General features: G+C 68.8%; 54 protein-coding genes and 3 pseudogenes (2 of these 57 only partly in view). 35 read left to right on the forward strand and 22 right to left on the reverse strand.

Features of this window, described 5'->3' with window-relative positions; all coding sequences use genetic code 11:
- Both ACSMXV_RS00915 and ACSMXV_RS00920 read right to left on the reverse strand, forming a co-directional pair.
- Positions 1 to 483: the 5' end (the start) of an ATP-binding SpoIIE family protein phosphatase gene (locus tag ACSMXV_RS00915; protein WP_473179202.1), read on the reverse strand. The gene continues 1,680 nt to the left of window position 1, outside the view; the window shows 483 of its 2,163 coding nt (coding positions 1-483); the start codon lies at positions 481 to 483; its stop codon lies beyond the left edge, outside the window.
- Positions 484 to 614: 131 nt separating this feature from the next.
- Positions 615 to 704, reverse strand: a complete 90-nt coding sequence (locus tag ACSMXV_RS00920) for an alpha/beta fold hydrolase (protein WP_473175777.1) — start codon at positions 702 to 704, stop codon at positions 615 to 617.
- Between the two features lie 294 nt (positions 705 to 998).
- Between ACSMXV_RS00920 and ACSMXV_RS00925 the strand changes: the two genes are divergently transcribed.
- Positions 999 to 1,697 (forward strand): SDR family oxidoreductase, encoded by a 699-nt coding sequence (locus ACSMXV_RS00925; protein WP_473175778.1) that lies wholly within the window; start codon positions 999 to 1,001, stop codon positions 1,695 to 1,697.
- A gap of 480 nt (positions 1,698 to 2,177) precedes the next feature.
- Here the strand turns inward: ACSMXV_RS00925 and ACSMXV_RS00930 are convergent, their stop codons facing one another.
- Positions 2,178 to 2,651 (reverse strand): winged helix-turn-helix transcriptional regulator, encoded by a 474-nt coding sequence (locus ACSMXV_RS00930; RefSeq protein ID WP_405623850.1) that lies wholly within the window; start codon positions 2,649 to 2,651, stop codon positions 2,178 to 2,180.
- 140 nt (positions 2,652 to 2,791) lie between these two features.
- On the opposite strand from ACSMXV_RS00930, the gene ACSMXV_RS00935 reads away from it, so the two are divergent.
- The 4 genes from ACSMXV_RS00935 (at position 2,792) to ACSMXV_RS00950 (ending at position 8,915) form a co-directional block, all read left to right on the forward strand.
- A complete protein-coding gene (locus ACSMXV_RS00935) occupies positions 2,792 to 3,805 on the forward strand; it encodes an NADP-dependent oxidoreductase (protein ID WP_473175779.1) in 1,014 nt (337 codons plus the stop codon).
- A 524-nt stretch (positions 3,806 to 4,329) separates the two neighbouring features.
- Positions 4,330 to 5,241 (forward strand): alpha/beta hydrolase, encoded by a 912-nt coding sequence (locus ACSMXV_RS00940; protein ID WP_473175780.1) that lies wholly within the window; start codon positions 4,330 to 4,332, stop codon positions 5,239 to 5,241.
- A 175-nt stretch (positions 5,242 to 5,416) separates the two neighbouring features.
- Positions 5,417 to 7,306, forward strand: a complete 1,890-nt coding sequence (locus tag ACSMXV_RS00945) for a propionyl-CoA synthetase (protein WP_473175781.1) — start codon at positions 5,417 to 5,419, stop codon at positions 7,304 to 7,306.
- A 541-nt stretch (positions 7,307 to 7,847) separates the two neighbouring features.
- Positions 7,848 to 8,915: an alkene reductase gene (locus ACSMXV_RS00950; protein ID WP_473175782.1), complete on the forward strand. Its 1,068-nt coding sequence runs from the start codon at positions 7,848 to 7,850 to the stop codon at positions 8,913 to 8,915.
- A 278-nt stretch (positions 8,916 to 9,193) separates the two neighbouring features.
- On the opposite strand, the gene ACSMXV_RS00955 is transcribed toward ACSMXV_RS00950, so the two are convergent.
- Positions 9,194 to 9,694 (reverse strand): PaaI family thioesterase, encoded by a 501-nt coding sequence (locus ACSMXV_RS00955; protein WP_473175783.1) that lies wholly within the window; start codon positions 9,692 to 9,694, stop codon positions 9,194 to 9,196.
- Positions 9,695 to 9,786: 92 nt separating this feature from the next.
- Here ACSMXV_RS00955 and ACSMXV_RS00960 point away from each other — a divergent pair, with 92 nt between their 5' ends.
- Positions 9,787 to 10,254: a winged helix-turn-helix transcriptional regulator gene (locus tag ACSMXV_RS00960; protein WP_473175784.1), complete on the forward strand. Its 468-nt coding sequence runs from the start codon at positions 9,787 to 9,789 to the stop codon at positions 10,252 to 10,254.
- A gap of 53 nt (positions 10,255 to 10,307) precedes the next feature.
- Here the strand turns inward: ACSMXV_RS00960 and ACSMXV_RS00965 are convergent, their stop codons facing one another.
- Complete coding sequence (locus ACSMXV_RS00965) at positions 10,308 to 10,493, reverse strand: hypothetical protein (protein ID WP_473175785.1); 186 nt, start codon at positions 10,491 to 10,493, stop codon at positions 10,308 to 10,310.
- Between the two features lie 252 nt (positions 10,494 to 10,745).
- On the opposite strand from ACSMXV_RS00965, the gene ACSMXV_RS00970 reads away from it, so the two are divergent.
- On the forward strand, positions 10,746 to 11,582 hold the full coding sequence (locus ACSMXV_RS00970; RefSeq protein ID WP_473175786.1) for an SDR family NAD(P)-dependent oxidoreductase: 837 nt from the start codon (positions 10,746 to 10,748) through the stop codon (positions 11,580 to 11,582).
- Between the two features lie 91 nt (positions 11,583 to 11,673).
- Positions 11,674 to 12,351: a winged helix-turn-helix transcriptional regulator gene (locus ACSMXV_RS00975; RefSeq protein WP_473175787.1), complete on the forward strand. Its 678-nt coding sequence runs from the start codon at positions 11,674 to 11,676 to the stop codon at positions 12,349 to 12,351.
- Between the two features lie 37 nt (positions 12,352 to 12,388).
- On the opposite strand, the gene ACSMXV_RS00980 is transcribed toward ACSMXV_RS00975, so the two are convergent.
- From ACSMXV_RS00980 to ACSMXV_RS00990, 3 genes are all read right to left on the reverse strand, one after another.
- Positions 12,389 to 13,633 carry an NADH:flavin oxidoreductase/NADH oxidase family protein gene (locus ACSMXV_RS00980; RefSeq protein ID WP_473175788.1) on the reverse strand — a complete coding sequence of 415 codons (1,245 nt, stop codon included), beginning with the start codon at positions 13,631 to 13,633 and terminating at the stop codon, positions 12,389 to 12,391.
- A gap of 144 nt (positions 13,634 to 13,777) precedes the next feature.
- Complete coding sequence (locus ACSMXV_RS00985) at positions 13,778 to 15,346, reverse strand: long-chain-fatty-acid--CoA ligase (protein WP_473175789.1); 1,569 nt, start codon at positions 15,344 to 15,346, stop codon at positions 13,778 to 13,780.
- Positions 15,347 to 15,380: 34 nt separating this feature from the next.
- Entirely contained in the window at positions 15,381 to 16,853 is a 1,473-nt protein-coding gene (locus tag ACSMXV_RS00990) for an amidase (RefSeq protein WP_473175790.1), read from the reverse strand.
- Positions 16,854 to 16,974: 121 nt separating this feature from the next.
- Between ACSMXV_RS00990 and ACSMXV_RS00995 the strand changes: the two genes are divergently transcribed.
- The gene (locus ACSMXV_RS00995) at positions 16,975 to 17,547 is read left to right on the forward strand and encodes a TetR/AcrR family transcriptional regulator (protein ID WP_473175791.1); all 573 of its coding nucleotides are present in this window, start codon (positions 16,975 to 16,977) and stop codon (positions 17,545 to 17,547) included.
- 598 nt (positions 17,548 to 18,145) lie between these two features.
- On the opposite strand, the gene ACSMXV_RS01000 is transcribed toward ACSMXV_RS00995, so the two are convergent.
- On the reverse strand, positions 18,146 to 18,997 hold the full coding sequence (locus tag ACSMXV_RS01000; protein WP_473175792.1) for an alpha/beta fold hydrolase: 852 nt from the start codon (positions 18,995 to 18,997) through the stop codon (positions 18,146 to 18,148).
- A gap of 746 nt (positions 18,998 to 19,743) precedes the next feature.
- Positions 19,744 to 20,052: pseudogene (locus ACSMXV_RS01005) on the reverse strand (MmyB family transcriptional regulator); the annotation flags it as partial.
- On the opposite strand from ACSMXV_RS01005, the gene ACSMXV_RS01010 reads away from it, so the two are divergent.
- The 4 genes and pseudogenes from ACSMXV_RS01010 to ACSMXV_RS01025 all read left to right on the forward strand — a co-directional run bounded on the left by ACSMXV_RS01010 (position 19,984) and on the right by ACSMXV_RS01025 (position 22,537).
- Positions 19,984 to 20,664, forward strand: a complete 681-nt coding sequence (locus ACSMXV_RS01010) for an SDR family NAD(P)-dependent oxidoreductase (protein ID WP_473175793.1) — start codon at positions 19,984 to 19,986, stop codon at positions 20,662 to 20,664. The pseudogene ACSMXV_RS01005 and the gene ACSMXV_RS01010 sit on opposite strands and share 69 nt — an antisense overlap.
- Positions 20,665 to 20,700: 36 nt before the next feature.
- Positions 20,701 to 21,108 carry a (R)-mandelonitrile lyase gene (locus tag ACSMXV_RS01015; RefSeq protein WP_473175794.1) on the forward strand — a complete coding sequence of 136 codons (408 nt, stop codon included), beginning with the start codon at positions 20,701 to 20,703 and terminating at the stop codon, positions 21,106 to 21,108.
- A gap of 207 nt (positions 21,109 to 21,315) precedes the next feature.
- Positions 21,316 to 21,640: pseudogene (locus ACSMXV_RS01020) on the forward strand (carboxymuconolactone decarboxylase family protein).
- Positions 21,641 to 21,811: 171 nt separating this feature from the next.
- Positions 21,812 to 22,537 carry an SDR family NAD(P)-dependent oxidoreductase gene (locus tag ACSMXV_RS01025; RefSeq protein WP_473175795.1) on the forward strand — a complete coding sequence of 242 codons (726 nt, stop codon included), beginning with the start codon at positions 21,812 to 21,814 and terminating at the stop codon, positions 22,535 to 22,537.
- Positions 22,538 to 22,995: 458 nt separating this feature from the next.
- Here ACSMXV_RS01025 and ACSMXV_RS01030 read toward each other — a convergent pair whose 3' ends face one another.
- The 6 genes from ACSMXV_RS01030 to ACSMXV_RS01055 all read right to left on the reverse strand — a co-directional run bounded on the left by ACSMXV_RS01030 (position 22,996) and on the right by ACSMXV_RS01055 (position 29,428).
- Positions 22,996 to 23,586 carry a TetR/AcrR family transcriptional regulator gene (locus ACSMXV_RS01030; protein WP_473175796.1) on the reverse strand — a complete coding sequence of 197 codons (591 nt, stop codon included), beginning with the start codon at positions 23,584 to 23,586 and terminating at the stop codon, positions 22,996 to 22,998.
- A gap of 598 nt (positions 23,587 to 24,184) precedes the next feature.
- Entirely contained in the window at positions 24,185 to 25,000 is an 816-nt protein-coding gene (locus ACSMXV_RS01035; RefSeq protein WP_473175797.1) for an oxidoreductase, read from the reverse strand.
- A gap of 881 nt (positions 25,001 to 25,881) precedes the next feature.
- Positions 25,882 to 26,115, reverse strand: coding sequence for a GH25 family lysozyme (locus tag ACSMXV_RS01040; protein ID WP_473175798.1), 234 nt, complete (start codon positions 26,113 to 26,115; stop codon positions 25,882 to 25,884).
- 55 nt (positions 26,116 to 26,170) lie between these two features.
- Positions 26,171 to 27,301 (reverse strand): catalase family protein, encoded by a 1,131-nt coding sequence (locus tag ACSMXV_RS01045; protein ID WP_473175799.1) that lies wholly within the window; start codon positions 27,299 to 27,301, stop codon positions 26,171 to 26,173.
- 66 nt (positions 27,302 to 27,367) lie between these two features.
- Positions 27,368 to 28,720, reverse strand: coding sequence for a Dyp-type peroxidase (locus ACSMXV_RS01050; protein WP_473175800.1), 1,353 nt, complete (start codon positions 28,718 to 28,720; stop codon positions 27,368 to 27,370).
- A 117-nt stretch (positions 28,721 to 28,837) separates the two neighbouring features.
- Positions 28,838 to 29,428: a hypothetical protein gene (locus tag ACSMXV_RS01055; RefSeq protein WP_473175801.1), complete on the reverse strand. Its 591-nt coding sequence runs from the start codon at positions 29,426 to 29,428 to the stop codon at positions 28,838 to 28,840.
- A gap of 563 nt (positions 29,429 to 29,991) precedes the next feature.
- Between ACSMXV_RS01055 and ACSMXV_RS01060 the strand changes: the two genes are divergently transcribed.
- From ACSMXV_RS01060 to ACSMXV_RS01080, 5 genes and pseudogenes are all read left to right on the forward strand, one after another.
- Positions 29,992 to 30,669 (forward strand): GAP family protein, encoded by a 678-nt coding sequence (locus tag ACSMXV_RS01060; RefSeq protein WP_473175802.1) that lies wholly within the window; start codon positions 29,992 to 29,994, stop codon positions 30,667 to 30,669.
- 242 nt (positions 30,670 to 30,911) lie between these two features.
- A pseudogene (locus ACSMXV_RS01065) lies at positions 30,912 to 31,221 on the forward strand (site-specific integrase); the annotation flags it as partial.
- Positions 31,222 to 31,464: 243 nt separating this feature from the next.
- Positions 31,465 to 31,716, forward strand: a complete 252-nt coding sequence (locus ACSMXV_RS01070) for a hypothetical protein (protein WP_473175803.1) — start codon at positions 31,465 to 31,467, stop codon at positions 31,714 to 31,716.
- Between the two features lie 48 nt (positions 31,717 to 31,764).
- Positions 31,765 to 32,100: an ArsR/SmtB family transcription factor gene (locus tag ACSMXV_RS01075; protein ID WP_473175804.1), complete on the forward strand. Its 336-nt coding sequence runs from the start codon at positions 31,765 to 31,767 to the stop codon at positions 32,098 to 32,100.
- Complete coding sequence (locus tag ACSMXV_RS01080; RefSeq protein ID WP_473175805.1) at positions 32,100 to 32,813, forward strand: cation efflux transmembrane domain-containing protein; 714 nt, start codon at positions 32,100 to 32,102, stop codon at positions 32,811 to 32,813. Before ACSMXV_RS01075 ends, ACSMXV_RS01080 begins: the two co-directional genes overlap by 1 nt.
- 87 nt (positions 32,814 to 32,900) lie before the next feature.
- Here the strand turns inward: ACSMXV_RS01080 and ACSMXV_RS01085 are convergent, their stop codons facing one another.
- The gene (locus tag ACSMXV_RS01085; RefSeq protein WP_473175806.1) at positions 32,901 to 33,560 is read right to left on the reverse strand and encodes a hypothetical protein; all 660 of its coding nucleotides are present in this window, start codon (positions 33,558 to 33,560) and stop codon (positions 32,901 to 32,903) included.
- Positions 33,561 to 34,302: 742 nt separating this feature from the next.
- Here ACSMXV_RS01085 and ACSMXV_RS01090 point away from each other — a divergent pair.
- The 3 genes from ACSMXV_RS01090 (at position 34,303) to ACSMXV_RS01100 (ending at position 36,042) form a co-directional block, all read left to right on the forward strand.
- Positions 34,303 to 35,052: an SCO4225 family membrane protein gene (locus tag ACSMXV_RS01090; protein ID WP_473175807.1), complete on the forward strand. Its 750-nt coding sequence runs from the start codon at positions 34,303 to 34,305 to the stop codon at positions 35,050 to 35,052.
- Between the two features lie 187 nt (positions 35,053 to 35,239).
- Entirely contained in the window at positions 35,240 to 35,737 is a 498-nt protein-coding gene (locus ACSMXV_RS01095) for an NUDIX hydrolase (RefSeq protein WP_473175808.1), read from the forward strand.
- Positions 35,738 to 35,877: 140 nt separating this feature from the next.
- A complete protein-coding gene (locus ACSMXV_RS01100) occupies positions 35,878 to 36,042 on the forward strand; it encodes a hypothetical protein (protein ID WP_473175809.1) in 165 nt (54 codons plus the stop codon).
- Between the two features lie 206 nt (positions 36,043 to 36,248).
- On the opposite strand, the gene ACSMXV_RS01105 is transcribed toward ACSMXV_RS01100, so the two are convergent.
- Together ACSMXV_RS01105 and ACSMXV_RS01110 are read right to left on the reverse strand one after the other, a co-directional pair.
- A complete protein-coding gene (locus tag ACSMXV_RS01105; RefSeq protein WP_473175810.1) occupies positions 36,249 to 36,560 on the reverse strand; it encodes a hypothetical protein in 312 nt (103 codons plus the stop codon).
- Positions 36,557 to 37,339 (reverse strand): phytanoyl-CoA dioxygenase family protein, encoded by a 783-nt coding sequence (locus ACSMXV_RS01110; protein ID WP_473179203.1) that lies wholly within the window; start codon positions 37,337 to 37,339, stop codon positions 36,557 to 36,559. Before ACSMXV_RS01110 ends, ACSMXV_RS01105 begins: the two co-directional genes overlap by 4 nt.
- A gap of 139 nt (positions 37,340 to 37,478) precedes the next feature.
- Here ACSMXV_RS01110 and ACSMXV_RS01115 point away from each other — a divergent pair, with 139 nt between their 5' ends.
- The 6 genes from ACSMXV_RS01115 (at position 37,479) to ACSMXV_RS01140 (ending at position 44,281) form a co-directional block, all read left to right on the forward strand.
- Positions 37,479 to 38,249 carry a helix-turn-helix transcriptional regulator gene (locus ACSMXV_RS01115; protein WP_473175811.1) on the forward strand — a complete coding sequence of 257 codons (771 nt, stop codon included), beginning with the start codon at positions 37,479 to 37,481 and terminating at the stop codon, positions 38,247 to 38,249.
- A gap of 224 nt (positions 38,250 to 38,473) precedes the next feature.
- Entirely contained in the window at positions 38,474 to 39,220 is a 747-nt protein-coding gene (locus ACSMXV_RS01120; protein ID WP_473175812.1) for a FadR/GntR family transcriptional regulator, read from the forward strand.
- A gap of 81 nt (positions 39,221 to 39,301) precedes the next feature.
- On the forward strand, positions 39,302 to 41,464 hold the full coding sequence (locus tag ACSMXV_RS01125; RefSeq protein ID WP_473175813.1) for a beta-galactosidase: 2,163 nt from the start codon (positions 39,302 to 39,304) through the stop codon (positions 41,462 to 41,464).
- Positions 41,465 to 41,513: 49 nt separating this feature from the next.
- Positions 41,514 to 41,768, forward strand: coding sequence for a hypothetical protein (locus ACSMXV_RS01130; RefSeq protein ID WP_473175814.1), 255 nt, complete (start codon positions 41,514 to 41,516; stop codon positions 41,766 to 41,768).
- Entirely contained in the window at positions 41,765 to 42,103 is a 339-nt protein-coding gene (locus ACSMXV_RS01135) for a hypothetical protein (protein WP_473175815.1), read from the forward strand. The genes ACSMXV_RS01130 and ACSMXV_RS01135 overlap by 4 nt, the downstream gene beginning before the upstream one ends.
- Before the next feature lie 42 nt (positions 42,104 to 42,145).
- Positions 42,146 to 44,281, forward strand: coding sequence for a glycoside hydrolase family 36 protein (locus ACSMXV_RS01140; protein WP_473175816.1), 2,136 nt, complete (start codon positions 42,146 to 42,148; stop codon positions 44,279 to 44,281).
- Positions 44,282 to 44,527: 246 nt separating this feature from the next.
- Here ACSMXV_RS01140 and ACSMXV_RS01145 read toward each other — a convergent pair whose 3' ends face one another.
- Together ACSMXV_RS01145 and ACSMXV_RS01150 are read right to left on the reverse strand one after the other, a co-directional pair.
- The gene (locus ACSMXV_RS01145; protein WP_473179204.1) at positions 44,528 to 44,854 is read right to left on the reverse strand and encodes a DUF5110 domain-containing protein; all 327 of its coding nucleotides are present in this window, start codon (positions 44,852 to 44,854) and stop codon (positions 44,528 to 44,530) included.
- Positions 44,851 to 45,021 carry a hypothetical protein gene (locus ACSMXV_RS01150; RefSeq protein ID WP_473179251.1) on the reverse strand — a complete coding sequence of 57 codons (171 nt, stop codon included), beginning with the start codon at positions 45,019 to 45,021 and terminating at the stop codon, positions 44,851 to 44,853. Before ACSMXV_RS01150 ends, ACSMXV_RS01145 begins: the two co-directional genes overlap by 4 nt.
- 408 nt (positions 45,022 to 45,429) lie before the next feature.
- Here ACSMXV_RS01150 and ACSMXV_RS01155 point away from each other — a divergent pair, with 408 nt between their 5' ends.
- The 8 genes from ACSMXV_RS01155 (at position 45,430) to ACSMXV_RS01190 (ending at position 55,296) form a co-directional block, all read left to right on the forward strand.
- The gene (locus tag ACSMXV_RS01155) at positions 45,430 to 46,740 is read left to right on the forward strand and encodes an enolase C-terminal domain-like protein (protein WP_473175817.1); all 1,311 of its coding nucleotides are present in this window, start codon (positions 45,430 to 45,432) and stop codon (positions 46,738 to 46,740) included.
- On the forward strand, positions 46,737 to 47,738 hold the full coding sequence (locus tag ACSMXV_RS01160; protein ID WP_473175818.1) for an ABC transporter permease: 1,002 nt from the start codon (positions 46,737 to 46,739) through the stop codon (positions 47,736 to 47,738). Before ACSMXV_RS01155 ends, ACSMXV_RS01160 begins: the two co-directional genes overlap by 4 nt.
- Positions 47,735 to 48,724, forward strand: coding sequence for a carbohydrate ABC transporter permease (locus tag ACSMXV_RS01165; RefSeq protein WP_473175819.1), 990 nt, complete (start codon positions 47,735 to 47,737; stop codon positions 48,722 to 48,724). Before ACSMXV_RS01160 ends, ACSMXV_RS01165 begins: the two co-directional genes overlap by 4 nt.
- A gap of 47 nt (positions 48,725 to 48,771) precedes the next feature.
- Positions 48,772 to 50,424 carry a type 2 periplasmic-binding domain-containing protein gene (locus ACSMXV_RS01170; protein ID WP_473175820.1) on the forward strand — a complete coding sequence of 551 codons (1,653 nt, stop codon included), beginning with the start codon at positions 48,772 to 48,774 and terminating at the stop codon, positions 50,422 to 50,424.
- Positions 50,425 to 50,809: 385 nt separating this feature from the next.
- Positions 50,810 to 51,379: a TetR/AcrR family transcriptional regulator gene (locus ACSMXV_RS01175; protein ID WP_473175821.1), complete on the forward strand. Its 570-nt coding sequence runs from the start codon at positions 50,810 to 50,812 to the stop codon at positions 51,377 to 51,379.
- A 980-nt stretch (positions 51,380 to 52,359) separates the two neighbouring features.
- Positions 52,360 to 53,061 carry an SDR family oxidoreductase gene (locus tag ACSMXV_RS01180; RefSeq protein ID WP_473175822.1) on the forward strand — a complete coding sequence of 234 codons (702 nt, stop codon included), beginning with the start codon at positions 52,360 to 52,362 and terminating at the stop codon, positions 53,059 to 53,061.
- Positions 53,062 to 53,091: 30 nt separating this feature from the next.
- A complete protein-coding gene (locus ACSMXV_RS01185) occupies positions 53,092 to 54,123 on the forward strand; it encodes an alpha/beta fold hydrolase (RefSeq protein ID WP_473175823.1) in 1,032 nt (343 codons plus the stop codon).
- Between the two features lie 198 nt (positions 54,124 to 54,321).
- Entirely contained in the window at positions 54,322 to 55,296 is a 975-nt protein-coding gene (locus tag ACSMXV_RS01190) for an NmrA family NAD(P)-binding protein (protein WP_473175824.1), read from the forward strand.
- Between the two features lie 304 nt (positions 55,297 to 55,600).
- Here ACSMXV_RS01190 and ACSMXV_RS01195 read toward each other — a convergent pair whose 3' ends face one another.
- A protein-coding gene (locus tag ACSMXV_RS01195) for a DUF1062 domain-containing protein (protein ID WP_473175825.1) crosses the window boundary here: on the reverse strand, positions 55,601 to 55,910 show its 3' portion. The gene runs 239 nt beyond the window's last position; only the last 310 of its 549 coding nucleotides appear in the window; its start codon lies off the right edge, out of view; its stop codon occupies positions 55,601 to 55,603.

The raw sequence follows: 55,910 nt of genomic DNA on the forward strand, positions 1-55,910 counted from the left end.
CCGCCGCTGCAGCCAGCGTTCACGTGCCCCCTGGTACGCCGCGACCGCCTGCTGCGAGGTGCGATCGACGTACTCGAAAGCCGTCACGTTCAATGTGGTCATCACCGCGTTGATCAGCTCAGGGTCCTTGGTGAGACGGCCTGTCTCCTCATAGAACAGTTGAAGCAAACCCGCGTGGACGAGCCGATAGATGCGTAGGAGCTCGCTGATCTGCACCCCGTGCTCAGCGAGCCGGCAAGCGAAGTCAATGGCCGCGGGCGGCGTCGTAACCTCGGACAGATCGCGGCCGCGCTCAAGAAAGTCCAGCGCGGTATCGACGTGTGCGGACAGACCCACCGGCGCGAGAGCGGCGATGTCCTCGTAGCTCCACACCTCGGGAAGCTCGCTGCGCACTCGCTGTAGCACCACTTCGGCCAGCTGGTCCGACCGGGTTTCGAGCCCTCGGGCGAGATCTCGAAGGATGGCATGGGCGTCGGTTCCCATAACCCAAAATGTACGGGCAAAGGTATGTGCGGGCACGTCGCTCGTTCGCCGCACAGGGTGGTTTGCGAGGGGCTGGGCGGCGACGGCGGTCACCGCCGCCGCCCAGCCCGGCAGTGTGCCGGTTTCCCGGATCAGAGACCGTTGAGGACGCCGAGGAGCTCCCTGTTGACCGCCTCGGGCTGCTCCTGCTGGATCCAGTGCCCGCAGTCGGCCAGGATCACCGGGGCACACGGCGCACACCGGCCATCTCCTTGCGCCCCTTCCGCAGAGCATCAGCACACCCTCCCCGCGCAGAGCGCTTGCAATCACCGACCCACCCCTAATAGAATTACGATCATAATTTAATGGCCCCGTGAGGCCTCACTGCCGACCACTCGGCCAACGGTCCTCATGGACAAGCCGCGTCACCAGCGCCCTGACATTCCTTCCGGCCGCCAAGCTCTACGGCCGATCGGCACACCATCGGCGCCATCAATCCGATCAGCACGCCTTTCTCACTTCACCAGGGACTCTCCATGGACCTCTCCGTCAGCACCGTCCTTGTCACCGGAGCCAACCGGGGCTTCGGCCGGGCTCTCGCGGCCGAACTGCTCAGCCGTGGCGCCACGGTCTACGCCGGCGCTCGCAACCCCGACCAGGTCGACCTGCCCGGCGCCAAGCCGATCGCACTGGACATCACCGACCCCGCTTCCGTCGCGGCCGCCGCCGAGGCCACAGACGATCTGACCGTCCTGATCAACAACGCGGGGTCGTCCACCGGTGCCGACCTGCTCACAGCCGACCTGGACGACGTCCGCCTGGAGATGGACACCCATTACTTCGGCACCCTCTCGGTGGTCCGGAGCTTCGCGCCCCAGATCGCGGCCAACGGCGGCGGGGCGATCCTGAACGTCCTGTCCGGCCTGTCCTGGGTCAGCTTCCCGGAATTCGGCGCCTACTGCGCCGCGAAGTCCGCGGAGTGGTCTCTCACCAACGCCCTGCGTGTACAGCTCGCCGACCAGGGCATCCGGGTCTCCGGACTGCACGTCGGCTACATGGACACGGACATGGTCCGGGCGGTCGACGCAGCCAAGTCCGACCCCGCGGACATCGCCCGGATCGCCGTCGACGGCATCGCCGCCGGCGACTACGAGATCCTCGCGGACAACACCGCCCGCCAGGCGCAGGCTGCGCTGTCCGGGGGCGTCGCAGCCCTGTACCCGCAGCTCCCCTGAGGACAGCCGCCAAGGAATCCGCTCCGAGCCCCTGGACGCCGGGGCCGGTACCTCACGCCGCGCCGTCGCGCGCCTCCGCTGCCTGGTGCCTGCGACAGATCGCCGAACGACGAGAACCACCCTGATGACGTACCTCGACCTCGACGCGGCCAGTACGACTCCGCCGCCGCGGTCGGAGAGGTGAAGGCCCATCAGGGACTTCGCCGAAGTTCACCCTGACGAGCCGAAGCCAGTAAGCGGTTGTTGGGCCCGTCAAGGGGGCTGCTTTCCATGCGTCGGCAAGGACGTACTTCCCGTAACCGATCTTGCGGACCCCGCCGCTGCCGCCGTCCTGGCGTCGGGCCGACGACTGCGTGAGACGGTCGACCGAGCCGTACTCGCGGCCGCCGACGGCCGGCTATCCGCATCCAGCGATGTCACCATGCTCAACCTGGGCAGACTGAGCCCACCACGAACTCCGGGGGGCGCAAGAGCCTCAGCTCACTCGGCGGGCCTCATACGAAATGCAGGGCCAGGAACGCTCTCGATGTCTTCCGCCTGCACGGCGTGGCCCCGTTCGCAGCGGATCTGGGCGTCGACGTGCGCGCCGCATCCGCGGTGTCGCGCCAGTACGGCCGGGCCCTCCGGGTCGGCGCGGTAACGGTCACCCCACTGCAGCAGCCCCATCACGGCCGGGACCAGATCCATACCCTTGGGCGTGATCACGTACTTCGGCCGGCTCCGCGAGCCAGGCTCTTTATAGGTCTCAGTGGCCAGGATCCCTTCCTCCACGAGCATCCGGAGCCGCGCCGCGAGGAGGTTGCGAGGACAGCCGAGGACGCGCTCGAAGTCGCTGAAGCGGGACGAGCCGTACCAGACCTCGCGCAGGATCAGGATCGTCCACTTCTCACCCACGACCTCAAGGGTCCGGGCAATCGAACAGTTCGACATGTCCCGGTCGAGACGGGGGTCCATGCCGGCATCCTGAAGAGCTTCGATCCTCGCATCCATGCGGTGATTCTAACCTCATCTGAGTTTACTTTTCTATACTCAGCAAGTAGCGTCGTGACCAGCGCATCGACCACCGAGAAGATCACGCAGAAAGGGCAGCCGATATGAAGGCATTCCTAGTCGAGAAGTACGGCAAGGACGGCGCACGCGCAGCACAGGTACCCGAGCCCACCGTCGGGGACCGCGACGTCCTGGTCAGAGTGAGCGCCACCAGTATCAACCCGCTGGACAAAATGGTTCGCAACGGGGAGTTCAAGCAACTCCTGAAGTACAAGCTCCCGTTCGCGCTCGGCCACGACGTGGCCGGCGTCGTTACGCAGGTCGGCTCCGGCGTGCGCAGCTTCAAAGTGGGCGACGAGGTCTACGCTCGTCCGCGCGACCTGCGGATCGGAGGCTTCGCGGAGTTCATCGCGATCGACCAGGACGACGTCGCGCCCAAGCCGGCCTCGCTCACCCTCCAAGAGGCAGCCGCAGTGCCGCTGGTGGCCTTGGCCGCCTGGCAGATTCTCGTCGACCGTGCCCGCGTGAAGCCGGGGCAGAAGGTGCTCATCCACGCCGGTGCCGGTGGCCTCGGGTCGACGGTCATCCAGCTCGCCAAGCACCTCGGGGCCACGGTGGCGACGACCACGAACACCGACACCGAGAAGTTGGTCAGGAGCCTCGGCGCCGATGCCGTCGTCGACTACACCAAGGAAGACTTCTCGAAGGTGCTGTCCGGCTACGACCTGGTACTGGACTCCCTGGGCGGGGCGAACCTCGAGAAGTCACTGACAGTACTGAAGCCCGGTGGCCTGGCCATCGGTGTCGTCGGCCCGCCGGACGCCGGGTTCGCCAAGCAACTCGGCGCCCCCTCGTTCATGGGTGTAGTCATGAACACGCTCAGCCGCAAGGTCCGCAAGCAGGCCAAGGCGCTGGGCGTGCGCTACGAGTTCTTCTTCATGCAGGCCAACGGCTCCCAGCTGCGCAAACTCAGCGCCCTCTACGACAGCGGGAAGCTCCGCCCGGTCATCGACAGGACCTTCCCGTTCGACCAGACACTCGAGGCGATGGCGCACGTCGAGCAGGGCCGCACCAAGGCCGGCAAGGTCGTGGTCTCGATGGTGCCCGACAACGACTGAGATCAGGCTGGCCAAGAGCTTCCGCCCGGCGCGGTCACAGGACAAGGCGACACCGCCACCAAGGCGATGCATGGGCGACCACTTCGCGGACAGTCGCCGCTGTCGGTCGGCACCTCGGTTCCGTTCCGCAACGCCATACGCCCTGTGTCGGGGACCCACGGTTCGCTCGACGGGGAGAGTTCACCGGGTGACGACCGGCCCGTCCTGCGGCTCGGCGGAGTCCGCCGCTTCGACCCAGATCAAATGCAGACTCCGCAAGCACTCCCACGGGACGGGCCATACCAGAACTCGCGCAGGATCACGATCGTCCACGATCTCATGGGTCCGGGCGATCGAGCAGTTCGACGTCTCCCGGTCGAGTCGGGGTCCATGCCGATGCCCTGAAGAGCCTCCTCGCATCCATGGGGGGACCTCTTCGCCTAAGTTTACTTTCCTATACTCAGCTTGTAGCGTCATGACCAGCACATCAACCCGGCTGCACGCGGGAAGTGGGCGTGGCAGCAACCTGTGAAGGAGCACCACCAATGGGAGCAAGCCCAGAGGCACAGCAGTTCGCGCAGTTCCTCGAGAGCGTGAGCGCGAAGTCGTCGACACCCGGCCTCGACCTGGCCGTGATCCGCGACATCGTCGACTCGAACCACAAGGCGTCGACCGAACCCGAAGGCGTCACCTACGCCGAGGTCGACGCGGGCGGCGTCCCCGCCCTGTGGGCCATCCCCGAGAACGCCGACCCCGACCGGGCGCTACTCCACTTCCACTTCGGCGGATCGGTCACCGCCTCGATGCACTCCGACCGCAAGGCCGCCGGCCACATCGCGAAGGCGGCCGGAGCCCGCTCACTCGTCGTGGACTTCCGCCTGGCGCCTGAGCACCCCTACCCGGCGCAGCTCGACGACGCCGAGACGGCCTACCGGTGGCTGCTCGCGCAGGGCTACGAGCCGAGGAACATCGGCAGCACGGGCCACTCGATCGGCGGCACCCTCGCGGTGATGCTGCCGCTGCGTCTGCTCGCGAAGGGCGAGGCGACCCCGGGCGCGATCGTCAGCGTCTCGCCGTGGACCGACCTCACCATCCAAAACCCTTCGGTCGACGAGAACGAAGACAACGACAAGATGCTCAGCAGGACCACGCTCGAGCTCTTCCGAGGAGCCTGGCTGCAAGACCCCGCCGTGGACTTCGCCGACCCGCAGCTCAGCCTCGTGCATGCCGATCTGACCGGCCTGCCGCCCACGGTCGTCCACTACGGCGAGTACGAGACCCTCGCCGACGACGGCGCCGAGCTCGGCCGCCGCCTCGCGGACTTCAAGGTCACCTCCGAGGTCCACCCGATGCCCGAGGGGCAGCACTCCTTCATCCTGGGCGCGGGGCGCGTACCGGAGGTGGACCAGGCGATCCAGCAGATGGGTCAGTGGCTCCGCAAGCACCTCGGCACCTGAGCAGACCTGACGGCGGAGCCTGCTGGGGGGGTCCGCCCCACCACCGCGATGCCGGTGACCGGACCGCCGGTCTCCGGCATCCTCGACCATGTCGGCCGGCATACGGTACTTGTGTCCAACACCGTTCTGTACACCGCCACACCACCGGTCCCTCGATGCCACGAAGGAGTGCGCGATGGGAATGTACGAGGATGTCTTCCGCTCCAGCACCGAAAACCCGGAAGGTTTCTGGCTGAAAGCGGCAGAGGGCATCGACTGGGATGTCGCTCCGCGACGCGCCCTGGACTCCTCGGGCGCGCCCTTCTACCGCTGGTTTCCCGATGGGCGGCTCAACGTCTGTTTCAACGCACTCGACCGGCACGTCGAAGCCGGCCGAGGCGAACAACCCGCGCTGGTCTATGACTCCCCCGTGACCGGCACCGGCCGCACCTACACCTACGCCCAGCTGAGGAACGAGGTGGCGGCCTGCGCCGGAGCGCTCGCACAGCTCGGCGTGGGACACGGCGACCGCGTGGTGATCTACATGCCGATGGTCCCCGAGGCCGCCGTCGCGATGCTGGCCTGTGCGCGCATCGGCGCGGTCCACTCTGTCGTCTTCGGCGGGTTCGCCCCGCACGAACTCGCCCTCCGCATCGACGACGCCGCCCCCAAGGTGGTCGTCTCCGCCTCCTGCGGCATCGAGGGCAAGCGCGTCATCGCGTACAAGCCGCTGCTCGACCGGGCGATCGAACTCGCCGTGCACAAACCGGAAAAGCGTGTGATCCTGCAACGCCCGCAGGAGCGGGCCGCGCTGGGGCCGGACGATCTCGACTGGGCCGAGCTGGTCGCCGCCGCACCACCGGCCGACTGCGTTCCCGTCGCCGCCACCGATCCCCTGTACATCCTCTACACGTCCGGAACGACCGGAAAGCCCAAGGGAGTCGTGCGTGACTGCGGCGGCTACGCGGTCGCCCTCCACTGGTCGATGGGGGCCGTCTACGACGTGGGGCCGGGCGAGACGATGTTCACCGGCTCCGACGTCGGCTGGGTCGTCGGGCACTCGTACATCGTCTACGCGCCTCTGCTGGTCGGCGCCACGACGGTCCTGTACGAGGGGAAGCCGGTCGGCACTCCGGACGCGGGCCAGTTCTGGCGTGTCGCCGCCGAGTACGGCGTCAAGACCATGTTCACCGCCCCCACCGCCTTCCGCGCCATCCGCAAGGAGGACCCGAAGGGGGGCCTCAGCGCCGACTACGATCTCTCCAGCCTGCGCTACCTCTTCCTCGCCGGCGAGCGCCTCGACCCCGAGACCTACCACTGGGCGAGCGCCCTCCTGGGCGTCCCGGTGATCGACCACTGGTGGCAGACCGAAACCGGCTGGCCCATCGTCGCCAACCCTGTGGGCATCGAAGCCGCTCCCCTCAAGCCCGGCTCCCCCACCCGCCCGCTGCCGGGCTGGGACGTCCGCGTCCTCGCGCCCTCAGGCGAGCCGGTGCCCGCGGGGGTCGACGGCGCGATCGTCGTGAAGCTCCCCCTGCCGCCCGGCGCGCTCCCCACCCTCTGGAACGACGACGACCGCTACGTCGCCTCCTACCTCTCCGCCTACGACGGCTACTACCTCACCGGCGACAGCGGCCACATCGACGACGACGGCTATGTCTTCGTCATGGGCCGCACCGACGACGTCATCAACGTCGCCGGCCACCGCCTGTCCACCGGCAGCATGGAAGAGGCCCTGGCCGCCCACCCCGATGTCGCCGAATGCGCCGTCATCGGCGTCGCCGACGCCCTGAAGGGACAGGTCCCGCGGGGCTTCGTCGTCCTGAAAGCCGGCATCAGCCGCGAAGCGAGCGAGGTCGAGGCCGAACTCGTCCAACTCGTACGCGAACGCATCGGCGCCGTCGCCTCCCTCAAGGACGTCGCGGTCGTGGCCGCCCTGCCCAAGACCCGCTCGGGAAAGATCCTGCGCAAGACGATGCGCGGCATCGCCGACGGCCACGACGAACCCATCCCCTCCACCGTGGACGACCCCAGCGTCATCGAGGCCCTGCGCCCTGTTCTCCGTCGCGACGGTGACACGTCATGAACGGCTGACCGACGGCCGGCCGGCGCTGACGAAACGGCGCGCGCCGCCGGACTCCGGGCCCGACCCCTCGGCCTGGGTGAGGGCGTACCGCAGGTCGACGCCGGGCCGGTCGCTGCGACGACGATCGCCCTGCCGACGGCGTCGGGGCGTCGCCGCCCTTGACCGCCGCCGCGATCGGCCGGTTGGTGGTCGCACGTAGTTGCTCCGGGACGAAGCCGACCACGGAGGAGCTGTCGGCAATGAGTCCGCGGTCCCGCGTGTCGCACCCACGCTCCGTCACGCGCCGGAAGTCCGCCTGCCGTGGGCCGACTCGGCCGACGGCCACACAGACCCGACCGCCATGACCCCTCTTGCGCCGGCCAGCCTCGCCGCATAACATTACGATCGTAATTCTATAAGAGGGGCGCTCATACCGCATGCGCCATCGGGCTTACCGGCAGGAAGGCTCGGCCTCCACCCGGCCGACCCGGCACGCCGACCGCCACGCCCTCCCAGCCACGCCCTCCCAGCCATCAACCACCCATAACCTGAGGAATCCCCCATGCTGAACGCCCTGTGGAACCCGACCGTCGTCGGAGAGATCCCCGTGCCGCACCGGTTGGCCATGGCCCCCCTGACCCGCAGCCGGGCCACCCCAGAAGGCGTCCCGACCGAGCTGAACGCCGAGTACTACGCCCAGCGCGCCTCGCACGCGCTCATCATCACCGAGGGCACCCAGCCTTCCGCCGACGGCCAGGGCTACCCGGTGACCCCGGGCATCTACACGGTGGAGCACATCGCGGGCTGGCGGAAAGTCACCGACGCAGTACACAAGGCCGACGGGCGCATCGTCATCCAGCTGATGCACGCCGGGCGAATCTCCCACCCCGACAACACCCCCCACCACCGGCAGCCGGTGGCTCCCTCCGCGATCAAGCCGACCGGCCTCACGTTCACCGCCTCCGGGCCCCAGGAGATGCCGGTGCCGCGCGAGCTGTCCACCGAGGAGGTCGCCGCGACGGTCGACGACTTCCGGCGCGCCGCCGCGGCCGCCATCTCGGCCGGCGCCGACGGCGTCGAGATCCACGGGGCCAACGGCTACCTGGTCAACCAGTTCCTCTTCCCCAGCGCCAACCAGCGCACCGACCAGTACGGCGGCTCCCTCGACAACCGCATCCGTTTCGCCGTCGAGGTCGCCACGGCCGTGGCCGACGAGATCGGCGCCGGCCGCACCGGCATCCGGATCTCCCCCGGCAACCCGTTCCAGCTCAACGACCTCACGGAGAACGACCCCCACGAGCTCTACCCGCACCTCCTGCGCGCCCTCGCACCCCTCAACCTCGCCTACCTGCACATCGGCCACGGTGGCGACGACGAACTCCTGCACACCCTCCGCAAGCTGTGGCCGACCACGCTGCTCCTCAACCGGGCCGGCACGGACATAGCCACCCGCGCCAAGGACATCGAGGCCGGCCTGGCCGACGTCATCACCGTTGGCTCGATGGCACTCGCCAACCCCGACCTGGTCGAGCGCGTACGTGCCGACGCCCCGCTGAACACCCCTGACCCCGCCACCTTCTACGGCGGCGGCGCGGCCGGCTACACCGACTACCCCACCTACGCCGCCTGACGAAGAGCCGGGCGCCCGAGCAAGCCACCTACTTCGGGCGCTACGACACGGCTGCGGCGCACGTCGGGCCGGCGACCCGAGGAGTTACGGGCCGCCACCGACGTGCGCCGCAGCTGTTTCACCTGGTACCCCGGCGTTCTGCGCCGAGGTCAAGGGAGTCCGGCATCACCGCACAGACATCGCCCTCCGCAGGTCAACAGCGAGGAGGGATGAGACGGGGAGGAATGAGGCGTCGGTGCGCAAGGGGAGAGGTCCGATGCACCGGTCGCCGTTGACGCTCACCCTTGAGAGGGAGGCACCGGGAAGAGCATGCAGCTACTGGTGGCGTGGGCGAGCAGACGGCCCGTCTCGTCGACCAACTGCGCCTGGGCGAGGGCGGTTTGACGACCCTTGCTGACAACCGTGCCGATGGCGCGCACCGTCCCCGTGTCCACGGTGATCCGCCGCAGGAACTTCACCGTCAGGTCGAGCGAGGTGTACGCCATGCCTTGCGGGAGGGTGGACTGGACGGCGCAACCCGCCGCCGAGTCGAGCAGGGTGGCGAAGATGCCGCCGTGCACGCTGCCGATCGGGTTGTAGTGCTCCTCCCCCGGTGTCAGGGAGAAGACCGCCCTGCCAGGCTCCACTTCTTCCAGGGTGAAGTCGATGGCGTAGTTGATGGGCGGCCCCGGCAGTTGCCCCGCCTGCACCTCGCGCAGGAAGTCGATACCGGCCATGCGTCCAGCGGCTTCCGCCAGAATCGCGGGATCTTCCCATTGATACGTACGTGTTCGTCCCACGACCGAGTGCCCTCCATCTGGCTTTTGCAAGTGAAGCTAGCTTCCGGCTCACCTGACTGTCAATAACAAAGCCAGGCCCTTACGATGGCGGGATGGAGTGGCTTGAGGCGAGCACGGAGAACTGCCCCGTCCAGCGCACGCTCGACGTGATCGGGGAGAAATGGACGCTGCTGATCCTGCGTGACGCCGTCAACGGAGTCCGCCGCTTCGACGACTTCCACCGCCACATCGGCCTGTCGGAAGCCGTACTCAGCGACCGCCTCCGCAAGCTGACCTCGGCCGGCATCCTGAAGACCGTCCCCTACCAGGAGCCCGGCAGCCGCTCCCGCAACGAATACCGCCTGACCCGCAAGGGCTGGGACCTATGGCCCGTCCTGATGGCGCTGAGCCAGTGGGGCGAGGCGTACGCGCTCGGCTCCGAGGGTCCTGTACTGGACGTCCGCCACACCGACTGCGACGCCCCGGTCCGCGTCGTCGTCGAGTGCTCCGCAGAGCACTCCACCCTCACTCCCCGTGAGGTCACCGCCCGGCTGGGATCAGGCGCCCGCCTCCGGTCGTGAGCCATCGGCCTCGCGGTCGCGGGCCAGACGGCGATGGAACGTCAGCTCTTCGGTCACCAGGAGCGACAGGTGCTCGCCCCCGACGATGACGTGTCGCAATCGTCGATCTGCACGAACCGCTCAAGCCCGATGTCCACCTCCGCCACCGCATCGATGAACGCACCGCCCAGCGAGGCCTCCGTTTCGGCGATCAGCCAATGCACTCCACGGTGGGGCGCCGCGCTCGTCCAGGAGTTCACGGCGCGGCAACTCACACGTGCCGATGGCCGGTTCGGGACATGAACCGATCGCGCGTGATGACTATACATTTCATATAGCTCTTGCTAGCGTCCGCTTCATTACGAAGGCGTCGCTGGGCGGTCAACGTGTGCTCACAACGGGAGCGGCGCGCCGACGATGATCGCGAAGTCCCGCCCCTCGGCCCTGAATTCGGACTCGCCGCACTGAACGTGGACGCGGACAAACCCCATGACTGAAGACGAGGCATCCGCATGACTGCATACGAACTCGCCGACAAGGTCGTACTCATCACCGGCGGCACCGGGGGGCTCGGCAGCGCGACGGCTCGGGCTCTCCTCGCCCGCGGCGCACGGGTCGGCATCGTGGATCTGCATCCGGACACGCCGGAGATCGCAGCACGCATCTCACCGTCTGGTGTCGCCGGCTTCACTGCCGACGTCTGCGACCGCGACGGGCTCGACGATGCCGTAGCCCACATATGTGAGCGGTTCGGCCGGGTCGACGTCGTGATCGCGAACGCCGGCATCATGGGGCGCGGCTCCACACTGCGCACCATGCCCGCTCCCGCGATCGACAAAGTGCTGGCCGTGAACGTCATCGGTGCCATCAACACCGTGAACGCGGCGATGAAGCAGATCGTCGCCAACCAGGGTCAGGTCGTGCTGATCAGTTCGGTATTCGCTTTCCTCAATGGCATGGGGGCGATTCCCTACGCCATGAGCAAGGCCGCGGTTGAGCAGCTCGGACGCGGACTCCGAGTGGAACTCGCCCAGCACGGCGCCTCTGCCACCACCGCCTACTTCTCGCTGATCCAGACGGACATGATCAGAAACGGCGTCGACGAGGACCCGACGATCGGCAAGCTCCTGTCCAGGACAACGCCGCGACCGCTGCGCAAGCGCCTTGACCCGGACCAGGCTGCCCATGCCATCGCGCATGCCATCGAGCACCGTTCACCCCGCGTGATCCGGCCGGCTCGCTGGACACCGCTGTCCGTCTTGCGAGGGGTGATCAACCCGGCAATCGACGCGCGTCTGGCACGTGACCTCCAAGTACGCGCGCTGCTCGGCAAGCTCGAAGGACGTTGAGTCCGATAGCAGCTGTCGTACGAGGGCCAGGTCGAATGGAACGTCCTGGCCCTCGCGTTGCCCGGTCAGAACCGTCAGTAGAGTGGAACACATGGGAGCGGTACGCAGATACGGGCAGGCCTGCCCAATTGCCACAGCGATGGATGTGCTTGGCGAGCGGTGGACCGTACTCATCCTCCGCGAGCTGCTGCTGGGCCCGAAGCGGTTCACCGAGATCCTCGGTCGCATGCCGTCGATCGGACCGAATCGCCTCACCGACCGGCTTCGCACTCTGCACGCGATCGGCGTCGTCTCCAAGGCCGAGCCGACGCCGGAGTACACCCTGACCGAGTTCGGCGAAGGGCTGAGAACCCCGATCATCGGACTCGGCCTGTGGGGCCTGGGCCTGATGAGCAACGGCGTCGACCCCTCAACCGCCCGTCCGGACATGGTGGCGCTGTGCATGACGGCAGCGGCGGATCCCGGTCGGCTGGCCGACCTCGCTCTTGAGTGCGACGTCGATGCCGGCGGAAGGTTCTCCATGACCGTCAGCGACGGAGTCCTCCAGGTCCGGTCCGGACCGTCACCCGCGTCGTCCCCCTCTACGATCGCCTGCGACGCGGGAACATTCATCGCGCTGTCCCTCGGAAGTGAGACGCCGTCCGCCGCCGTCAGCTCCGGCCGCCTCACGATGGGCGGCGATATCGCGGCGGTCAGTCGTCTCTTCGAGACCTTCGCCGAGGCGGCTCGACGGCATACCGCTGGTCAGCCGGCCCCATTGACGACCTGATCTCTCACTCTGCCTCGCGGGAGGGCCGGGTGGGGCCTCAGGCCCCGCGCTTGCGACGGAAGGACGCCCTGCCGTTTCGCCGCACCATGGAGACAGTGGTGGCCAGACGCCCGCGGCGCAGGTCGGGATCAAGGCCGGCGCCCAGTCGGTGCAGCTGGTCGGCATGCCAGCTGAGGTCGAGCACGCCGTCGAGCGCCTTGATGTCGGCGACCTTGCCGAGCACGCGGCGCATCCCATAGCGCATCTGGTGTGCGACGACTGCCTCGGCGCGCCCCGTGAGGATCACATCGGCGGCATCGGGCGTCGTGGCGGTGGGCCGCCCGATGCCGACGACGTCGCACTCTCCGGCGGCGACGGCCTCCGCCATTCCGTCGCGGGAGCGGAAGCCACCCGTGACCGCGATCGGGATGTCGCCCACCAGGCCGCGCACCGTGCGGGCGTACTCCAGGAAGTAGGCCTCACGGGCGCGCGTCGACGCCGCTGCGGAACCCGCCATCGCCGGCGACTCGTAGTTGCCGCCGCTGACCTCGATCATGTCGAGTCCTTCCCGCGCCAGGGCCGCGACGACTGAGCGGGACTCCTCCTCGGTGAAGCCACCGCGCTGGAAGTCGGCCGAGTTGAGCTTGACGGCGACGGCGAAGCTCGGTGACACCCGTGACCGTATGCGGCGCACGACCTCGAGGACGAAGCGCATCCGACGCTCGGGATCGCCGCCCCACTCGTCGTCGCGCTGGTTCGACAGCGGGGAGAGGAACTGGTTGACCAGGTAGCCGTGAGCTCCGTGCACCTGCACCCCGGCGAAGCCGGCCGTCTCGCACACCGCGGCCGCGGTCGCGAACCGTTCGATGATGTCCTCGATCTCCCCGGACGTCAGCTCGCGGGGCTTGGACGCGCCGGGCAGGTTGAGCGGGATCGGGCTGGGCGCGACCGGCGTGTGCCCGAGGGCGAGCACGTTGGACTGGCGGCCCGGATGGTTGAGCTGCACCCAGGTCGGGATGCCGGCGTCCTTGGTCGTCGCGGCCCATCGGGTGAGCGCGGCGAGGTCGCGGTCGTCCTCGATGACGACGTTGCCCGGCTCGCCGAGTTGGGTGCGGTCGACCATGACGTTTCCGGTGATGATCAGTCCGTACCCGCCCCTGCTCCAGGTGCGGTAGAGCTGTTCGAGGCGATGGTCCGGGGCGTTGCGCTTGTCGGCGAGTGCCTCGCTCAACGCGGACTTCATGATCCGGTTCGGCAGCACCTGGCCGTTGGGCAGGGTCAGGTGGTCGTGAAGGGACGTCATGGGCGGGTTTCCTTCGGTCGGGGTGAGTGCGTGGGCAGGGGTGTGCAGGTGCCCTTGAGCAGACGGGCGCCGGCCGGCTCGATCCGCGGCCTCGGCCGAGTCGCCCGACCGCCGATGAGCGCCGACGTTGTTCGGCCGGGCCGGTCAGGCGAGTTGGCGCTTGAGGATCTTGCCGGTGGACGTCATGGGCAGTGCGTCGACGAACTGGACGATGCGCGGGTACTTGTACGCGGCGAGCCGCTCCTTCGCCCAGGCGGCGAGCTCCTCCTCGGTCGTGCCGCTCCCGGCCTTCTTCACCACGACGGCCTTGATCTCCTCGCCGTGGGATTCGTGCGGTACGCCGATGACGGCGACGAGCGAGACGGCGGGGTGCTCCATGAGCACCTCCTCGAGCTCGCGCGGGTAGACGTTGAAGCCGCCGCGGATGATCATGTCCTTGGACCGGTCGACGATGTAGTAGAAGCCGTCCTCGTCCTTGCGGGCGAGGTCGCCGGAGCGGAACCAGCCCTCCTTGATCGCCTCGGCCGTCGCCTCGGGCCTTTTGTAGTAGCCCTTCATGACGTTGTGTCCCTTGATCGCGATCTCCCCGATCTCGTCGGGGCCGCCCTCGACCTCGGACCAGTCGTCGCGGATGAGCTTCATGTCCACGCCCGGGATGGGCACCCCGATCGACCCGACGCGGGGCTCCTCGCCGAACCGGGAGAAGGACGCGATCGGGGAGGTCTCGGACAGCCCGTATCCCTCGAGGATCGTGACTCCGAAGCGGTTCGCGAACTGCTTGTGGATCTCGGCGGGCAGGGCTGAGCCACCGGCCACCGCCACGCGAAGGTTCGCTGCCAGGTGGGCGACGTCGACCGTGTCGTCGAGTGCCGCGAGAAGACCCCAGTACATCGTCGGGACCCCGGCGAAGAACGTCACGTCGTGGGTGAGCATGAGACGCAGGGCATCCTGGGCCTCGAACCTTGGCTGCATCACGATCGTGCCGCCGAAGGCGAAGGCGCCGTTCTGGATGACGGTCTGGCCGAAGGCATGGAACAGCGGCAGCACACACAGGTAGGTGTCGGGGCGCTCGGAATCGGCCGCGAACAGGTCGATGCCGATGAGTGCGTTCTCGTACACGTTGCGGTGCCGCAGTTCCGCGCCCTTGGGGTGACCGGTCGTGCCGGAGGTGTAGAGGACCACCGCGGTGTCGTCGTCGTCGCGTTCGACCGTCCGGAACGTCACGGGCTGTCCGGCCACGACCGAGGCGTAGGACTCCGGCGTGTCGCCCCCGGGCCATGGCGCGCCGCCGCTCTCGATCAGGAAGAACTCGGTGCAGCCCTCGGTGGCCTGGAACCCCTCCCACGCGGCCTGCCCGATCGGCAGCTCCAGCGTGCCCGCGAAGGCGAAGTACGCCTTCGCGTCGGAGTCGGCGAGGTGGTAGGCGACCTCGCGGGCCTTCAGCAGCACGTTCAGCGGCACGACCGCGGCCCCGGCCTTGAGGATGCCGAAGTAGATGCTGGAGAAGTGGGGCAGGTTGGGGCAGGACAGTGCGACCTTGTCACCCGGCTGGATCCCGCGCGAGACGAGCAGGTTCGCGACACGGTTGGCAGCGGAGTCGAGGGCGTCGTACGTGATCCGGTCGTCACCGAAGACGATCGCGGTGCGCTCCGGGTGACGGGACGCGGAATCCGTCAGCAGTCGTGAGACGTTGCGGCTCGGGCTGAGCATCATTGCTCTCCTGGTTCTCGGGGTGTGTGCGGTCGGTCTAGGCGAACGCCGGAGGCGGCACGAAGCCCTCCACTTCGCGACCCAGCAGAGCGGCGAACTCGATGGTGGTGAGATCGCCTCCGCTCGGCCCCATGGCCTGCAACCCGATGGGCAGTCCGCTCCTGCCCTTGCGCACCGGGATGGTCGTCGCCGGACCGCCGGAGACGTTGGCAACGGCGTTCCACTTGATCTGGTCCCAGTAAGGACGTCGCACACCGTCGACTTCGTAGGGCCGCCCGAACCGGTCGATCAGCTTGTTGTGGTGGGCGGGGGCGGCCGTCGGGGTGACCGGCATGAGCACGATGTCGAAGTCCTTGAAGAACTCGAACCATCGCTGCCGGATCTCGTTGCGCATCGTGTGGGCCTTCAGCCAGTGGTAGTGGGACTGGAAGGTTCCGAGCAGGGCGGGACCGGCGTCGCCGCGCGGGTGCTGGACGAGCCGGGCCAGCAGCGCGGCGTTGGGGGCAGGTGTGAGGCCGGTGCGGTCGTAGGACAGCGCGCCGAAGAGCAGGGGCAGGAAGGTTTTCCGGTGATTCGTCGCAATGTCGACGGGGAGGCTCGCGGGCCGGATCGTGACTTTCGCGCCGGCCGCCCGCAGCGCAGTGACCGCGTCGTCCACGGCTGCGGCGACGTCGCTGTCGACCGGGCACGAGGGGTCCTCGCCCCAGACGGCGACCCGGAAGTCCGACAGCTTGGTCGCACGCGGCGGTGCGAGCGTGTAGCTGAAGCCGGCGTCGTGGTCGGCCGTCCCAGCCGTTGCCCGCAGGATCGGAACGAGGTCGCGTGCGTCGCGGACCTGCGCGCCGCCGCAGGCCATGTCGGCGTCCGTCCACCGTCCCACGCCCGGGCCGTAGGGGACATGCCCGCTGAGGGGGATCGACCGCCAGGTCGACTTGTGCCCGTACAGGCCGTTGAAGTGGGAGGGGATCCTGGTCGACCCGCCGATCTCCGAGCCGAAGTCGAACGCCGCAAGGCCCGCGGCGGTGGCGACGGCGCCGCCTCCGGCGGACCCGCCGGAGGTGCGGGTCGTGTCCCACGGATTCGATGAGGGACCGAACACCGCGTTGTCGGCCTGGACGTCCTGGTTGCCCGGCGGCATGTTGCTCTTCCCCATGATCACGGCACCGGCCGAACGCAATCGCCTGACCGCCTCGGCGTCCTGGTCAGGCACGTGGTCTTTCAGGTCCACGCGCCCGCCGATGGTGCGCATCCCGGCTGTCTCGAAGCTGTCCTTGACCGTGATCGGCACACCGTGCAGCGGACCGAGGTCCTGCCCCGCCGCCCGCGCGGCATCCGCATCCGCGGCCTCGCGACGGGCACGCTCGCGATCGAGGGTCACCACCGCGTTCAGCACGGGGTTGTGGGTGGCGATCCGCTCGAGATACAGCTCGACGAGCTCCCGGCTCGAGATCTCACCCGCGGCCAGCGCGCGTGACTGCTCCACGGCTGACTGGAAGGGAACGTCGCTCACGGCACGCCTCATCTCTGACGGGCAGACGGAATTGTCTGTCGACCATAATATTACGCACGTCAGACCATAGATTAGGATGGGGTGCGAGGCAACGGCCCCGCGGAGCGAATGGAGGAACCCTGTGGCGCGCTACGCCAAGGAGCACAAGCAGGTGACGCGGCAACGGATCATCGAGAAGGCCGGCCAGCGGTTCAAGCAGGACGGCATCGACGGCTCGGGTATCTCCACGCTGATGTCGGATGCCGGACTCACCAATGGAGCCTTCTACGCCCACTTCGCGTCCAAGGACGACCTCGTCGCCCATGTGGTGGCCGACGAACTGCGCACACAGGTCGCGAAGTACGGCACTGCGCGTCCCGGCCGCCCGGGACTCGAGGACCTCGTTCGCGACTACTTGTCACCTGAGCACCGGGACCACCCCGGCGTCGGATGCCCTTCCGCCGCCCTGCTCGACGAGATCGGCCGCTGCGAGGACGGGACCAAGCAGGCCTACACCGACGGCGCGAGGGCCGTCGTGGAAGAGATCGCCGCGCGCCTGGCGCCTGAGGATCCGCGGTCCGCTCGCGGAAAGGCCATCGGGCTCTTCACCATGATGGTGGGGACGCTGCAACTGTCCCGCGCCCTCTCCGACCGGAAGTTCGCCGATGAGGTCCTTGAGCAGGGAGTTGAGAACGCCCTCGCGTTCATGCGCTGAGCGGGCGGTCAATCCGCGGCCGGGTGGTTGGCCGGCTCCGCCGTACCATGCGTGAGGACGTCGATCCCGGACGCGCGGTGACGGCCCTGCGCGCCCCGAGTGCGACGGCTCGCGGCCGCCCACGGAGTCGCTGGGAGGGCTTCTCCGCCCTCGCGTCGAACCCTCGCGGACACCGGCCTGATCCTCGAGCACCGTCGCGAGCGGGGCCAGGCCGAACTGGGTTGCTGTACGAAATGAGGGAGATCGCCTTGTCCCGGTCGTGGGTGCGCTCCTTCAGGCGGGCCAGGAACTCCTTCCCGGCCCGCCGCCCGTTGGCCGTGCGGGTGAAGAAGAGGAACTGCTTCGGGTCCTGAAGGGTGAGCAGTCCCCGGACGGTATCGAGATGGGACAACCGGGTCACGTTCTTGATGCCCTCGCCGCCCGCGGGACCGGTCCCCGTGAGGATCAGCTTGCGGACGCACCGACTGCTGGCCAAGTCTCGTGGTGGCGACGTTCGACAATCGTGCAGGCGCCACCTCGCACGGCTGTGATGTAGCGCCTGCACGATGGGCCACCCGCCGCCCTGATTCCTTCGGGGGCGGCGGCGGGGTCGGCGTGGTCAGGCGGCGAGGAAGTCGGCTACCTGCTTGGTGAAGGCCTTGGCGTACTGGAAGAGGAAGGCGTGACCGGCGCCGGTGTAGAGCACGAGAGTGGCGTTGTCGAGGTGCTGGACCGCGACGTAGGAGTTGTGGGCGGGGATCATCACGTCGTGCAGGCCGTTGGCGTAGAGGACGGGTTGCTTGATGGCCTCCAGTTCCGCCACCACCTGGTCGAAGGGGACCGCCAGGAGAGCGCCCACTGCGGTGAGCATGCCCTGCGCCGCCACCTCGGAGATCGCGGGGCCGCCCTCGGCGAGCCGGGTCGAGATGTGGTCGAAGTGCTCGAGCCCAGCGGCGCGGGCCGCCTCCGTCTCGGGGTAGAACAGGTACAGGATGTCATCCCGGTCGGCATCGGGCTTGTTCATGATGCCCAGGACCTTCTCGCTGAAGTCCGGAGCGCCGGGCACCCAGCCGGCCGGGCCACTGCCCGCCACGATGAGCTTGCGGACCAGCTCGGGACGTCGCAGGGCCACACGCTGGGCCACGATGCCGCCCAGGGACCAGCCGAGCAGGTCGGCCTGCGCGAGGCCCAGTGCGTCGATGAACTCGATGGCTCCCTCGGCGAATCCTTCGAGGGAGTCGCGCGCCTCGCCGTCGGTGTAGCCGACGCCGACGTTGTCGAACAGGATCACGTCGTGGTCGGCGGCCAGGTAGTCCAGGAACTCCGGGTCCCACCAGTCGATGGTCCCGCGGAAGCGGTTCAGCAGGACCAGCGGGACGCCGCCCTGCGGACCCATCCGCCGGTAGGTGAACCGAGCGGAGGGACCTTCAACGGTGAGGTTCTCGGCCTTGTCTGCCAGATACGTGCTCATGATGTCCTTCTCTTGTTGGCGGGTGTCCGTGAGATCTCGCGCGTCTGCTCGCGCAGGACACCCAAGACGTGCTGGGACTGCGGGACGGCGTTCTCTACGTCGGCGCCCGACGCGCTGAGCTGGCGTTGCCGAACAGGTCGTGGATTCGCCCGAGCCGGTCAATCACCCGCTCGACCACGTTGGTGACGTGCGCGTCACCGGTTGCAACGAGCGCGATCGAGGTGGATCAGCCGCCGCGACGGGTGACTCCCATGCCTCCGACTTTCCCGCTCACCTCGGAATCCGCCTTGCCGAGCGCAAGGTCGACGTCTTCCGAAGTGGGCAATTAAATTATGTTCGTAATACTATACAGGGGAGACAGTGGGTGCAAGTGAGTCCTTGCAATCGACGGCATCCCGCGGGGCGTTCCGGGACGCCCCCGAACGGGGCAACGAGGCAGCCCGCCACGGAGGGGGTAGAGGACCACCCGGCACGGCACCTTGCCGTCAACGGAGCGGTCGCCGGCACCCTGAGCTCATTGAATTACGTTCACAATACAATACGGCGCGAGGGAGCCGTCGGCGCGCAGGCGACCCCTCCGACGAGCGAGGGAGAGTCCGGTGCGTTGGAACCCCGACTTCGCCAGCGGTGAAGGCAGTTCGTGAGCGGTGGAGTAGTAAATCCCCGCCTGCATGAGCAATAGGCCATGTGACCTGCGCTTTCGGCAGGCGGGCGGTCGCTTCCTCCGTGGTGGAGGCAGACGCGGGTCAGCTGTCCGGAGTGGTCTCGCGGGTGCTGTGGTCGGCGGGCAGGGGCTGGTCGCGGGTGGCGGCCCAGGAGGCGAGGAGTTGCAGGGCGTCGTGCTCGGGTGTGCCGGGGGCGGCGCTGTACGCGGTGAGGGTCAGGCCGGGCTGGGCGGGCAGTTCCATGGCGTCGAAGTCGAGGGTGAGGACGCCGACGGCCGGGTGGTGGAAGGATTTGCGGCCGGTGTGGTGCAGGCGCACGTTGTGCTTGGCCCAGGCAGTGCGGAACTCCTCGCTGCGGGTGACGAGCTCGCCGATGAGTCCAGCCGGGTCGACGTCCTGATCAACAACGCCGCCAACTTCTACGCCGGGTTCTTCGAGGAACTCGCCGAAGCGCAGGTGCGGGCGCAGATCGAGACGAACCTGTTCGGCCCGATGAACGTCACTCGCGCTGTACTGCCGGTCATGCGCAAGCAGCGGTCCGGGCACGTCATCACGATCTCCTCCCTGGCAGGCGTGATCGGCGTCGACTTCTGCGTCGCCTACTCGGCGGCCAAGTTCGGCGTCGAGGGCTTCATGGAGTCCCTGCACCACGACGTCGCACCGTTCGGCATCCGCACCACGATCGTCGAGCCGGGCTTCTTCCGCACCGAGCTGCTGGACAACACGTCCACCACCTGGGCGGAGCTGTCCATCGACGACTACGCCAAGCGCACCACTGCCACCAAGAAGCAGTGGGAGTCGATGAACGGGCAGCAGGCCGGTGACCCGGCCAAGCTCGCCGACGCTCTGCTGAAGGTCGCCGGCCTGGACCAGCCCCCGCTGCGGCTCGTCGCCGGCGACGACTGCCTCGCAGCGGTCGAGGCCAAGGCCAAGGACCTCCTCGCCCAGGTTGACGCCTCCCGCGAGCTGGGCTCGGGCCTCGCCCACTCCGACGCCGCCTGATCCATCCCACAACCCCGCACTTCTCAGAGAGACACCATGGAATTCGTCAAGCAGCAGGCCACTGTCAAGGCTCCCGCGGACTGGTTCACCGGCGACGTCTGGTTCGACGTGATCTACGCGGGCCAGGAGCCGTCCCGGATGCGTGCCAACATGGTCCGCTTCTCCCCGGGCGCCCATACCCACTGGCACTCGCACGTGCTGGGGCAGACCCTGCACGTCGTCTCCGGCATCGCCCTGATCGGCACCCGTGACGGCACCGTCTTCGAGGCCCACCCCGGCCAGACTGTCAACTGCCCTCCGAACGAGGAGCACTGGCACGGCGCCACCCCCGACCGCTTCATGGAGCACATCGCCATGTGGGAGGGCAAGGGCGACGGCAGCGAGGAAACCACCTGGAACGAGCCGGTCACCGACGAGCAGTACAACCGCCCCCGCAGCCGCTGACCGGGCACCCGCCGCGCCTTCCCACGCCGCCGCGCCGGGAGGCGGTGGGCCGGCTCCCTTGCCGTCCCCTGGTGGCGTATGAGCTGGGTGGCGCCAACATCTCCGGCGGCCGGAGCGGCGCCCACGCCACCGACGAGGAAAACAACGGTCCGCGCGTGAGCACGGGCCCCCTGGGCCTGTGACCGCGGATCAGCGAAAGGATCTTCGATGACCGACCAGCAGAAGCAGATCGGCGGCGACGCCGCACGATCGGTGATCTGGCTCCGAAGTTCGCCGAGCTCACCGACGACGTCCTGTTCGAGGATGTGTGGAATCGTACCGAGCTGGCCGCCCGCGACCGTAGCCTGATCACCGTCGCCGTCCTCGTCGCCGGTGGGGACGCGGACCAGCTCCGCTTCCACCTCGGACGAGCGAAGGAGAACGGCGTCACCGAACCGAACTCATCGAGGCGATCACCCACCTCGCCTTCTACGCCGGCTGGCCCAAGGCCATGACGGCGATCAGGACCGCGAAGCAGCTCGTCTCAGCCTGAGCGCTGGGAAGGAGCCACCAGGCTCCTTCCCAGCGGCGAGCCCGTACAGCGGCTTGGAACGGAAGGAGGCGCTCCCATGCGAGGAGCAGGCATGTACGTTGCAGTTGAGGCTCTCGGGCTCCCAGGGGTGGAGCCCGGCCGGACCTCGCGGGTGCGAAGGGCGGTGCGATAGTGGGTCGGATCCTGGTGACCGGTTCCGCCGACGGCCTTGGACGTGCCGCGGCGGATTCGCTGGTGTCCGGGGGACACGACGTGGTGGTGCACGCCCGGAACCAGGAGCGCGCGGCGGGCCTCGACGCGCTGGTCGACCGTGGGGCACACATCGTGGTGGGCGACTTCACGGAGCGGGACGCTGTACGGCGCATCGCCGCCGAGCTGAACGACGCGGGGCCGCTCGACGCGGTCATCCACAACGCCGGCGTGTGGAGCGGACCGGCGGTCATGCCGGTCAACATCGTCGCACCGTACCTGCTCACGGCCCTGCTCCGCGCCCCTCGCCGGCTGGTGTACCTGAGCAGCAGCTCGCATTTCGGTGGGCGTCCCTCGCTCAACGGCGTGCACTGGCGGGGCGAGAGCGCGGGCTCGTACTCCGACAGCAAGCTGTTCGTCACGACGCTCGCCGCTGCGGTGGCTCGTCTGCGCCCCGGGGTGCTGAGCAACGCCGTGGATCCAGGCTGGGTGCCGACGAAGATGGGCGGGCCCGGCGCGCCGGACGATCTGGAGCTCGGCCATCGGACGCAGGAGTGGCTCGCCTCCAGCGACGAACCCGAGGCCCTGACGACCGGCGGGTACTGGTACCACGGCCAGCGGCTGCAGCCGCACCGCGCCGTCCACGACGAGGCGTTCCAGGACCGCCTCCTGCAGGCGTTGGCGGAGGAGACGGGCACCGCGCTGTGAGCGGTGAGGACAGTTGACCGACGATCTCAGGCACGAGGTGCGGAACGGGCCTGGCAGAAAGCCTCCCGGCATCTGCATGAGCGAGATCATCTCGCAGCAACGGCCGGAGACCTGCCATGTGCGCCTCCGTAACGTCGGAGGCGCAATACCGCACGCGCTCCGGCCCGTCCGCCGCGTTGCCGAACCTGTGCGCGAGGCAGCCCCACGACAGGGACAGCGAGTTGGGCTCCACGCACGCGAGCGCGAAAGCCTGCGGCAACAGGGTTTCCTGGTGATCGGTTTGGTTCGCACCGTTCCAATTGAGTGAGCAGGAGTTGGTCTGCCCAGCACACCGGCAACAGTTCCCAACCCCCGAACTACCGAGAGGCCCTGCTGCCATGCGCCGGCTCTCGCACGATCACCCGATCAGGAACCCTGTTCGACCAGACCAGCCCCGTGAGCGATACGCGGATGGCGTCTCAGTTGTGCTGCTCGGCATCCAGCAGTGCGAGGGCGTTGCGGATGCCCTGTTCGAGGAGTTCGTCGGCGAGCTGCCGGGCGGTCAGGGCACGGGAGAGCTGCAGCATCCCGGCCAACATGCCGAGGAGGCTGAGTGACTTCAGACGCGCCGACGGCGGATCGTGGGGTGCCATGCGGGCGGCGAAGCCGTCGATGAGGACCAGCACGCCGTCGGTGTACGCCTGCCTGGTTGCGTCCGCGCAGCGCCCGATCTCGTCGAGCAGGGCGGCGTTGGGGCAGCCGTCGCCGGGGTTGTCCCGGTGGTGGGCCGACAGGTACCAGCGCACGATCTGTTCGAGGCCGGCCGGGCCGGGCTCCGCCTGCGCGACGATGTTCGCGTTCAGTGTGTGCAGTTGGTCGGCGATCGCGATGGCGACGAGGCTGTCCTTGGATGCGAAGTGGGTGTAGAAGGCGCCGTTGGTCAGGCCCGCGTCCGTCATGAGCGTTGCGACTCCGGAGCCGTCGATGCCGTCCCGCTTGAGCCGGCGACCGGCCGTCGCAATGATCCGCTGCCTTGTCTCCTGCTTGTGTTCTTTCGCGTACCGCACCATGCGTTCCTCCATCGCAGCCGGGGCTTGCGCTCCGGATACCGCCCTGGCCAAGTCAGTGTGCCGCGTTGGCAAGGAGAGCAGCGAAGTTGATCCTCCCGGTCTGCAGTTTCGCGTCGTGGGGCTCGGATGCCCGGTGACGAGCACCGTGCGCTCTCCGGACGCGGAGATACGCATCAGCTGCGGCCCATGGGTTCGCTGGCACACCGCGCAACTGCCGAGCATGGACAGGGTCATTGAGCCGTCGGGGTTGACGGTGATGTTCTCGGGGATCTCGCCGGCGGCGTAGTCGAACTTCGCCGCGGTCCGTACGTCGGTGACAACGGATCCGCGATACGAGTGTCCCGTCCCTGCGGACGCGGACGGCGCCGACCCCAGGACGGCCGCCGTCGTGGTGACCGCCAGCGCATCCGACGTTCTTCTTCAGAAAACGCCTTGCGTTCGATGCACTGCGCCGGGCCGTTTGCTGGCGTTGCTGCTGCATGACTCTCCTCGGCGAATCAACGAGTGACTGATCAATGGACTTTCGGAGACATCGGAGATAGCAGGTACATCAGAGACATTCGGGCGGAATCGGCGCCCTTGAAGCCGGACCGGGATGTCAGGTGGGCATGCGGTTGTTCTTGCGGATCTGCTTGTCGAACACTCCGGCGGGGACGAGGCGGCGCGCCGTGGTGACGCGTGAGGCCAGCGGGCCGGCGGTGTAGCGCAGCTTCGGCTTCTTGTCGGTGGCCGCAGTGACGATCACTTTGGCGACGACGGCCGGGTCGTCGCCGTCCTTCATCGCATCCGCCATCACCTCGTCGAAGACGCGCCGTCGCTCCGCGTACAGAGGCAGCGGGGCGTCGGGCTGCGCGGCGTTGGTGTCGAAGCTGGTCTTGGTATAGGCGGGCTGGACGAGAAGGACCCGGACGCCGTGCTCGCGGACCTCGTGGTCCAGCGACTCGGAGTAGCCCTCGATGGCGTGCTTCGACGCGACGTAGAGGGCCATGAAGGGCTGGGGTGCGACCCCGAGGACGGACGAGATGTTGATGACGCGTCCGCCACCCTGGGCGCGCATGTGCGGCAGGACGGCCTTCGTCATACGGATGACACCGAGGACGTTGACGTTCAGGACGCTCTGGGCCTGGGTGACGGAGTTCTCCTCGACGGCGCCCGCCGAGCCGATGCCTGCGTTGTTGACCAGGACGTCGATGCGTCCGAACCGGTCGATCACCTCTCCGACCGCGGCGGTGGCCGAGTCGTCACTGGCCACGTCGAGATCGAGGTACGTCACACCGGCGGGCGGGGTGAGTCCGGAGGTCTTGCGGCCGGTTCCGATCACCTCGAAACCCGCTGCGACGAAGGCGCGGGCCGTCTCCTTGCCGATCCCCGATGAGGCACCTGTCACGAGCGCCACCGGCCGAGTTGTCGCCATCACGAACTCCCTTGACTTTGAATTACGTTCGTACGCCTTACGTTCGTACGACCATATGGTGGTCGTCGGCCGATGGCAAGAGATCACGCCCGGCGATTCGAGAAAAATCCGGGAAACGTGGGGTGCGGGACGGGAAAGACCAGCCACCGGGTACAGCTGGTGGCGCAGTCCCGGCTGTCGCTGTGGACGACGGACCGGTGGCTTGAGGCGCTGCCGCTGCGTGGGTGTCTTTCCCCGTTCGGTCCCCTCCCGTCCCGTCTCTCCCGGCACGCATCGCCAGTCCCCTGGCGCTCAGCGCGAAGGGCAATCGGCTTCCCCGCCGCCAGGGTTGTCCCAAGTCCCGAGCGGGAGGACCTGACCCTCTTGTCCCGGGCTTCCAGCAGACCGAGCACCGACGGCATCAGCCACCTCCACGAGCCAGACGAGCGGACGAACCACGCCCATCTCTCCTGCCGCTGACCGAGTTCATGCCCACCCACCCGAACTAAACGCTCACGTGCGGAAAGCGGATGGCGTCTCGGGCTTTCGGGGAAACTGGCCGGGCATCCGTCGGTGCAGGCCGTGCTCGCCCGGCGAGCGGCCGGTGACGTCGCGAGTCCGCCGGCGGTGATCGACGCGGCCTGGCTGCGCGAACTGTGCCTGGCGGCCGGCGCGGACGACGCGGCCAGGTCAGCCCGGACCGCCCTGACCCCGCCGGCGAGCGCAAGTACGCACAGTCCGCACTGCCCGGCACCCGCACCCTGATCGCGATGGCGGTCCGGATGAATCGCGACAACTGCCGCTCCCCCGCCCGCAGCGTGGCCAACCAGGAGTTCCACCAGGCCGACGAGCAGTCCAACCACGCCGCCCGCAGCGTCACCCAGGCACTGCAGGACAACCGGCTACTGCAGGACGTCGCCGGGCTCGGGGTTGGCGCAGCGAATGAACCACTCGGCCTGCGCCTGGATGTTGCCCGGCCACAGGAAGTGGTACCAGCCGACCTGCCTGCCTTCCACCCCCGCGTACGCAGCCTGCGCCACCCGCTTGGGGCTGGCGTAGGGGCGGCCCTCGGACGCCTTGACGATGACGACGTCCACCCCGCTCAGGTCAGGGTGCTCGCTCTGGTAGTTACTCACGTCCGTGTACAGCAGGGATTGTGATCGGGGTGGACACTTGCCGTCGCAGTCGGCTTCATTGGGCCGGGCCAAGTACCTCGTCGGCGCTGCGCGGCTCTGTGCGCGGCTGCTGGTTGAGCTTGTGGCGCTCGATGGAGGAGTGCCGGTAGACCTCCTTGCGGGCTCGCATGATGTTGCCCAGGGGCGCGTGCTCGGCGGTGACCCGCCAGGGCGTGAAGGACAGTGAGTCCATCTTCTCCAGGTTTTCCGGGCCGGAGATGTCCTGCTGCGGCAGCCGCAGCTTGGCCACTGTCACGGATGGCGAGAGCTGCTCGGGCCACTCCACTGTGGTGTCCTCGACTGGCATCCTCTCCAGGCCGGTGCAGAGCTGAACTTGGATGTCGAAGGCGTAGGGCCGTTCCTGAAGCTCGGCCACCAGGGCCGGCCGGAAGACCTCCGCCGCCGAGGCCGGGTCGATGGCGCGCCGGACCACCGCACCCGCGAAGAGCGGGTCAGGGGCGATGCGCACCTTGGCGATGTAGTCCCCGTGCCGGACCGCGCCCATTGTCCAGTAGCTCGACAGCAGTACGTTGACTGGGGGGATCTTGGACAGGCGCAGGAAGGCCAGGAACTCATCCCATGCCCAGTTGTCCTGGTCCAGGGTTCCCTTTCCGGTCACGAACTCGGTAAAGAAACGATGCGCACCGGGTCGGCCCTGGGAGAAGTAGGCCGGTGCGTTCAGAAACAATTCCTGGATGAACAGGTAGTGCTCGACTGTATTGCAGAAGAAGATCGGTCCGTTGATGTTGGCGTAGTCGAATGTCCCCGTGTCCGGTTCGTCTTCGAGCAGGGTTGGGCCGGGGATGTCGAAGATCTTCAGCGCCAGTCCGGTGGCAGCGCCCAGTCGCGCGTCGGCTCCAGCGTGAGGCGAGCCGTTGGAGAAGCGGATGAGCGCATCGTGGGTTCCCGGAGTCGCGTAGATTCCTTGGGCGTACTCGGGGGGAAGCCCTTCCAGGATCTCCACCTCCCCTCGGACCAGCCCGTAGCCCTTGGCATGGGCGTCGCGCAGGGCCCGTCCGGTGCCACCGGCCCTGACTGACTCGGTGATGTAGCTCTCGGTCTTTTCGATCACCGTCTGCAGATTGCGGTCGAAGTGCGGATCATCGACTTCGACGTCCGGCGTGTAGCGGACGAACTGTGCTGCCATGACTTCGACCTCTCCTCGAAGACCGTGGTGGGGCCTCAGGGGGCAGGCACTGCCCTCAGTCCGCCCTCAGCCCTCCAGCTCTGCGAGCCAGCGCAGGGCGCGCAGACCCGGCACGAAGCAGTACTCGCCGCCGCGGGTGACCACGAAGCTGGGCAGGTTCTGCAGGCGGCGCCTTACCGGTTTCTCCGGGATGGTGGCGCTGCCGGTTCCGCCGTGATGCCCGGCCACTGGGTCCTTCTCGCCGGGGTAGCCGATGAAGTTGCCGTCGTTGACCCACTCGGCCTTGATGAATTCGAACTGTCGCTCTAGATGGGCCCCGAGGAAGACTCCGACCAGGCCCCGGTCCGCGCCGTCGTCTTCCAGCACCCCCTCTGGCAGCGGCGGTCCGTAGGTGGTGCCGCGGCGGATGATGCGGTGCATCCGTGCGTCGCCGATGATGGTGGCATCGCGGGGGTTGTTGCGCCGGATGTGCGCACCGGCGGGGCACCGGAACCCTCGGTCGTCGTTCTCCCGGTACAGGAAGTTGTTGACGCGGTGCGGATCGGCCGCCAGCTCCGGGTCATCGTGCTCCGGCGTCAGCGTCAGCGGCGCCCCGCTGGGCCAGCGCCCGACCATCTTCGCCGCCAGGAGTGCCTCCTCCTCGGCGCTGGAGCTGTTCGCGCGCAGGTACCGGCGCCAGGCCGCCACGTTGGTGTGGATCTTGCGAACGGCCGCGTAGGTTCCGTTGCGCCCCAGCACATCGGGGCTGGGCATGGAGGGCAGATTGCCGGTTTCGTCGAGGTAGCCGAGGATGAACTCGCCGGCCTTGATGGGGGGTTCCTGCGGGTTGGAGCCGGGCAGTCCGACGCCCTCGATGTTCGGATGGCTGATGCCGTCGCGGAATCCGAAGGTGGTGCGCCCGGTCGGGAGCTGGTGGACCTCCTGCTGCCAGATCACCTGGACACCGGGCGTGTCCTCGTAGGCGACGCGGGCCCGCTCCAGCTCCTTGTCCAGCTGCGCCGCATTGGAGGAGAGGGCGCTCAACGCGATGTGAACATCGCCCGTTCCAAACGGTGTCTCCCAGTGGGCCGGGGCACTCTCGCCCACGTCGCCGATCAGCTCCGCCCGGGCGGCCATGCCCTCACGAAACGCCCGCGGAAAGCTGTCCAGTGACTCCTGAGGCACGCCCAGGGCCCTCAGTCCCTGGTAGGTGAGCGCCACGGCCACCCAGGCGTCCTGGCTCGGGTCCACGCTGGGCAGACCACCCGCGGTCATCGGGAGCAGCCGGCGGAGCAGGGCGCGCCCGGCGTGGCGGTCATCGACGCGCAGGAAGATGTACTTACCCTCGTACGGCACGGGCCGTGGGCGCAGTGCCCCGCTTTGGACGTCGTCGATCTCGACGCGCACGTCGGCCGCGCTGCTGCTGTCCGCCGTGTTCATGATCGATTGTGCCTCCGCATCGGTCTCTGCCCGGGCAGCCCCGCAGGGGCTGGCCCGCCCCGGCCGACGCGGTCCAGCGATGCCGGGTCGGCTCTGAGGGTTGGTTGTGTCCGGGTTCTAGGCTGCGGCTTCCTCCAGCAGCTTCTGGAAGGCCGGCGTGGCCACCAACTCCGCGTTGGCCGGGTTGTCCAGCGCCGCCCGGAATTCGGGGGTGTCCAGCACCTCCTGGAACGCTTCGTCCACGCGCTGGTCCTTGAAGATCTGCTGAACCGTCAGATCGGGATAGGCGCTGACGAAGACCCCCGCGGGCTCCTGGTGGGCGACGAACCAGTCCTTCACCCCCGGATCTTTGACGCCGGGGAACCCTTCGCTGTGCGAGAAGACCTTGTCGAAGCGGTCCCCGACTACAGTCTTGGCGAAGTCGTCGATGTAGGTGTCCCAGGAGCCGTCGAAGACGCTGGCGAACATAAACCGGGTGTCGTTGTCGAAAATCACGTGCCGTGCGTCATGCAGGGTGCCGATCTGGCGCACCGCCGCATGGACCCTCTCGTCATCCGCTGCGTCGGAAAGCGCCGCGAGATCCTCACGCAGCGCATCGGCCTCGCCCGGCTTGATCTTGGTAAAAACGGTGAACTCGCTGCAGACCCCATCCGACCTGCCCGGGCGCTCGGGGTGAGCTGACCGGGTTGCACCTGTCGTCGCAGTCATCGTGAGATTCTCCTGCTACGGATCGGTGCGAGGGTCGCCAAGCGCCGGAATATGAGGCGCCATCGCCCTCACCTCTCAATCCTCATTGCGGATGCGCTGCCATGCATCTTGGCCACTGAGCGATGTGGTCACCTGGGGCGGATTCTCGAGAAGCTCCGGCAATGAGGGGCTCAGTCTGATCACTTCACGATTCCCCCCACTAGGGCCGATTACGTTCCGTGCCGCGTCTGCTCCACGGTGCCGAGAAGGAAAAGCAGCCTCGGGCGCCGGCTTGCCAGTCCAGTTCCGAGACGGCAGCAACGCGGGTGCGGCAGGCCAATGCTGCGGTCCTCGCGTCCTGAGAAGCTCCCGAGGACAGATCCGGCCAGGCACAGGAAGATGGAATTGGGAGTGCCGAGTACGTCGTCGTCGCCTTCATAGGCAGCCACTTCCGCGCGGCCATGAAGACAGCGGCGCTGCCGATCGCGCAACAACCCGTTGCGCCGCCCAGGCGGTCGGGGCGCAGGCCTCCGCCGAGCCCTGCTCAACTGGATCGCCACCCTGACCCCCACACGGAGGCAACCATGGGCGAAGTTCTCGGTGACGTGCTGGGTTTCGCGGCGGCCGTCGCAGTCAGCCCCCTCCCGATCATCGCAATCATCCTCGTACTCGCCACGCCTCGGGGACGTCTCAACGGACTCCTCTTCACCATCGGCTGGATCCTGGGCCTCTCGGCACTGGGCGCGGTGATGCTGGCGATCGCTTCCCCCGCAGGGGCCTCCGCCCACAATCAACCGGCCACCTGGGTGGGAGCCCTCAAGCTCGCTCTGGGCGTGCTCCTCATACTCTTCGGCGCCCGGCAATGGCACCGGCACCCAAAGGATCCCTCGCAAGCCCAGCTGCCGAAGTGGATGGGCGCAATCGACCGCCTCACGCCGGTAAAGGTCTTCGGACTCGGAACGGCCTTGGCCGCGCTCAACGCCAAGAACGCCCCGCTGACCATCGCCGCGGGCGCCGCGATCGGCTCAGCCGGACTGCCGGTCGGGCAGCAGATCGCATCGCTCGCAATCTTCGTCCTGATCGCCACCCTCGGCCTGCTGGCCCCGCTGGGAGTTTTCCTCCTCGGGGGAGAGCGAGCCAAGACCACGCTCGGCAACTGGAAAGACTGGGCAGCGCAGCACAATGTCGCCGTGATGGCCGTCCTGTTCTTCGTTCTCGGGTTGAAACTGCTCGGAGACGGCATCTCCATCCTCACCACCTGACGGGCTTAGCCACGCATAGCGGACGTTGGGGCCGTGATCTTCGAGGCTCGCGCCAAAGTGGCTGCGTAAAGTCGCGGGGCCGACCGCCCCAGCCACGCCGTACCCCTTTTCTGGCATCAGGCGGCGCATTGCTGTGCGCGCAGCACGCGCGGCGGCCGGGCTGGAGCGGGCGGAGACTGGAGCGCAGGCCCGGCCGGGGGCCGGGTCGCGCGCGGTGAGCGGAGCAAGCCGCCTTGAACCCGTCGGCCGCCGAACGACGTATCGCCTTGTCTCCCAGGTCGACGCGCTCGCCGAAGCAATCGGGATCCGCTGGCGTCTCATGGTCTACCTCGCCGCCTACGGCCCGATGCGTCCCGAGGAACTGGCCGGCCTCCGTCGCCGGGACGTCGACCTCGACAACCTCTGATCCGCGTCCGCAACGCCGAGGCGGAGCGCACGAACGGCAAGCGGGCCCCCGGCACCACCAAGTCCGATGCGGGCGCCCGCGTCGTCGTCCTCCCGGCGTTCCTCCACAAGGAGGTGAAGCAGCACCTCACCTGGTTCGCCGAGAAGACGACGGTTCTACCCGGACCCACGGTTGTCGCCCTTCACGCTGAGTGACCCGCATCGAAACGAAGCCCTCATCGACGCAGGCGCCGGACACATCGCCAAGGTCGGCGAGAGCCACACCCCACACTTCCGGACCGCCAAACAACTTACGGAGCGGCTTTGGGCGGGAGCTGTCATAGGGCGAGCAATCACGGACCCGAAAGCTGATGGCGAGTCGGGCAGCGGTGGTGTAAGGACCTGGCGACGGTGTCCCGCCGCGCCGGCCAGGACGTCGCCGATGCGCTGGAGGCGATGGGCGCCGACGGCATCGACCTGACCCACAAAATGGCCACCGGCAGCACGAAGTACCTGCGCAGCATGGCGGCCGAGTTGAAGAAGCTCGCCGACGCCGCGAAGGCATCTTGTCCGACTACACCAGCCAGCTCACTGCCGCCGCCAAGCAGACGGCGCGGGCCGGGGCTGCCCGCGCCTGCCTGCACGGCGTGGCGAGGCTCCTAGAATCATCCATGATTTCCTGAATTCAGGATTGCGTGTACTGTCGTCTGTGTGCTGACTGTTGCCTCCGACATCGAGGTGCTGGCCCGGTTCGGCCGCGCGCTCGCCGACCCGATCCGCTGCCGCATCCTGCTCGCCCTGCGCGAAGCCCCGGCCTACCCCGCCGATCTCGCCGAAGCACTCGGCATCTCTCGCACCCGGCTGTCCAACCACCTCGCGTGCCTGCGCGACTGCGGCCTGGTCGTCACGGTGCCCGACGGCCGCCGCACCCGCTACGAGCTGGCTGACGAACGCCTCGGGCATGCGCTCGACGACCTACGCACCGCAGTGGTGGCCGTCGAGACCGACCGCACCTGTGCCGACGCCGACGACAAGGGATGCTGCTGATGACCGCGATATCCCTCGGCCCCTCCCCGGCCCGCCGCGATGCACTCACCCGCCGGATACGCCTGTTGGTCGCCGCGACCATCACCTACAACGTCATCGAGGCGGTCGTCGCCCTCATCGCCGGCGCCCTCGCCTCCTCCACCGCCCTGATCGGCTTCGGCCTCGACTCCATCATTGAGGTCTCCTCCGCCGCCGCGGTCGCCTGGCAGTTCTCCGCCCGCGAGCACGCCGTACGCGAGGCCCGCGAAAGGACCACCCTGCGCATCATCGCGCTGTCGTTCGTCGCGCTCGCCGCCTATGTCACCGTCGACTCCGTCCGCGCACTCACGGGCACCGGCGAGGCCGAACGGTCCATACCCGGCATCGTGCTCGCCGCGCTCTCCCTCGCGGTCATGCCATTCCTGTCCGCAACTCAGCGCCGCGCGGGCCGCGAAATCGGCTCCGCCAGCGCGGTCGCCGACTCCAAACAAACCCTGCTGTGCACCTACCTCTCGGCCGTGCTCCTGGCCGGCCTGCTCCTCAACGCCACCCTCGGCTGGTCCTGGGCCGACCCCATCGCCGCCATTGTCATCGCCGCCGTCGCCGTCAAGGAAGGCCGCGACGCCTGGCAGGGCAAGGGCTGCTGCGCCCCCTCCGCTGCGGTAGTCCCGGCTGCCAGCACCGATGCGGACGATGCCTGCGGCTGCCGTCCCGGCTGCGCCTGCTGCAACTGACCGCCCACGAGGCAGGGTGGGGAACCCGCAAGGTCGTCCTCGAGCTGGGCGACCTTCCGGCCAAGCTAAAAGCAGGAAGGGGCCTCATCAGCCGGCGGGCGGCTGCTGCGACGCCGGTGGCGTGGCTTGGTCCAGACTGGCCTGCGGCCCGTGCTGGGCGGGCACGAACGGCACCGCAGGCAGCGGGTCGGCTTCGGGCAGGCCCAGGTACTCGCATACGGCCGCGTTGTCGCCGGTCGCATCCGCGAGCCGGGCGGCCTGGTCGAACGCCCGCTGTTGGATGCGTTCGATCTCCTCGGCCACATCTTCGATCGGATAGCCCGCTTCCTGCAGCATCCGCACACCGGTCTCCAGGGAGAACACGCCCGCCTCGTAGCCCTTGATGACGTCCTCGAGGACGGTGGTGCGGTCCTTGGAGGTGTGCGCGCCCCACACCATGCGTGCGTGCAGCGACTCGCCGGCGGGCCACGCCTGCCCGGCCTGGTGCAGGCGCTGCACCATGAGCAGCAGCAGTTGGTACTTGTAGGCGCGGGCCACGGCCTGGTCGGCGCCGGGCACCACGATGGTCTGCTCCGCGCCCAGCAGATACCCCAGCGTGGTGTCGATCAGCTTGGACGGGTCACCCAACTCGCGGCGTTCCACGCCGTCATGGTCGCCGGTGACCGCGCCAAGCTGCCCGGCCTGGTTGGAGTCGTACGCGGCCAACAACTTGTACGCGGCTCGGCGCCGCCGGTCCGGCTCGGGCACCCATGAGGAGAAAGGCACGGTGGCCGGGGCGGTGCGGGTCGGCCATCGCCGGTTTGTAGTTGAGCCACGACCAGGCGTCGATGACGAGTTCGCGCAGCCTCACGGGTGCCTCCACGCGTGCAAGGCCCCGCGCCCGCGCCCGCGCCCGCGCCCGCGCCGACCAGAATACGGGGGCGCTACGACATGAATCGGGTCAGCCCGTTGAGCAAAGAGGATCGCCTACCGTGCGGCCTCTGCCACAGGTCGAAGTCGCGGGCCTCCAGCAGGATGAGATGCGCCGCCCGGTCCAGAGCGCAGCAGCTCAGGCCGCCCCCAGCCGGCGCTCGGGAGGCTCTCCCCGTCTCCGCGCGTCCGGACGGTCAACGGACGCCACCCCATGCGGTCGGACTGACGGATCGTTGTGGATGAAGGTCGGTGAATCCAACCAGTACGCGTCAGTGAGCTCCGCATACGTCGCGTGGTGGTGCATGTGGTCCGGCAGGCACCCAGTGGTGTCGGATGTGCTGTCCATGACCCCATCCAACGGCCTCCGGCACGCCGTGACCAGGCCGCGTCGGCCGTGTCACCACAAGCGGTGAAGACCGGCGATGCTAGCCCGTTCGTGTAACGCTCACGGTCGCGCCGTCATAGATCGCACTTCCTGAAACTCCCATACAGGGATGAGTACTTGCGCTCATGCCTGAGCGCGCCCCCCGGTTCACCGTGGAGATCACCAACCCGGACCGACCCGAAGGAGCCCCCGATGCCGAATGCCTCCCGCCCGCGCCGCCTCCCGCTCCGGCTCCTTGCGCTCGCCACGGACAACTGGCTCGCCCGGGGCTATCTGGCTGTCTTCGCCGCCTCCGTCGCGGTCATGTTCCTCTTCCCGGAGAGCGGCTTCGCCTCGAGCCCTCTGATGCTCACGGCACCCCTCTCCTTCCTTGGTGTGGTCCTCCCCTTCGGTCCCGGCACCGAAGGCGGCGGGGCGGTCGAGGTATCGGCCATCGGCTTCTGGGCCGTATGGCTCCTTCTGTGCGCCCTCGTGAACGCCGCCGTGCTCGGCGCCCTCGCCACAAGGCCCGCGACCGCCGCATCGCCCGGCGCGCGTAAGCCCCTCCCGCGTATCTCGGACCGCTCTGAACAGAAGGGGACGGACACGGCGCGTTCTGCACGCCCTCGCCTGCGGAGGACTCGGGCCCTGCTGGCGCCCGCGGTGGATAACTGGCTCGCGCGTGGGTATCTCGCCGTGGTCGCGGCGTCGCTGGGGTTCGCCCTGTGCGCCGCGTACCTGCTACCGGACCCGGGGTTCGCCGGGATCTGGCCGCTCATGGCCACGGCTCCGCTCAGCATCCTCACCCTCCCTGTGGCGCCACCCGCGTGGGACTCCTCACTCGCCTGGCTGAGCCCGTTGGTCTTCTCCGCCGGCGCGGCCCTGTCCGGGCTGTTCAACGCTGTGCTGCTCGGTCTGCTCGCACGCAGGCTGGGCGCGCGGGAACAGCGCCCGGCCGCCTGAGGGAGGCGCCGCATCAGCAGGCCGGGGTCCAGGGGCGTGACGGCCGACGGAGTGAACCGGCCCGCCTGCAGGGAGAGTCCAGGCGGGCCTGCGCGGACGCGTTGATCTCGTCGGATGTCGGAGCCCGGGTGCTGGTTGGCCGGTACGGTCCGGGAGCCGGGTTGCTGACAACAGAAGGAGGAGCGTCATGGCGTACGCTCCGCCGGTTTGGCCAGTATCAGTGAAGGGCGTTGCGCTCGATGCCCGGGAACGTGTGCTGCTGCTGCGGAACGAGCGGGATGAGTGGGAGCTTCCCGGCGGCCGGCTGGAGATTGGAAGCCGGGACGGTGTCGTACCGGCCGATGCCAGTGCTGAGTCCGCGCTGGAACGCGAGATCCATGAGGAGACCGGCTGGGACGTCAAGGCCGGCCCGCTCATCGATGGCGGCGTGTGGATCTATCAGCCGCTGCCAGGGCGGCGTGTGCTCATCATCACCTATGGCTGCACCGTGCTGACACCCGAGCGGGAGCCGGTCGTGAGCCACGAGCACAAGCATGTTGGCCTGTTCACCGTCGGCGAGGTACCCGGATTGAACATGCCTGATGGGTACAAGCAGGCCATCGCTGCTTGGTATCAGCGGCGCCCCAGCGGCCGCCAACACCACTGCTGCGGCGGCGACTTTCCCCATGATCGTTATGGGCGGTGAGGGCAGCAGCCGTGACCGACTGGGGACGTTGGCCTTTATGGGGCCGTTTTTCGGGGGGTAGCTATGCGAGAAATTCCTGGCTCCACCTACGGGCGAGCGGCGGCTCGGCAGCTTTGAGCAGAAGACTGTGTGACCGACATTTGGCCAGCGGGAACGGGGCACTGCTGGAGATCTACGCGGACGAGGTGCCGCTGGCGAAGATCGAGGTACCGGTGACCGGCGGCGCGTACAGCTGGGCCACGTCACCACCTCACTCCCCGGCCTGCCTGGGGACGGCCCCGCAGACGGCCGCGACCTGCGGCTGACCCTGCACGGGGACGTCCGGCTCGCCTCGTTCCGGGTCGAGGCCGCAAGTCCGGACGCCTGACCGCACGGCGGCCCGGCCCTCCCCCGGGCCGGTCCTCCCCCGCGGCCGCGCCGCAGGCATCCCCCTCGTCGGCGCGAAAGGGAGTGACGGACCCTCCTCCCGGTCCGTCACGCCCCTCTTCCTGTCCAGGTGTCTTGTCCGCTCCTATCCAGGAGTCTTGTCCGCCTCTCCGGAGCCCGCCGGGCCGAACTTCTCGAAGAAGAACTCATGCTTAAGGAACGAGGTGTCGTACTCGTGGCCGGGGTAAGGCGGCAGAAGCTGGGAGGCCTGGAAGAGGCGCCAGCCGTCCAGCAGGGCGTCGAGGCCGCTTTTGTACGGGGGCTCGTCGCTGTCGCCGGAGGTGGGGCGGGTACGGCCGGTGCCGTCGTAGCGCGACCAGCCGACGACCGGGGAGTCGAGGGCCGAGGTGGAGAGGTAGAGGACGAGGACTTCCTGGCGCGGCTCGGTGCTGATCACTTGTGCCCCCTGATCGCGGGTCGGTTGGTGACGCGGGTGACCCAGTGGTCGATGTCGAAGCCGGTGTCGCCGGTCAGGGCACGCCACAGCAGGGCCCTGTTGTAAATCTCCAGGCGGCCGGTGGCCTGCTCGTACCAGGGGAACGCGATGGCGAGTTCGCGCAGGACGGCCGGGTCGTCGAGATCGGCGGTGTCCCAGAGGCGGACCTGCGGGACGGTCGGGTTGAAGCGGATCTTGTACATGTAGCGGCGGCGGCCGGTGTCGTTGCGCCGTCCGCCGTGCCAGATGCCGTGGTGGACCAGGACGACGGTGCCTGCCGGGCAGGTCAGCCGGGTCTGGCCGCGCAGGTTCTGCACCCGGCCGATGTCAGTCTCGTTGATCCGGCGCAGGTGGCTGCCGGGCACGGACAGGGTGCCGCCCATGTCGGCGGTGACCTCGTGCGGGTAGTACATGAGCTGGATGTCGAAGGCGTCCGGGCGAACGTCGATGATCGCGTCCCCGTGCAGGTCCTGCGCCTCGCCCTCGTGCGGGCCGCGCACGTGCACGGCGTGGTGGTCGACGTCCGGTTCGGGCCCGACCAGGCTGCGTAGGGCACCGGCGACGGCCGGAACGGCGAGCAGGCGCGGGATGAAGGTGGAGTCGTCGAACGCCTTGGACAGCGGGGTGCCGTAGGCGACGGGCGGGAGCTCGTGGTCGAGGGCGGCGATCGCCTCCTCGTTGATCTCCCGCGGCACGACTCCGTCCAGCCGCAGGTATCCCTGCGCGACGAAGCGGGCCATCTCGACGGAACTGAGGGGCTGTTGCTGGTCCGGCTGTTGCTGGTCCGGCTGTTGAGTGGTCGGCATACGGCGAAGGTATGCGTGCGTGGGGGTGTTGTCGTGGGATGAATTCGCCGCTCGCTGGTAGATTTTCGGCATCATGCTGAGCGTCGCTCCTTGCCTCGACGAGCCGCCCGAAATCGTGAACGCCGGTGTCGGCGTCCATGGCGTCATATCCGACCACGACGTCTTCCGGCTGCCCGATCTCTGGCAGTTGCACCTGTACAGCTACGCGGCCCGGCTAGTGATCGGCAGCGGTGCCGAGCACGCCATCCTCCCCGGCCGGGTCAGCCTCGTCCCGCCCGACACCGAGGTGCACTATCACTACCGTGGTCGGTCCGAGCATCTGTACGTCCATCTGCGCCTGCCGGGCGCCGGGCCGGGAATGCCCTTCTCGCTGATGCAGGACACCGGGGATGAGGGCGCCCTGCTCGCCGGACTCCTGCGGCGGGCTGTCGCCGCCTTCCCGTACTCGCGTGCCCGGGCGGCGGCCGAGGTGTGGACGGTGCTGTGGCGCGTGGCGGAGCTGAGCGGCGGCGCGGAGCAGGACGGGCACGGTCATCCGGTGGTGGCCGCCGCTGCCGCCTACCTCGAGGCTCATCTCGCCGACCCGCTGACCGTCCCCGAGGTGGCCCGCGCCGCCGGGGTCTCCCCCGGGCACCTGACCCGCCTGTTCACCACCCACACCGGCCGCACCGTCGTCGCCTACATCCGCCACCGCCGCCTGGAGCGCGCCCGCCACCTGCTGAGCGCCTCCACCCTCCCGATCCCGGCCGTCGCCGCCGCCGTCGGCATCCCGGACCTCCAGGCCTTCAACAAGGCCTGCCACCGCGAACTGGGCGCGGGACCAAGGGCGATCCGGAGCCGATGACCTGCGCTGCACGGAGCACGGAGCACGGAGCACGCTCAAGAATTAGTGGGATGCTTTGACACTCCCAAAGGGGACGACACCCACGCACCCCTCGGCGATTTCCAGAGCTGGGTTGACCTTCCTTGGTAAAAGGTCTGGACGGCGACGACCCTTGGCACCTATACATACATCCCATCAATGGAATGCGGCGGTCAGATGCACCGCGGAGGGGAGGACAGGCCGGAGTGTCGCTGACCGACAAGGCCATCGTGCAGATCCGTGAACTGATCCGCACCGGTGCCCTGCCGCCGGGCTCGAAGCTGCCGCCGGAGCCGGAACTGGCGGCGCAGTTGGGCCTGTCCCGCAACCTCGCGCGCGAAGCCGTCAAGGCGCTGTCCGTCGCCCGGGTCCTGGAGGTGCGCCGGGGGGACGGCACGTACGTGACGAGCCTCGCGCCGAGTCTGCTCTTCGAAGGGCTCGGCGGCGCGGTGGAGTTGCTGCAGAGCGACCCCGGCGCGCTGCTGGACCTGATGGAGGTGCGCCGGCTCCTCGAACCGGCCGCCACCGCACTCGCCGCGACCCGGATCTCCGAGGATCAACTGGCCGAGATCGAGCATCACTTGGACGCGATGCGTGAGGCGCGGGACGACGTCGAGCGGCTCAACGCGCACGACGCCGCCTTCCACCGGGCCGTCGTCCGGGCCACCGGCAACGAGTCGCTGCTCACCCTGCTCGAAGGCGTCTCCGGCCGCACTCTGCGCGCCCGCATCTGGCGGGGCCTCGTCGACGACCAGGCCGCACAGCGCACGCTCAGCGAGCACGAGACGATCTTCACGGCTCTCGCGGGCCGGGACGCGGCCCTGAGCCAGGCCGCCGCACTCCTGCACGTCAGCAACACCGAGCGATGGCTGAGGGAGCACCTGCGCACCGCCGAGACCGCCACCCCGAGCATCGACGGTCCCGGGCTGCTCACGCGGCGGGACCCCTCCTGACCGTCCGCCTCATCATGTCCCGGATGCCGGGACCCCCACTCCTCCACTCCTTCTCGCCCACTTCTCCGCGAGGTCTTCCGCATGACATCCCTGCCCCCGCGCGTCCTGTTCGGCGCCGCCTACTACCACGAGTACCAGCCCTACGAGCGCCTCAAGACCGACCTCGATCTGATGGCGGAGGCGAAGTTCACCGTCATCAGGGTCGGCGAGTCGGTCTGGTCCACCTGGGAACCGGAGAACGGACGCTTCGAGCTGGACTGGCTGCGGCCGGTTCTCGACGGCGCCCACGAACGCGGCATCTCCGTCGTCCTGGGGACCCCGACCTACGCGGTGCCGCCGTGGCTGGCCCGGCAGTACCCGGAGATCGCCGCCGAGGACGCCGCCGGCCACCCCGCCGCGTGGGGCGCCCGCCAGGAGGTCGACATCACCCACCCGGCGTTCCTCTTCCACGCGGAGCGGGTGATCCGCGCGATCGTGGCCCGCTACGCCTCCCACCCCGCGGTCATCGGCTTCCAGGTCGACAACGAGCCCGGCCCGCGACTGCCGCACAACCACGGTGTCTTCCAGCGGTTCGTGGACGACCTGCGGCAGCGCTACGGCGATGTGGAGACCCTCAACCGCGAGTGGGGGCTGGTGTACTGGTCGCACCGGCTGACCACATGGGCCGACCTGTGGAAGCCGGAGGGCAACGCCCAGCCCCAGTACGACCTGGCCTGGCAGGCGTTCCAGGCGCGCCGGACCACCGAGTTCATCGCCTGGCAGGCAGGCATCGTGCGCGAGTACGCACACCCGGAACAGTTCGTCACCACCTGCCTCGCCTACGGCTCCCCCGGCCTGGAGGACGACGAACTCACCGACGCGCTGGACGTCACCGCGGGCAACCCGTACTACGACATGCAGGACAGCCTCACGATGCCCGAGCCGCCGCGCGAGAAGCTGCCCCAGCAGTGGATGGCGTACGGGGCATGGGCGCTGCACCGGAGCGCCGACCGGATCTACTCCTCGCGCACGGAGCCGTTCCTGATCACGGAGACCAACGCCCAGGCCATCGGCGGCCCCTCCGACAACCGGCCCGCCTTTGACGGCCAGTGGCGGCAGGCCGCGTGGGCACTGGTCGCACGCGGCGCCCGCATGATCGAGTACTGGCACTGGCACACCCTGCACTACGGCACCGAGACGTACTGGGGCGGCGTCCTGCCGCACAGCGGACGACCGGGCCGCGTCTACGCCGAACTCGCCCGCCTGGGCGGAGAATTCGAGCGAGCAGGAGGCCTCGTCGCCGGAATCACCCCGGATGCCGACATCGCCATGGTGTACTCCGCACCCAGCAAATGGCTGATGCGCAAGCACCCGCCGCTCTCGGCCCCGGACGGCGGCCCGGACGCGGGCGCGTACGAGGGGATCTTCGACCCGTTCTACCGGGGAGCGTTCGAGGCGGGACGACAGGTACGGATCCTGCACGCCCGCCAGCTGCACGACCCCAGCGGCGAACGCCCGGGAATCGCCCCCGAGGCGGCGGCCGAGCGGCACCCCGTCCTCATCGCGCCGGGGCTGTACGTGGCGGACGACGGCATGCTCGACTGGCTCGCCGCCTACGCGGAGGCAGGCGGCCACCTCGTGCTCGGGCCGCGCACCGGCTACGGCGACCACGAGGCGCGGGCACGCCACGAGGTGACGCCGGCGCGCCTGGTGCAGGCCGCGGGCGTGCGCTACGACGAGTTCAGCAACCTCCACACAGACCTGCCGCTGCGCTCCGCCTCGGGCAGCCCGCTCACGCTGGGCGCCGGCGCCGTGGCGACCCGGTGGGTCGAAGGGCTCGCCGTGGACGACGCCGACGTCATCGCCACGTACGAGCACCCGCACTTCGGACGGTGGCCCGCCGTCACCACCCGCCGCCACGGCGCGGGACGCGTCACCTGCGTCGGGACCGTGCCCGGGCGCGAGCTCGCCCGCGCGCTCGCCGCGTGGCTCGCACCCGCCCCGTGCGCCGGCTGGCGGGACCTGCCGAACTCCGTCACGGTCGCGACCGGCACCGCCGAGGACGGGCGGCGCGTCCACGTCGTCCACAACTGGAGCTGGGAGCCCGCCGTCGCCCAGGCACCCGGGCAGCTGGACCTGACCGATGCCCTGGACGGCAGCGCCATCCCGGCGGGCACGCCTGTGCGGCTCGGCGCCTGGGACGTCCGCGTCCTCGCCGCCGAGCCCGCATCCCTCCCCTCCCCCTCCCCTGGGGAGGTCCGGTGACATCCGCCAAGCGTGCCCTGGTCGTCCGTGGTGGGACGGGCACGTCCCTGTGGCCGCCACCGACCGCTACGCCACCGCGCTCAAGGCGGACGGCTACACGGTGACCGTCTCCGACACCCTCGACAGCTACCTCGACGCGGAACTGCTCGCGGCCGCGGACCTGGTGGTGCAGTGCTGGACGATGGGCGAGATCACCGGCCCGCAGGCGGACAGCCTGAGCCGGGCCGTGCTGGCAGGGACCTGGCCGGCTGGCACGGCGGCATCGTCAACGCGTTCCGCGCCGAGACCCGCTCTCAGCTTTTGACCGGCGGACAGTTCGTGTACTACGCACGGGAGTTCACGCCCTTCGAGGTGCATCCGTTGCCCGGCGGGGAGGACGTCCCCGTGCGGGGCGGCTACCGGGCCGGTCGACCGCACGCCGACCGCGGCTACGGCATCGCCGACCTGGCCCGCGCGCACGCCTCCGGCACCCCGCACCGCGCGGACGGCGGCCTCGCCTACCACGTCCTGGAGGTCATGGAGGCGCTGCTCGGCGCATCCGAAACCGGACAGGCGCTCCCCGTGACCAGCACCTGCACGCGGCCCGCGGCCGTACCAGCGCACGCGAGCCGGGCGTTCGCCGCGCGTACCGCCTGTTGACACCCCGGCCAAGAGCACGAGGAAGAGAAGGGAAACCCGCTCGTGACCGACAACCGCGTTCTCCTCGACTGGGGGCACGATGCCCTGCGCCTCGTCATCGATGCAGACCAGGACGGCCGTCCACGGCTCCGCCACGTCGGCGGCACCGATGCCGCACCGGTGCCGAAGGGCTCGGGGGCGCCGCTGCCGCTGGTCGAGGCGGTCGTGGGCGGCCACGGCCGGCACTGGTCCAGCCAGCGTCTGATCGACAGCGTCGTCGGCGCACGGCTGCGCTACCGAAGCCGTGACATCCGGCGGGACGGGGACTGGCACCAGCTGACCGTCTGCTTGCACGACCCCGAGACGGGCCTCACCGCGGACGTGGTCTACCGCTCGCCCGACGGCATCCCAGTCCTGCGCGGCCACGTAGAACTGCACAACGGGGGACGGGAACGGCTCGACCTGGAGTCGGTCACCTCCCTCGTGCTGGGCGTGCTGACCTGGGACGCCGCGCAGCTCGACACCGCGGACCTGCTCCGGGCGGAGAACGAGTGGCTGGCCGAATACCGCTGGCAGCGGCGTCCGTTGCGGGAGGCCGTCCCGGCGCTCAACGCCCGCGTCCACCGCCCCAACGGCAAGGGCTGCTTCACCACGTCCGGGAAGGGCTCCTGGTCCAGCGCGGGTCACCTGCCGATGGGCGGACTGAGCGACCGCCGCACCGGACGGACCTGGCTGTGGCAGATCGAGCACAACGGCGGCGGCTGGCTGTGGGAGTGCGGGGAGCGCGCCGATGCCGCGTTCCTGGCCCTGTCCGGCCCCAGCGACATCGCCCACGGCTGGTCGCACCGGCTGGAACCGGGGGCGAGCTTCACGACCGTCCCCGTCGCTCTCGCCCTCGCCGAGACCGGCGGCGTCGACGAGGCGTTCGCCGCACTCACCCGCTACCGGCGTGCGATCCGCCGCCCGCACCCCGACCACCACCACCTGCCGGTGATCTTCAACGACTACATGAACTGCCTGATGGGCGACCCGACCACGGCCCGGCTGCTGCCGCACATCGACGCCGCCGCCGAGGCCGGCGCCGAGTACTTCGTCATCGACGCCGGCTGGTACGACGACGAGAACGGCGGCTGGTGGGACAGCGTCGGCGCGTGGGAGCCGGCCGCCTCCCGCTTCCCCGGTGAGCGCGGCATCCACGAGGTTCTGGACCGCATACGGGGGCATGGCATGGTCCCGGGGCTGTGGCTGGAGCCCGAAGTGGTGGGCGTGCGCAGCCCGGTGGCCGCGGCCCTGCCCGACGAGGCGTTCTTCCGCCGCCGCGGCGCCCGCGTCCTGGAGACCGGCCGCTACCACCTCGACCTGCGCCACCCCGCCGCCCGCGGACACCTGGACCGGGTGGTGGACCGCCTGGTCGGCGAACTGGGCATCGGATACCTCAAGCTCGACTACAACCTGGACCCCGGTTCGGGCACCAGCAGCCACCCCGGGGAGGCCCCCGCGGACGGCCTGCTCGGCCACAACCGCGCCCACCTCGACTGGCTGGACGGTGTCCTGGACCGCTATCCCCACCTCGTCCTGGAGAACTGCGCCTCCGGCGGCATGCGCACCGACCACGCCCTCCTCTCCCGCCTCCAGCTGCACTCCACCAGCGACCAGCAGAACCTGCAGCTGTACGCCCCCATCGCGGCAGCCGCCCCCACCGCTGTCACCCCGGAGCAGGGAGCGGTCTGGGCCTATCCGCAGCCCGAGGACTCCCTGGACGAGGTCGCTTTCACCATGGCCAGCGCGCTGCTCGGCCGCATTCACCTGTCGGGTCGGCTCCCCGAACTCGCCCCTGACGCTCTTGCCTTGACGCACGAGGCGGTGGCAGTCCACAAGGCGATCCGCGGCGACCTCGCCACCGCCGTCCCCGCCTGGCCGCTGGGCCTCCCCGCCTGGGACGACCCCTGGATCGCCTTGGCCCTGCACACCCCCGACACCGCCTACGTCACGGTATGGCGGCGCCCTGGTGACGGCTCCGGGGACTCGACGGTCCTTCCGTTCCCGAGCCTTCGGGGCGCACCGGTCCGCGTCGACGTGCTCTACCCCTCCACCACCAAGGCACGAGCCTCGTGGGACCCGAGGACCGCGGCGCTCGACGTCAGCCTTCCGTCGGCCCCTTCGGCGATGCTGCTGCGGCTCTCCGCCCGGCCGGAGTGAACCGGCCGAACGCACGACGGCTCCGCACCAGGGAGGTGCGGAGCCGCGCGTTCTCGGTACGGGCCGGGGGACGCGGGACAGCGCCCTCGGTCATGACTGCCGCGACCACGGTCGCGACTGCCGCAAGCCAATCCGCAGCTCCTGGGCCTGCTGCGCGGCGGCGACCCACGACGCCGACGCGTCCGCCCAGCCTCGGCCGGGCTCGACCAGGCGGGCGCGTAGCGCGTGACGGGCCGGGCGCCCCGGTTAGTCGTCCGCCGGGCGGCAGAGGGTCAGCGTGCCGCTCTCCGCGTCCCAGCGCAGCGCGGTGCGCGCGCTCGCACCCTGCTCGTAGCCCCACCCGTCGCCCTCGTCCTCGTACAGTTCGAAGGAGCCGTCCGCCCCCGGGAAGACGAGGATGTCCAGATCCTCCGGGCCGGAGTCGGGACGGGTGAGGGGGAGAACCGATCCGGCGCGGCGTAGACGGGCAGCCGCTCCAGCGGCGTCGGGGCTTCGATACGGCGGCCGCCCGCGTGGCGGGCGCCGTCCCAGACGTCCACCCAGTCCGTGCCGTCCGTGCCGTCGGTCAACTATGGGAGCAGCACACCGCGGCTGCGCGGGGAGTCGCGCACCGGGACCGCACCGGGGCCGAACCGCTGTGGCCTCGTCACCGGCAGCCGCACTCCGTCCGCCGTTCGCTCCCACCGCACAGGGCGGTCATCGGTGCCCGTGGCGTCCTCGGCTTCCTCGGTTTCCGCCATGCCGCACACGCTAGGAGCGCCCGCGCGGGGAGCGCGTGGGGCGGATTCACCCTCTGCTGGTCGATTCTCGGCATGAGGTGCTCCGACGGGCTTCGGAGGGCCGGCCGGTCCGCTCGATCCTGGTGGACCACGAGGAAACTCCGGCAAGACATCCCATGGCATCGTCGCACGAGGATGTCCGCGGTGCCGTCAACTGCCGCATATTAGACCGATATTTCCTGCTTAGGTGATGCCGGCACAGCCAAGTTGTGCGCGAAGTATGGACACGGTTCCTCGGCGGCCCTATAAATCCATCCCATGTCGAACGGTCGACCGTAGCCGTGCCGACACATCCCTGACACGTGTCGAGGGCGGTTCCCCCTGACCGTGAGACCCCTTCCTGCTGAGCGAACCGAGGCGTATCACGCGATGACCGAACTGATCAGCACTGTCGAAGCGCTTGACATCCGCTTCCCCACGTCGCGCGAGCTCGACGGGTCCGACGCGATGAACCCGGAACCCGACTACTCGGCCGCCTACGTCACCCTCCGCACGTCCGCCGGCGGCACGGGCCATGGGCTTGCCTTCACCGTGGGCCGCGGCAACGATGTCCAGGTCGCCGCGATCAAGGCACTGGCCCCGCTGGTCGTCGGGCTGCCCGTGCGGGAAGTCCTCGCGGATCTGGGCGGGTTCTCGCGCCGGCTCACCGATGACAGCCAGTTGCGCTGGCTCGGGCCGCACAAGGGCGTCGTCCACATGGCGGCCGCGGCTCTCGTCAACGCGGTCTGGGACCTGTACGCAAAGCGCGAGGGCAAGCCGGTCTGGCGCCTGCTGGCGGAGCTGTCCCCCGAGCGGCTCGTCGACCTCGTCGACTTCCGCTACCTCCAGGACGCGCTCACCCGCGACGAGGCGCTCGGCATCCTGCGCCGCGCCGAGCCCGGACGCGCCGAGCGCACCCGCCTGCTGCTGGAGCGCGGTTATCCGGCCTACACGACGACGCCCGGCTGGCTCGGATACGACGACGACAAGCTGGTGCGGCTGTCGAAGGAGGCGGTCGCCGACGGCTTCCGGCAGATCAAACTGAAGGTCGGTGCCGATCCCGACGACGACCTGCACCGCATGCGGCTGGCCCGGCAGGCCGTCGGCCCCGACATCAGGATCGCCGTCGACGCCAACCAGGCCTGGGGCGTGGAGCAGGCGATCGACCGGATGCGGGCGCTCGCACCGTTCGCCCCGTACTGGATCGAGGAGCCCACCTCCCCCGACGACGTCCTCGGGCACGCCGCCATCCGCCAGGCGATCCATCCGGTCAAGGTCGCCACCGGCGAACACGTCCACAACCAGGTCATGTTCAAACAGTTCCTCCAGGCCGGCGCCCTCGACGTCCTGCAGCTGGACGCGAGCCGGACCGCCGGCGTCACCGAGAACGTGGCTGTGCTGCTGCTCGCCGCGAAGTTCGGCGTCCCGGTCTGTCCGCACGCCGGGGGCGTCGGCCTGTGCGAGATGGTGCAGCACCTGGCGATGTTCGACTTCGTGGCCGTGAGCGGCTCGACACAGGGCCGCGAGATCGAGTACGTCGACCACCTCCACGACCACTTCGCCGATCCCGTCCGCGTCCGTGACGGCCACTACCTGGCGCCCACCGCCCCCGGCCTCGGCGCCGAGCTCCTGCCGGACGCGGTGGCCGCCCACCGGTACCCGCAGGGCCGGGTCTGGAGCAGTCAGGAGCCGGTGGCATGACAGCAGTCAACTCGTCGCAAACGGGAGGAACGTTCACCCGGGTCTCCCCTCCTGGCAAGCAGCGCAACGGGCTGCCGAAGACCACGGCACGCCAGCGGGCCCGCCGCAGCCTGCGCCGCCACTGGACGCTGTACCTGCTGATGCTGGTGCCGCTGACCCACCTGCTGATCTTCAAGTACATCCCGATGGCCAACGGCGTGATCGCGTTCAAGGACTACAACGTGGTCCAGGGCATCTGGGCCAGCCCGTGGGCCGGCTGGAAGCACTTCCAGGCGTTCCTGTCCAACCCGCAGTTCTGGGAGTTGGTGAACAACACCTTCCTGCTCTCGTTCTACGCCGTGATCGCCGCCTTCCCCATCCCGATCATCCTGGCGCTCGCCCTCAACGAGATCCGGCAGGGCCTGTTCAAGCGCACCGTCCAGATAGTGACGTACGCGCCGTACTTCATCTCCACGGTCGTCGTCGTCTCGATGCTGATCATGATCCTGTCGCCCAAGGTCGGGCTCACCAGCCATGTCTTCGGGTTCTTCGGGGTCGAGGCCGTCGACCTGCTCGGCGAACCGGGCTACTTCCGGCACCTCTACGTCTGGTCCGACATCTGGCAGACGGCCGGCTACTCCGCGGTGATCTACCTGGCCGCGCTCGCGGGCGTCGACCAGTCCCTGTACGAGGCGGCCCGCGTCGACGGCGCCACCCGACTGCAGAAGATCTGGCACGTGGACCTGCCGAGCATCATGCCCACCGCAGTGATCGTCCTCATCCTGGCGGTCGGCAACATCATGGCGATCGGGTTCGAGAAGGCGTTCCTGATGCAGAACCCGCTCAACCTCTCCGCCTCGGAGATCATCGCCACTTACGTGTACAAGACGGGCCTGCTCAACGCGGACTTCAGCCAGGCGACCGCGATCGGCCTGCTCAACTCGGTCGTCAACCTCTGCCTGCTCGTCTTCGTGAACTTCATCGCCAAGCGCGTCACCGGGAACGGGGTGTGGTCATGAGCCTGATCAAAGACACGACGGGCACCGGGCCGGACCACCGCACCACGTTGCCCGACCCGGACACCTCGCGCCGCTTCCCCTTCCTGCGGCGCACACCCCGCCGGGTGCAGGAGACCAAGGTCGACCGGATCTTCCTCTTCTGTACGTACCTTCTGCTGCTGACGTTCCTCGCGGTCGTCCTCCTGCCGCTCCTCAACATCGTCGCCAGCTCGTTCAGCGACCCCAGCGCCGTCACCTCCGGCCAAGTGCTGTTCTGGCCGGTCGACTTCACCCTGCGGGGCTACGAAGTGGCGCTCGGCAACCCGCAGATCGTCACGGGCTTCCTCAACTCGCTCTTCTACACGGCCGTCGGGACGCTGATCAGTGTCGTCCTCACCATCGCCCTCGCCTTCCCGCTGTCGCGCAGGACCCTGTTCGGGCGCGGTCCGGTGATGGGCGTGGTGGTGTTCACGATGCTGTTCTCCGGCGGCGTGATCCCCACCTACCTGGTGGTGCAGAACCTGGGCATGCTCGACACCCGCTGGGCGATGGTCCTGCCACAGGCCATCGGCGTCTGGCAGGTCGTCATCGCCGCCACCTACCTACGCACGATGATCCCGGACGAGCTGTACGAGGCGGCCCAGCTGGACGGCTGCGGCGATCTGCGCTTCCTGTGGAAAGTCGTCGTGCCGCTGGCCAAGCCGATGATCGCGGTGATCGCGCTGATGTACGCCATCGCCCAGTGGAACGGCTACTTCGACGCGCTGCTCTACCTGCGCGACGCGGATCTGCATCCGAACCAGCTGGTCCTGCGCAACATCCTGATCCTCAACAGCGAAGCCGCCGGAGGCGCGGCGGACCCGACGAAGATGCTGGAACGGCGGCAGATGGCGGACCTGCTCAAGTACTCGCTGATCGTGATCGCGAGCGTGCCGGTTCTGCTCATCTACCCCTTCGTCGCCCGCTACTTCACCAAGGGAATCATGATCGGCGCGATCAAGGGATGAGCCGATCCGCCCCGCTCCTCACCCGCACGCCACCGAAGGGACCTGTCATGCGCCACTCATCCCGGCTCGGCAGCGCAACCGTCACCGGCACGCTGCTCGCCCTCCTCGCCGCCTGCACCGGCAGCTCACCCGCCCCGGGCGGCGACGCCTCGAAGCCCCTGCCCAAAGTCACCGGAAATCCGCCGGTCACCCTCGACGTCTTCGCGCCCCAGGGTGGCGAAGGAAGCCTCCGGAAGAACGCCTTCACCAAGGAGATCAAGGAGAAGTTCAACATCACGATCCGCTGGCAGACCACGACCTACGACGCCAACGCCGCGAAGGAGAAGCGCCAGATATCCCTCGCCAGCGGTGACCTCCCCGACGTGTACCTGCTGATCCCGTGGGTCGACCAGTTCTCGCAGACCGAGCTGCTCAAGCTGTCGGGGCAGGGCATCATCCAGCCTCTGGACCAGCACATCAAGCAGTACGGGCCGAACATCCGGAAGGCATGGGAGAAGGAGCCCGCCTACAAGCGGATGGCGACGGCCCCCGACGGCCACATCTACGGAATGCCGCAGTGGAACGACTGCTACCACTGCACGTACAGCGCCAAGCTCTGGCTCAACACCACCTGGCTGAAGAAGCTCGGCCTCGAACAGCCGGGGACGCCCGCGGAGCTCCGCAAGGTCCTGCGCGCCTTCAAGAACGACGACCCGAACGGCAACGGCAAGGCGGACGAGGTCCCGCTCAGCGGCACGGTGACCGACTCGGTCATCAACTACCTGATGGGCGCCTACTCCTACGCACCCCAGGGCACCACCGTGAACACCAACCCCACCCTCGTCCTCCGCGACGGAAAGGCCGCCGTCCAGGCGAACAGGGACGACTGGCGGGAAGGGCTGCGGTACATCAGGTCCCTGTACAAGGAGGGGCTGATCGACAGCGGCGCCTTCACCCAGAACAACGGGGCCCTGAACCGGCTCGGCGACAACCCGGACGCGGCACGCCTGGGCAGCATCACCACCCAGCACATCGGGCAGTACATGACGGTCGACGACAAGAACAAACGGTACAAGCAGTACGACGCGATACCGCCGCTCAAGGGCCCCGACGGAACCCAGTACACGAACTCCTACTCCCCCTCCTTCGCCGGCGCCACCTTCGTGCTCACCAGCAAGGCGACACAGACCGAACAGATCCAGGCCGTGAAGATGCTCGACTTCCTCCACTCGGACAAGGGTCGGCTCGACAGCTATTTCGGCCCCGACGGCTGGGACGAAGCGAAGAAGGGCGAGACGGGTACCAGCGGGAAGCCGGCCACGTTCCGGGCCGTCGAGGCCCCGGCCAACAACGAGTGGGGACCGCTGGCCCAGTACAACCACACCGCCGATTACCGCACGTCCCAGACGGCGGCCAAGGACAGCAAATCGCCCGACGGCTATGAGCGCCTCCTCCACGAGGCGACCGAGCTCTACGAGCCGTACGCCCCGAAGGACCTCGCCTTCCCGTACGAGGAGACCTGGATCGACCCCGCCAAGGCGCAGGAACTCGCCACCCTGCAGACCAACATCGGCACCTTCATCCAGCAGAGCAACGTGCAGTTCATCACCGGCAGGAAGTCCCTCGACGCGGACTGGGACACCTACAAGGCCGACTTGGAGAAGCTCGGCCTGAAGCAGTTCCTGAAGCTGTACCAGGAGGCGTACGACGCCTCGCACTGACCCCCGGGCAGCACCGCACCCACCTCTCATACGCCCGGCTGCCGCACGCGCACCAGGGCCGGAAGAACGACTGACGAGGACACATGCGGCGGCGCGTCAACGTCAACCGCGTCCGGCGCTTCGCCCTCGGCGACCCGCCGGACGCTGCGTGCCTCGGCCGCCTGTGAGCGGCCGCCGGGCGGTGTCCCCGCGAGCGCCAGGCCTCAGGTCAGGTCAGGTCACGGCTTCTCCGGTGCCGACGCGTAGAACCGGAGCAGGTCGAGGAGGCGGGTGGCCGGGGGCGGTCCGGTGCCGTTCACCGGGGTTGGCCGCCGGATTCGCCGCCCCGGCACACCCTGAAAACCGATCGGTTTTCTTTTCGTCGGCATCGGGTTAACCTCGCACTATGACCACCGAAGTGAAGCCAAGCCCTAGAGAGCGGCTGCTGAAGGCGGCAGCCACGCTCACCTACCGAGACGGTGTCGGTATCGGCGTCGAGGCGCTGTGCAAGGCTGCGGCGGTGTCGAAGCGCTCCCTGTACCAGCTGTTCGAGAGCAAGGACGAACTGCTGGCAGCGAGCCTGGAGGAGCGCGCCTCTGCCTTCGTGGCGACCCTCCTGCCCGCGGCGGACGATGGCCGGTCACCCCGCGAGCGGATCCTGCACGTCTTCGAGCAGGTGGAGTCGCAGTCGGTTGCGCCCGAGTTCCGAGGCTGTCGGTACCTGGCTGTTCAGATCGAGCTCAAGGATCAGAACCACCCTGCGAGCCGGGTGGCCCACCAGGTCAAGGCAAACCTGACGGCCTTTTTCCGTTCCGAGGCCGAACAGGGTGGGGCGAGCGATCCCGACCTGCTGGCCCGGCAGCTCAGCCTGGTCTTCGACGGCGCCAGTGCCCGTGCGGGGATCGGAGCCGACAAGCTGACAGGGCTCATCGCGCCCACTGTGGCCACCCTGCTCGATGCGGCAGGCATGCGCTGACACATCCCTTTTCGAGCAGGCTCGGTGACCGATGCCCTCTCCGGGGTGATACCCGTCGCCGGCAGCCGGAGCAGCTCCCAACTCCCACGGCTTCACGCCCCTGCTTCCCGGCAATCGAGGGGCTCTTGAGCAGCGTCACCGGGCTCGTCCAGGATCTGGACGGCCCGGCGAGCGGCGGTTACGCGGAGCTGTCCGACGGGCAGCTTCCCGTGTTCGCCCGGCACGACCTGCCCGGGCTGGGCTGCGAGCGCTCCCGGCGGAGCCCGACTGGGCGCGGTCCTGCCGTGTCGCGGGCCCGGCACGACGGGTCGACCTGCCCACCTCCCAGCTCGGCGGCTGGCACGACACCTTCTGCCAGGGCACGCTCGACAACTTCACCGCCATGCGCCGGGCCGGCCGGTCCGCCATGGGCATGGCCCGTGGACCCACACCAACTGGCGCACGTGGTCGGTGACATCAACTGGTCCTTGCGCCGCCGGCAGTCGGCCAGCCCTTAAGCGACGATCCCGGGTGGGCCCGCAAGGCGCCGGCCGAGTACCCCGGCGGCGCCGAGCCGTACGACGCGGCACTCCTCAAACCCTCCGCTGCACTCTGCCCGACCTCCTCGCCCCGTCTGCGCTCGCCAGCCAGGTCGGGGTGGACCAGCCTGACCGCGGCCGCGTCGTCCGCGCCAGCCGCCAGGCACAGTTCGCACAACCATCCGCGTCGATCACCACCGGCGGCTCGCGACGTCACCCGCCGCTCGCCGGGCGAGCACCACCTGCACCGACGGATGCCCGGCCGGCTTCCCGGAAGCCTGAGATCCGCCGACTTCACCTCGACACCGCGGGTCGTAATCACCCGTCACTCACAGTGAGTCTCGGTTTCACACTCACATGATCGCTGTGCGTTTGGAAGCAAGAATCAACCGACTTGCACGAGGAAACCGATCGGTTTACGGTGGATGAAACCGATCGGTTTCCCATTTCCTGGAGGTAGTCGTGACAGCAATCAAGGGCGCCAGCGTCTTCGTCACCGGAGGCAGCCGGGGTATCGGCAAGGTGCTGGTCGAGGAGCTCTACGCGCGCGGTGCCGGCAAGGTCTACGCCACGGCCCGTGACCCGCGCTCGGTGACGCACCCCGGTGCCGTTCCGCTGGCCCTTGAGGTCACTGACCCGGCATCGGTGGCAGCCGCCGCCGAGCAGGCCCAGGACGTCACCATCCTGATCAACAATGCCGGCGCCTCCGTCGGCGCCTCGTACCTCGACTCCGCGATGGAGGACGTGCGCCGGGATCTGGAGACCAACTTCTACGGGCCGCTGCTGGTCACCCGGGCTTTCACGTCGATCATGGAGCGCAACGGCGGCGGTCACATCCTCAACGTCCACTCCGCCCTGTCCTGGCTGGCCGACGGCACGCCCTACAGCGCCTCCAAGGCCGCGCTGTGGTCGCAGACCAACTCCCTGCGCCTTCAGTTGCAGCAGCGCGGCATCGCGGTGACCGGGCTCCACGTGGCCTACGTGGACACCGACATGACGTCGGGTATCGACGCGCCCAAGGCCGACCCCCGCGACATCGCCGTGGCCGCGCTCGACGGCATCGAGGCGGGGGCGCACGAGGTGCTGGCCGACGACACCACCCGCTGGGTCAAGTCCCAGCTGTCCGCCGACCTGGAAGCCATGTACGCCCAGCTGAAGCAGTAGCACGCACTCACGCATGTCAAGGAGGTCCTCGTGGAAAGTTCGCTCACCCACCGCTTCGTCGAGGTGAACGGGGTCAGGCTGCACATCGCCGAGCAGGGCCGGGGGCCGCTGGTCCTGCTGCTGCACGGCTGGCCGGAGAGCTGGTACTCCTGGCGTCACCAGTTCGGGGCGCTGGCGGCGGCCGGATACCGGGTCGTCGCCCCCGACCAGCGCGGCTACGCCCGCAGCGAGCAGCCGCCGGACGTCACGTCCTACACCCTGCTCCACCTCGTCGGCGACGTGATCGGCCTGATCGAGGAGCTGGGCGAGGAGCGGGCGGTCGTCGTGGGTCACGACTGGGGTGCCCCCGTTGCCTGGACCGCGGCGATGCTGCGCCCGGACAAGGTCCGCGCGGTGGCCGGGCTCAGTATTCCGCCCATTCTGCCCGGCGGGATGGTCCCGCCCTCGATCACCCGCACCCAGTACGGCGAGGGCTTTTACCAGGTCTACTTCCAGGAGCCGGGAGTCGCTGACGCGGAGTTCGCCAAGGACATCCCGGACTCCTTGCGCCGCCTCCTGGTCGGTGCCTCGGGCGACAACCCGCTCGGCAGGGAGCCCCGCCCGTTGGTCATACCCGACGGTCTGGGCCTCCTGGACACCATGCCGGAGTCGCCCGCTCTCCCTGCCTGGCTGACGGAGGAGGACATTCAGGCCTACGCAGAGGACTTCGCCCTGCACGGCGAGCATGCGTTCACCGGAGCCTTCAACTGGTACCGGAACATCGAACGCAACAACGAACTGCTCGCGCCTTTCAGGGGGCTCGGGATCGACGTCCCCGCGCTGTACGTGGTGGGAGACCGCGACATGGTCACCTCATTGCGCGGTCCGGACGGGGGCAGCTCGCTGAGCGAAATTCTCCGTGGCCAGGGCGGATCGGGCAACCCGCTGAGCGCTGTCACGCAACTGCACGGCCCGGTGGTGCTGCCGGGATGCGGGCACTGGACGCAGCAGGAGCGTCCCGCCGAGGTCAACGCCGCACTCCTAGACTTCCTCGCCCGCATCGACGGCCCGGCGCCCCGATGACACTACGAAGAATCCGCCTGGCCGGCACCATCCGGACAGAGCAGAGCCCACGGCTCACGCGCAGTCAGCCATCGAGCTCAACGACTTCGCCTTCATTGACCGGTTCCGGCGGGAATGGTCACAGCTCAAGACGGTCGCCGACCACCTCCTGGGCTCGCTGAACAGCTGACTCACCCCAACCAGACAGAGGACACACTGATGCCAGAGCGCAACCCCATCCTGATCACCGGTGCCGCCGGCGAAATCGGTGGTGTGAGCCGAACGATGGTCGACATGCTGCTCGAACAAGGCCACCCGGTGCGCGCGTTCGTGCGCCAGGACGACGAACGCGCGCATTCGCTCCGCCAGGCCGGGGCCGAGGTCTTCGTCGGTGACCTGCTCAACATCGCCGACGTGACCGCCGCGCTGAAGGGCGTCCGCCGCATCTACTTCAGCATGAGCCTGTCGCCGTACTACACCGACGCCGTCAGCCTGATGGCCGCGGCGGCGCGGGCCCAGGGCGACATCGAGGTCTTCGTCAACATCTCCGAGTACGAGCAGTCCTTCATGACGTTCGAGAAGATGACCGCACCAGTCGAAGAACGGCGTGCGTGGCTCGGCGGACTCGTCACACAGTGGTCGCCGCAGCAACGGGCCCACTGGGTCGCCGAGCAGGTGCTGGACTGGTCCGGCCTCCCGACCGTCAACGTGCGGGCGGCCATGTTCGTCGAGAACCCCCTGATGACCTGGCTGGCGCTGGAGCCGCTGAGCAACGGTGAACTGCGCCTGCCCTTCGGACACCACCGGCTCGCGCCCATCGCGGGTTACGACGTGGCGGAGCTGTGCGTGAAGATCCTGGCCGACCCGGAGCCGCACATCTCGAAGTCCTACGACCTCACCGGCCCGGAGCTGAAGGACATGCACGGATTCGCGGAGGACTACGCGGCCGCGCTGGGACGCCAGGTCACTTACGTTCCCGAAGATGTCGAAACCTGGAACGAGACCTATGTGGACACCGCCCTGGCGGCGTATCCGCACATCGCGGAGCACCTGAAGACCCTGACCAGGCTGATGGGCGGCGGCGGATACCGCGGCGTCACCGACCAGCTGGAAACCCTGCTCGGGCGCCCGCCGAAGACCGTGCGGTGGGCGCTGGAGAACCATCCGCGCATCCGGAAGCTGGCGTCTGCCTGAGCCGCTGAGCGGTCCGGAGCAGAACGACGATGACGCCGCACCGGAGTCCTCAGGCTGGGGACTCCGGTGTGGCGCGGGCCCAGGTCGAGCGTGGCGTGGTCCGGCCGAAGTCCTGTCGGGTTTTCCGAAGGTCCCGGTACCGCCCGACCGAATGCCGTCAAAGGGCGGTGATCGCGTGCGCGAGGCAGCTGCCCTTCAGGTCTCTGGCACGGTGGTGGTGATCAGCATGGGGCGCCCTTCGCGCAGTCCCCCAGGGGCCTGTCCGGCGGATCTTGCCGGACAGGCCCCTGGTCCCGAGGAGGGCTCAGCGCTTGAGGGTGAAGGTGAAGTCGCCGGAGAGCTTGCCGCTCAGCCGGACTGCCGAAATGAGTTTCCCCTCCGTGATCAGTCTCTCGACCTCGGCCCGAGAAAGACCGCACCCTTCAGCGATCAGTCGCACCGGCCGGACAGGGATCCGCGCCGCAAAGCGGACCGAGACGTCGATCACCTCGCGGTCCAGGTGATCCGAGCCGCCGGTGTCGAGGCGCCAGGCGTTGTCCCAGTCGAGGGCGATGCGATTACGGCGCTGCACGACCGGATCCTGGAGCAGCTCAGCTGTCAGGCCAGGGTCGTTG

The organism is Streptomyces sp. DSM 42067 (assembly GCF_055792885.1).

What these genes read in the sequence shown, in the direction of transcription:
- ACSMXV_RS01110 (WP_473179203.1), bottom strand. Translation starts at nt 37,339, where the DNA reads ATGGCCCGCTTCGTCGCGCAGGGATACCTGCGGCTGGACGGAGTCGTG.
- ACSMXV_RS00945 (WP_473175781.1), top strand. Translation starts at nt 5,417, where the DNA reads ATGGGAATGTACGAGGATGTCTTCCGCTCCAGCACCGAAAACCCGGAA.
- ACSMXV_RS00975 (WP_473175787.1), top strand. Translation starts at nt 11,674, where the DNA reads ATGGGAGCGGTACGCAGATACGGGCAGGCCTGCCCAATTGCCACAGCG.
- ACSMXV_RS01125 (WP_473175813.1), top strand. Translation starts at nt 39,302, where the DNA reads ATGACATCCCTGCCCCCGCGCGTCCTGTTCGGCGCCGCCTACTACCAC.
- ACSMXV_RS01165 (WP_473175819.1), top strand. Translation starts at nt 47,735, where the DNA reads ATGAGCCTGATCAAAGACACGACGGGCACCGGGCCGGACCACCGCACC.
- ACSMXV_RS01170 (WP_473175820.1), top strand. Translation starts at nt 48,772, where the DNA reads ATGCGCCACTCATCCCGGCTCGGCAGCGCAACCGTCACCGGCACGCTG.
- ACSMXV_RS00970 (WP_473175786.1), top strand. Translation starts at nt 10,746, where the DNA reads ATGACTGCATACGAACTCGCCGACAAGGTCGTACTCATCACCGGCGGC.
- ACSMXV_RS01050 (WP_473175800.1), bottom strand. Translation starts at nt 28,720, where the DNA reads ATGAACACGGCGGACAGCAGCAGCGCGGCCGACGTGCGCGTCGAGATC.
- ACSMXV_RS00950 (WP_473175782.1), top strand. Translation starts at nt 7,848, where the DNA reads ATGCTGAACGCCCTGTGGAACCCGACCGTCGTCGGAGAGATCCCCGTG.
- ACSMXV_RS00960 (WP_473175784.1), top strand. Translation starts at nt 9,787, where the DNA reads ATGGAGTGGCTTGAGGCGAGCACGGAGAACTGCCCCGTCCAGCGCACG.
- ACSMXV_RS01115 (WP_473175811.1), top strand. Translation starts at nt 37,479, where the DNA reads ATGCTGAGCGTCGCTCCTTGCCTCGACGAGCCGCCCGAAATCGTGAAC.
- ACSMXV_RS00985 (WP_473175789.1), bottom strand. Translation starts at nt 15,346, where the DNA reads ATGATGCTCAGCCCGAGCCGCAACGTCTCACGACTGCTGACGGATTCC.
- ACSMXV_RS01060 (WP_473175802.1), top strand. Translation starts at nt 29,992, where the DNA reads ATGGGCGAAGTTCTCGGTGACGTGCTGGGTTTCGCGGCGGCCGTCGCA.
- ACSMXV_RS01090 (WP_473175807.1), top strand. Translation starts at nt 34,303, where the DNA reads ATGCCGAATGCCTCCCGCCCGCGCCGCCTCCCGCTCCGGCTCCTTGCG.
- ACSMXV_RS01000 (WP_473175792.1), bottom strand. Translation starts at nt 18,997, where the DNA reads ATGAGCACGTATCTGGCAGACAAGGCCGAGAACCTCACCGTTGAAGGT.
- ACSMXV_RS01175 (WP_473175821.1), top strand. Translation starts at nt 50,810, where the DNA reads ATGACCACCGAAGTGAAGCCAAGCCCTAGAGAGCGGCTGCTGAAGGCG.
- ACSMXV_RS01095 (WP_473175808.1), top strand. Translation starts at nt 35,240, where the DNA reads ATGGCGTACGCTCCGCCGGTTTGGCCAGTATCAGTGAAGGGCGTTGCG.
- ACSMXV_RS00980 (WP_473175788.1), bottom strand. Translation starts at nt 13,633, where the DNA reads ATGACGTCCCTTCACGACCACCTGACCCTGCCCAACGGCCAGGTGCTG.
- ACSMXV_RS01055 (WP_473175801.1), bottom strand. Translation starts at nt 29,428, where the DNA reads ATGACTGCGACGACAGGTGCAACCCGGTCAGCTCACCCCGAGCGCCCG.
- ACSMXV_RS01155 (WP_473175817.1), top strand. Translation starts at nt 45,430, where the DNA reads ATGACCGAACTGATCAGCACTGTCGAAGCGCTTGACATCCGCTTCCCC.
- ACSMXV_RS01015 (WP_473175794.1), top strand. Translation starts at nt 20,701, where the DNA reads ATGGAATTCGTCAAGCAGCAGGCCACTGTCAAGGCTCCCGCGGACTGG.
- ACSMXV_RS01150 (WP_473179251.1), bottom strand. Translation starts at nt 45,021, where the DNA reads ATGGCGGAAACCGAGGAAGCCGAGGACGCCACGGGCACCGATGACCGC.
- ACSMXV_RS01190 (WP_473175824.1), top strand. Translation starts at nt 54,322, where the DNA reads ATGCCAGAGCGCAACCCCATCCTGATCACCGGTGCCGCCGGCGAAATC.
- ACSMXV_RS00940 (WP_473175780.1), top strand. Translation starts at nt 4,330, where the DNA reads ATGGGAGCAAGCCCAGAGGCACAGCAGTTCGCGCAGTTCCTCGAGAGC.
- ACSMXV_RS01045 (WP_473175799.1), bottom strand. Translation starts at nt 27,301, where the DNA reads ATGGCAGCACAGTTCGTCCGCTACACGCCGGACGTCGAAGTCGATGAT.
- ACSMXV_RS01035 (WP_473175797.1), bottom strand. Translation starts at nt 25,000, where the DNA reads ATGGCGACAACTCGGCCGGTGGCGCTCGTGACAGGTGCCTCATCGGGG.
- ACSMXV_RS00930 (WP_405623850.1), bottom strand. Translation starts at nt 2,651, where the DNA reads ATGGACCCCCGTCTCGACCGGGACATGTCGAACTGTTCGATTGCCCGG.
- ACSMXV_RS01080 (WP_473175805.1), top strand. Translation starts at nt 32,100, where the DNA reads ATGACCGCGATATCCCTCGGCCCCTCCCCGGCCCGCCGCGATGCACTC.
- ACSMXV_RS01160 (WP_473175818.1), top strand. Translation starts at nt 46,737, where the DNA reads ATGACAGCAGTCAACTCGTCGCAAACGGGAGGAACGTTCACCCGGGTC.
- ACSMXV_RS00935 (WP_473175779.1), top strand. Translation starts at nt 2,792, where the DNA reads ATGAAGGCATTCCTAGTCGAGAAGTACGGCAAGGACGGCGCACGCGCA.
- ACSMXV_RS00925 (WP_473175778.1), top strand. Translation starts at nt 999, where the DNA reads ATGGACCTCTCCGTCAGCACCGTCCTTGTCACCGGAGCCAACCGGGGC.
- ACSMXV_RS01030 (WP_473175796.1), bottom strand. Translation starts at nt 23,586, where the DNA reads ATGGTGCGGTACGCGAAAGAACACAAGCAGGAGACAAGGCAGCGGATC.